49 protein-coding genes and 1 pseudogene (1 of these 50 running past the window's edge) are annotated in these 57,671 nt (G+C 64.6%); 27 read left to right on the plus strand and 23 right to left on the minus strand.

The features are described 5' to 3' along the window. Window positions 1-916, plus strand: a pseudogene (locus IC50_RS12605) (hypothetical protein); the annotation flags it as partial. Window positions 917-1,071: 155 nt separating this feature from the next. Here the strand turns inward: IC50_RS12605 and IC50_RS12610 are convergent. The 4 genes from IC50_RS12610 to IC50_RS12625 all read right to left on the minus strand — a co-directional run bounded on the left by IC50_RS12610 (window position 1,072) and on the right by IC50_RS12625 (window position 6,714). Beyond that, complete coding sequence (locus tag IC50_RS12610) at window positions 1,072-2,067, minus strand: glycosyltransferase family 2 protein (RefSeq protein ID WP_035704666.1); 996 nt, start codon at window positions 2,065-2,067, stop codon at window positions 1,072-1,074. Window positions 2,068-2,141: 74 nt separating this feature from the next. Beyond that, on the minus strand, window positions 2,142-3,824 hold the full coding sequence (locus tag IC50_RS12615) for a hypothetical protein (protein WP_244429575.1): 1,683 nt from the start codon (window positions 3,822-3,824) through the stop codon (window positions 2,142-2,144). 107 nt (window positions 3,825-3,931) lie between these two features. After that, on the minus strand, window positions 3,932-5,143 hold the full coding sequence (locus tag IC50_RS12620) for a glycosyltransferase 87 family protein (RefSeq protein WP_035704668.1): 1,212 nt from the start codon (window positions 5,141-5,143) through the stop codon (window positions 3,932-3,934). Between the two features lie 59 nt (window positions 5,144-5,202). After that, on the minus strand, window positions 5,203-6,714 hold the full coding sequence (locus IC50_RS12625) for a hypothetical protein (protein ID WP_035704670.1): 1,512 nt from the start codon (window positions 6,712-6,714) through the stop codon (window positions 5,203-5,205). A gap of 417 nt (window positions 6,715-7,131) precedes the next feature. Between IC50_RS12625 and IC50_RS12630 the strand changes: the two genes are divergently transcribed. Continuing rightward, complete coding sequence (locus IC50_RS12630; RefSeq protein WP_035704673.1) at window positions 7,132-7,296, plus strand: Flp family type IVb pilin; 165 nt, start codon at window positions 7,132-7,134, stop codon at window positions 7,294-7,296. Between the two features lie 239 nt (window positions 7,297-7,535). On the opposite strand, the gene IC50_RS12635 is transcribed toward IC50_RS12630, so the two are convergent. After that, window positions 7,536-9,032 (minus strand): hypothetical protein, encoded by a 1,497-nt coding sequence (locus IC50_RS12635; RefSeq protein WP_035704675.1) that lies wholly within the window; start codon window positions 9,030-9,032, stop codon window positions 7,536-7,538. Window positions 9,033-9,320: 288 nt separating this feature from the next. Here IC50_RS12635 and IC50_RS12640 point away from each other — a divergent pair, with 288 nt between their 5' ends. Next, window positions 9,321-10,001: a helix-turn-helix domain-containing protein gene (locus IC50_RS12640; protein WP_035704676.1), complete on the plus strand. Its 681-nt coding sequence runs from the start codon at window positions 9,321-9,323 to the stop codon at window positions 9,999-10,001. Window positions 10,002-10,152: 151 nt separating this feature from the next. Here the strand turns inward: IC50_RS12640 and pyk are convergent, their stop codons facing one another. Further along, window positions 10,153-11,589, minus strand: a complete 1,437-nt coding sequence (gene pyk / locus IC50_RS12645) for a pyruvate kinase (RefSeq protein ID WP_035704678.1) — start codon at window positions 11,587-11,589, stop codon at window positions 10,153-10,155. Next, window positions 11,586-12,176 (minus strand): DUF1036 domain-containing protein, encoded by a 591-nt coding sequence (locus tag IC50_RS12650; RefSeq protein ID WP_035704681.1) that lies wholly within the window; start codon window positions 12,174-12,176, stop codon window positions 11,586-11,588. Before IC50_RS12650 ends, pyk begins: the two co-directional genes overlap by 4 nt. 167 nt (window positions 12,177-12,343) lie before the next feature. On the opposite strand from IC50_RS12650, the gene IC50_RS12655 reads away from it, so the two are divergent. The 3 genes from IC50_RS12655 (at window position 12,344) to IC50_RS12665 (ending at window position 14,987) form a co-directional block, all read left to right on the plus strand. Continuing rightward, complete coding sequence (locus tag IC50_RS12655; RefSeq protein WP_035704682.1) at window positions 12,344-12,655, plus strand: DUF1244 domain-containing protein; 312 nt, start codon at window positions 12,344-12,346, stop codon at window positions 12,653-12,655. Window positions 12,656-12,864: 209 nt separating this feature from the next. Then, on the plus strand, window positions 12,865-13,137 hold the full coding sequence (locus tag IC50_RS12660) for a DUF2312 domain-containing protein (protein WP_035704684.1): 273 nt from the start codon (window positions 12,865-12,867) through the stop codon (window positions 13,135-13,137). Window positions 13,138-13,220: 83 nt separating this feature from the next. Next, the gene (locus IC50_RS12665) at window positions 13,221-14,987 is read left to right on the plus strand and encodes an adenylate/guanylate cyclase domain-containing protein (RefSeq protein WP_035704686.1); all 1,767 of its coding nucleotides are present in this window, start codon (window positions 13,221-13,223) and stop codon (window positions 14,985-14,987) included. A gap of 47 nt (window positions 14,988-15,034) precedes the next feature. Here the strand turns inward: IC50_RS12665 and IC50_RS12670 are convergent, their stop codons facing one another. From IC50_RS12670 to IC50_RS12680, 3 genes are all read right to left on the minus strand, one after another. Continuing rightward, entirely contained in the window at window positions 15,035-16,666 is a 1,632-nt protein-coding gene (locus IC50_RS12670; protein WP_244429573.1) for a DUF882 domain-containing protein, read from the minus strand. 281 nt (window positions 16,667-16,947) lie between these two features. Next, window positions 16,948-19,152 carry a L,D-transpeptidase family protein gene (locus tag IC50_RS12675; RefSeq protein ID WP_035704690.1) on the minus strand — a complete coding sequence of 735 codons (2,205 nt, stop codon included), beginning with the start codon at window positions 19,150-19,152 and terminating at the stop codon, window positions 16,948-16,950. 348 nt (window positions 19,153-19,500) lie between these two features. Then, entirely contained in the window at window positions 19,501-20,997 is a 1,497-nt protein-coding gene (locus IC50_RS12680; RefSeq protein WP_035704692.1) for a sigma-54-dependent transcriptional regulator, read from the minus strand. A 127-nt stretch (window positions 20,998-21,124) separates the two neighbouring features. On the opposite strand from IC50_RS12680, the gene IC50_RS12685 reads away from it, so the two are divergent. The 11 genes from IC50_RS12685 to IC50_RS12735 all read left to right on the plus strand — a co-directional run bounded on the left by IC50_RS12685 (window position 21,125) and on the right by IC50_RS12735 (window position 34,655). Then, window positions 21,125-23,032: a M3 family oligoendopeptidase gene (locus IC50_RS12685; protein ID WP_035704693.1), complete on the plus strand. Its 1,908-nt coding sequence runs from the start codon at window positions 21,125-21,127 to the stop codon at window positions 23,030-23,032. Between the two features lie 244 nt (window positions 23,033-23,276). Beyond that, window positions 23,277-26,240 carry a patatin-like phospholipase family protein gene (locus IC50_RS12690; protein ID WP_035704695.1) on the plus strand — a complete coding sequence of 988 codons (2,964 nt, stop codon included), beginning with the start codon at window positions 23,277-23,279 and terminating at the stop codon, window positions 26,238-26,240. A 139-nt stretch (window positions 26,241-26,379) separates the two neighbouring features. Continuing rightward, window positions 26,380-26,532: an aa3-type cytochrome c oxidase subunit IV gene (locus IC50_RS12695; RefSeq protein WP_035704696.1), complete on the plus strand. Its 153-nt coding sequence runs from the start codon at window positions 26,380-26,382 to the stop codon at window positions 26,530-26,532. Window positions 26,533-26,668: 136 nt separating this feature from the next. Next, complete coding sequence (locus IC50_RS12700) at window positions 26,669-27,799, plus strand: Re/Si-specific NAD(P)(+) transhydrogenase subunit alpha (RefSeq protein ID WP_035704697.1); 1,131 nt, start codon at window positions 26,669-26,671, stop codon at window positions 27,797-27,799. Window positions 27,800-27,820: 21 nt separating this feature from the next. Further along, window positions 27,821-28,138, plus strand: a complete 318-nt coding sequence (locus IC50_RS12705) for a proton-translocating transhydrogenase family protein (protein WP_035704698.1) — start codon at window positions 27,821-27,823, stop codon at window positions 28,136-28,138. Between the two features lie 39 nt (window positions 28,139-28,177). Further along, window positions 28,178-29,575: an NAD(P)(+) transhydrogenase (Re/Si-specific) subunit beta gene (locus IC50_RS12710; protein ID WP_035704699.1), complete on the plus strand. Its 1,398-nt coding sequence runs from the start codon at window positions 28,178-28,180 to the stop codon at window positions 29,573-29,575. A 216-nt stretch (window positions 29,576-29,791) separates the two neighbouring features. Beyond that, window positions 29,792-30,589 (plus strand): alpha/beta hydrolase, encoded by a 798-nt coding sequence (locus tag IC50_RS41265; protein ID WP_035704733.1) that lies wholly within the window; start codon window positions 29,792-29,794, stop codon window positions 30,587-30,589. 46 nt (window positions 30,590-30,635) lie between these two features. Then, window positions 30,636-32,021, plus strand: coding sequence for a sodium:proton antiporter (locus IC50_RS12720; protein WP_081492426.1), 1,386 nt, complete (start codon window positions 30,636-30,638; stop codon window positions 32,019-32,021). Window positions 32,022-32,155: 134 nt separating this feature from the next. After that, window positions 32,156-33,253, plus strand: coding sequence for a calcium:proton antiporter (locus IC50_RS12725; RefSeq protein ID WP_035704737.1), 1,098 nt, complete (start codon window positions 32,156-32,158; stop codon window positions 33,251-33,253). A gap of 20 nt (window positions 33,254-33,273) precedes the next feature. Then, window positions 33,274-33,558, plus strand: coding sequence for a cupin domain-containing protein (locus IC50_RS12730; protein WP_035704700.1), 285 nt, complete (start codon window positions 33,274-33,276; stop codon window positions 33,556-33,558). A gap of 92 nt (window positions 33,559-33,650) precedes the next feature. After that, complete coding sequence (locus IC50_RS12735) at window positions 33,651-34,655, plus strand: hypothetical protein (protein WP_035704701.1); 1,005 nt, start codon at window positions 33,651-33,653, stop codon at window positions 34,653-34,655. A gap of 27 nt (window positions 34,656-34,682) precedes the next feature. Here IC50_RS12735 and IC50_RS12740 read toward each other — a convergent pair whose 3' ends face one another. After that, on the minus strand, window positions 34,683-35,333 hold the full coding sequence (locus IC50_RS12740; protein WP_035704702.1) for a tetratricopeptide repeat protein: 651 nt from the start codon (window positions 35,331-35,333) through the stop codon (window positions 34,683-34,685). Between the two features lie 252 nt (window positions 35,334-35,585). Beyond that, window positions 35,586-35,882: a 30S ribosomal protein S21 gene (gene rpsU / locus IC50_RS12745; RefSeq protein WP_008546194.1), complete on the minus strand. Its 297-nt coding sequence runs from the start codon at window positions 35,880-35,882 to the stop codon at window positions 35,586-35,588. Window positions 35,883-36,144: 262 nt separating this feature from the next. On the opposite strand from rpsU, the gene aqpZ reads away from it, so the two are divergent. Beyond that, window positions 36,145-36,867, plus strand: a complete 723-nt coding sequence (gene aqpZ / locus IC50_RS12750; RefSeq protein ID WP_035704703.1) for an aquaporin Z — start codon at window positions 36,145-36,147, stop codon at window positions 36,865-36,867. 37 nt (window positions 36,868-36,904) lie between these two features. Here the strand turns inward: aqpZ and IC50_RS12755 are convergent, their stop codons facing one another. Continuing rightward, on the minus strand, window positions 36,905-38,011 hold the full coding sequence (locus IC50_RS12755; protein ID WP_035704704.1) for a 5-(carboxyamino)imidazole ribonucleotide synthase: 1,107 nt from the start codon (window positions 38,009-38,011) through the stop codon (window positions 36,905-36,907). Then, window positions 38,008-38,496 (minus strand): 5-(carboxyamino)imidazole ribonucleotide mutase, encoded by a 489-nt coding sequence (purE, locus tag IC50_RS12760; RefSeq protein ID WP_035704706.1) that lies wholly within the window; start codon window positions 38,494-38,496, stop codon window positions 38,008-38,010. Before purE ends, IC50_RS12755 begins: the two co-directional genes overlap by 4 nt. 141 nt (window positions 38,497-38,637) lie before the next feature. Between purE and IC50_RS12765 the strand changes: the two genes are divergently transcribed. Further along, window positions 38,638-39,363, plus strand: coding sequence for a GGDEF domain-containing protein (locus IC50_RS12765; RefSeq protein ID WP_035704708.1), 726 nt, complete (start codon window positions 38,638-38,640; stop codon window positions 39,361-39,363). A gap of 2 nt (window positions 39,364-39,365) precedes the next feature. Here the strand turns inward: IC50_RS12765 and IC50_RS12770 are convergent, their stop codons facing one another. The 3 genes from IC50_RS12770 to IC50_RS12780 form a co-directional block, all read right to left on the minus strand. After that, a complete protein-coding gene (locus IC50_RS12770) occupies window positions 39,366-39,617 on the minus strand; it encodes a hypothetical protein (RefSeq protein ID WP_035704709.1) in 252 nt (83 codons plus the stop codon). Window positions 39,618-39,639: 22 nt separating this feature from the next. Next, window positions 39,640-39,858, minus strand: coding sequence for a hypothetical protein (locus IC50_RS12775; RefSeq protein ID WP_035704711.1), 219 nt, complete (start codon window positions 39,856-39,858; stop codon window positions 39,640-39,642). Between the two features lie 124 nt (window positions 39,859-39,982). Beyond that, entirely contained in the window at window positions 39,983-40,189 is a 207-nt protein-coding gene (locus IC50_RS12780; RefSeq protein ID WP_008546179.1) for a YdcH family protein, read from the minus strand. A gap of 329 nt (window positions 40,190-40,518) precedes the next feature. On the opposite strand from IC50_RS12780, the gene IC50_RS12785 reads away from it, so the two are divergent. Next, on the plus strand, window positions 40,519-40,698 hold the full coding sequence (locus IC50_RS12785) for a YdcH family protein (RefSeq protein ID WP_025034152.1): 180 nt from the start codon (window positions 40,519-40,521) through the stop codon (window positions 40,696-40,698). A gap of 168 nt (window positions 40,699-40,866) precedes the next feature. On the opposite strand, the gene IC50_RS12790 is transcribed toward IC50_RS12785, so the two are convergent. Further along, the gene (locus IC50_RS12790) at window positions 40,867-41,970 is read right to left on the minus strand and encodes an NAD(P)/FAD-dependent oxidoreductase (protein WP_035704714.1); all 1,104 of its coding nucleotides are present in this window, start codon (window positions 41,968-41,970) and stop codon (window positions 40,867-40,869) included. Between the two features lie 202 nt (window positions 41,971-42,172). Here IC50_RS12790 and IC50_RS12795 point away from each other — a divergent pair, with 202 nt between their 5' ends. From IC50_RS12795 to IC50_RS12815, 5 genes are read left to right on the plus strand one after another with little or no spacing between them, the layout of a single operon-like run. Next, complete coding sequence (locus IC50_RS12795) at window positions 42,173-44,860, plus strand: sensor domain-containing protein (protein ID WP_035704715.1); 2,688 nt, start codon at window positions 42,173-42,175, stop codon at window positions 44,858-44,860. A gap of 36 nt (window positions 44,861-44,896) precedes the next feature. Then, complete coding sequence (locus IC50_RS12800) at window positions 44,897-46,375, plus strand: glycerol-3-phosphate dehydrogenase (protein WP_035704716.1); 1,479 nt, start codon at window positions 44,897-44,899, stop codon at window positions 46,373-46,375. Between the two features lie 52 nt (window positions 46,376-46,427). After that, entirely contained in the window at window positions 46,428-47,600 is a 1,173-nt protein-coding gene (locus IC50_RS12805; RefSeq protein WP_035704717.1) for an ABC transporter ATP-binding protein, read from the plus strand. Then, complete coding sequence (locus tag IC50_RS12810) at window positions 47,597-48,511, plus strand: ABC transporter permease (RefSeq protein WP_035704718.1); 915 nt, start codon at window positions 47,597-47,599, stop codon at window positions 48,509-48,511. Before IC50_RS12805 ends, IC50_RS12810 begins: the two co-directional genes overlap by 4 nt. 4 nt (window positions 48,512-48,515) lie before the next feature. Beyond that, window positions 48,516-49,328: an ABC transporter permease gene (locus IC50_RS12815; protein WP_035704719.1), complete on the plus strand. Its 813-nt coding sequence runs from the start codon at window positions 48,516-48,518 to the stop codon at window positions 49,326-49,328. 111 nt (window positions 49,329-49,439) lie between these two features. Here IC50_RS12815 and IC50_RS12820 read toward each other — a convergent pair whose 3' ends face one another. The 4 genes from IC50_RS12820 to IC50_RS12835 all read right to left on the minus strand — a co-directional run bounded on the left by IC50_RS12820 (window position 49,440) and on the right by IC50_RS12835 (window position 53,795). Next, window positions 49,440-50,291 carry a carbohydrate ABC transporter permease gene (locus tag IC50_RS12820; protein WP_035704721.1) on the minus strand — a complete coding sequence of 284 codons (852 nt, stop codon included), beginning with the start codon at window positions 50,289-50,291 and terminating at the stop codon, window positions 49,440-49,442. Then, window positions 50,288-51,160, minus strand: a complete 873-nt coding sequence (locus IC50_RS12825; protein WP_035704723.1) for a carbohydrate ABC transporter permease — start codon at window positions 51,158-51,160, stop codon at window positions 50,288-50,290. The genes IC50_RS12820 and IC50_RS12825 overlap by 4 nt, the downstream gene beginning before the upstream one ends. A gap of 93 nt (window positions 51,161-51,253) precedes the next feature. Beyond that, complete coding sequence (locus IC50_RS12830) at window positions 51,254-52,639, minus strand: ABC transporter substrate-binding protein (RefSeq protein WP_035704725.1); 1,386 nt, start codon at window positions 52,637-52,639, stop codon at window positions 51,254-51,256. A 175-nt stretch (window positions 52,640-52,814) separates the two neighbouring features. Then, window positions 52,815-53,795 (minus strand): LysR family transcriptional regulator, encoded by a 981-nt coding sequence (locus tag IC50_RS12835; protein WP_035704739.1) that lies wholly within the window; start codon window positions 53,793-53,795, stop codon window positions 52,815-52,817. Between the two features lie 117 nt (window positions 53,796-53,912). Between IC50_RS12835 and IC50_RS12840 the strand changes: the two genes are divergently transcribed. Both IC50_RS12840 and dctA read left to right on the plus strand, forming a co-directional pair. Further along, window positions 53,913-54,986 carry a 4-oxalomesaconate tautomerase gene (locus IC50_RS12840; RefSeq protein WP_035704727.1) on the plus strand — a complete coding sequence of 358 codons (1,074 nt, stop codon included), beginning with the start codon at window positions 53,913-53,915 and terminating at the stop codon, window positions 54,984-54,986. Window positions 54,987-55,048: 62 nt separating this feature from the next. Beyond that, window positions 55,049-56,434 (plus strand): C4-dicarboxylate transporter DctA, encoded by a 1,386-nt coding sequence (dctA, locus tag IC50_RS12845; RefSeq protein ID WP_035704729.1) that lies wholly within the window; start codon window positions 55,049-55,051, stop codon window positions 56,432-56,434. Window positions 56,435-56,530: 96 nt separating this feature from the next. On the opposite strand, the gene IC50_RS12850 is transcribed toward dctA, so the two are convergent. Then, on the minus strand, window positions 56,531-57,671 hold part of the coding region annotated (locus IC50_RS12850) for an AsmA family protein (RefSeq protein ID WP_050990974.1) (this coding region is incomplete at its 5' end). Its footprint extends 506 nt past the window's final position; 1,141 of 1,647 annotated nt are visible.

Genomic DNA, 57,671 nt, shown 5'->3' on the forward strand with positions numbered 1-57,671 from the left:
GCTGCTGGTCGTGTGGGCCAATCTGCACGGCAGCGGAGTGTTGGCGCTTGGGCTGATTGGCCCCGCGGTGCTCGAGGCGCTGCTGCGCGAGGAGCGAAGCGAGTGGCCGCACGTGCTGGTTCGGTGGCTGCCGTTCACGGCACTCGCGGTCGCGGCGTCCTGCGTGACACCCCATGGGCCGGAACCGCTGCTGATGCCGCTGACGACACTCGGCCTCGGTCCGGCGCTTGCTTGGATCTCGGAATGGCGGCCGCAGGATTTCGGTCACATAGGCGGCTTCGAGCTGCTGCTGCTGGGTGGCATCTTTGCGCTCTCGCGCGGCGTCACGCTGCCGGTCGTGCGGGTGCTGGTGGTGATAGGCTTGCTCCATTTCGCGCTGGCACAGATGCGCAATGCGGATCTGCTGGCCATGCTTGCGCCGCTCTATGTGGCGGCCCCGCTGAGTCGCAAGTTCGGCGAACCTGCCGGCGACGATGCGGCCGGCTCGTCGCGCGGCCTCAATCTGGCCGCGCTCGGTGTATTGATCGCGATGAGTGGGGCGGGCCTGGTGCGTGACGTACGTCCGGCCGCGGCCATCACGCCCCAGGCTGCCATTGCTCACGCCGACCTTGCCAAGACCGGGCACGTGCTGAACGATTACTCCTTCGGCGGCTATTTGATCTTTGCCGGCATTCCCACCTTTATTGATGGTCGCGCCGAACTGTTCGGGGGACCGTTCATCGATCGCTACAATCGTGCCCTCGCGCTGGTCGATCTCGGAGAGTTTCTCAAGCTGCTCGACGAATACAAGATCAAGGCGACGCTGCTCGCACCGAACACACCCGCGATAGCGATGCTTGACCGGCTGCCCGGGTGGCAGCGCGTGTACAGCGACGATGTGGCGGTCGTCCACAAGCGGCGAGATACGCCGCAATGATAAATCAGGCGTGCTGAAGACGACGTCGTTGGCCTCATGCCCCCGAGCGGCTCGAGAAGACGTGATGCGGCAAGCCTGAGAAGGTCGATAACAGGCTGGACCAAGTCGCGGGAGTCGTTCTGGTCCGTCGTCAGGAGCCCGGTCCTTGTGCCGGATCACTCGTTGACGGCGTGGACCGCGGGTGCCGCCGCCGTCTCGTCGCGATCGAAGCCGGCGCGTGTCTGCACCACGTAGAGCGGGCGACGCTTCACCTCGGCATGGATGCGGCCGACATAGAGCCCCACGATGCCCGTCATCAGCATGTTGATTCCACACAGCAGCGACACCAGGACGATCGTCGAGGACCAGCCGGTCACGAGATGACTGTCGTTGCCGAGCCACATCAGGATCACCCAGCCTCCGTAGAGCAGAGCGAATCCGGAGACCGTCAGGCCGCACCAGATCGCGAGCCGCAACGGCAGATCGGAAAAGCCGAGCGCGGCGTTCATCGCGAGCCGCACCATCTTGAACAGCGGGTATTTGGTTTCGCCCGCCGCACGCTCGAGGCGGTGGAAGGCGACTTCGGTCTGCCGGAAGCCGAGCCAGGCGATCATGCCGCGTACGAAGCGATCCCGCTCCGGCATCTGCCGAAGGGCGTCGAGCACCTTGCGATCGATCAGGCGGAAGTCGCCGACGTCGGCGGGGATGCCGACGGAGGACATTCTGCCCAGAAGCCGGTAGAACAGATGTGCGGTCGCGCGCTTGAATGGGCTCTCGCCCTCGCGCGACAGGCGGCGGGCGTGGACGATGTCGTTGCCTTCCTGCCATTTTGCGATCAATTGCTCGATCACTTCGGGCGGATCCTGCAGATCGGCATCCATGACGATGATCGCGTCACCTACGGCGGCGTCCATGCCGGCGGTGATGGCGACCTGATGGCCGAAATTTCGCGACAGGCCGACATAGCGAAAGCGCGGATCGCGCGTGGCGAGTGCCCGCAGCACGATCGAGCTGGAATCGCTGCTGCCGTCGTCGACGAAGATCGCTTCTGCCGGCCCGTCGAGCCGGGACAATACCAGTTCGAGCCGGCGCAGCAGGACCGGCAACACGGCCTCCTCGTTGAATACGGGAATAACGAGGCTGTAGCGGATCGATCTGGAATTGGCCGCCATGGAAGAGATTCCGACTGGGAGGGTGCAGCCGGGAGCCTATATCATTGACGGTTAAGGTGGCCTTGCCGCAACCGTTAGGGATCGAGGGCATTGGGGTGAGGCGGGGGGCTCGACGGGGCTAAGGGGAGCCGAGGCCAGGTGTGGAGTGGGACGGTGATACCCGAACGACCACGCTGTGCAGCCGCGGCTTCGGTCCGGGACTTGCGGCGGATCTTGTAGAGAACAAATCGCTCCGAGGCGTCCAGCACATCCAGCAGGTCTGGCAGCGGGTTTGCGGCCCTTGGTCCAAGCACATACAGGTAGTCGTAGTCCCGGGCCCAGGTCCGTACGAACGGCGGCACCTCCGCCAGCGGCTGGCTCGTCGCAATCGCGGTGAGTAGGCTCGCTGGCAACACTCCTCCGTCGGGGGTGGCAAGACCGCGCACGGTCTCGCGTGCCCGCACCGGTTGCTTGCCCGTTTCCGTGAACAGGTTGGGCACGAACGCGTTGGCGTAATGCACGGCCAGCGTCGGCGCGTAATACATCGGATACGAGGTGAGGTCGGCGAAGGGCGGGTCGCCAGCGTCGCCCGCGTTGCCCACCAGAACGCGCGAGCCGCGTTCGATCTTGTGGAACGAGGCGATGATCGCCGCGTAGTCGGCACGGTAAGGCAGCCACACCGCGAACACGACGGCGAGGTTGATCAGTGTGATGCCACTGATCCCGGCGAGCGCGGTCATCCTCCACGCCCGGCTCGGGAGCGACAGCGAACAGAAGGCCGGCAGGATCAGCGCCGCGGCGGGGATCACGCGGAGGTCGGCAAACGAAGTTCCGAACAGCCTGGAGGGAATGACCACGTACAGGAGCACAAAGCCGATCGCGAGCCAGCTTCCGGCCGACTCGAGCTTCAGGACGCCGCGCCTTGCGGCGAAGAGCAACGAGATCATCAGCGCCAGCCCGGTGATCGCGGCGACCGTCGGATTGTAGCCGTTCATGATGCGGAGCGGCCAGATCGGCTTGTATCCGAGGAACCAGCTCGTGCCTTCGCTTCCGATCGAGCCCGCGTTCATGTGCATGACTGCAAAGAGCACCAGCGGTGGGACGGCCAACGCGCCAAACCGCGCGGCTGCGACGGGATAGGCACTCTGCCGTTGGTGGATGCGCGACAGTTCGAAAAGGCCAAGAGTCGCGCCGTAGATGCCGAGCGAAAAGAAATGCGCCACATACAGCGCCGCGACGAAGATCAAATTGGCGGCGAAACGCAGCGGCCATGGGCTTTCTGCCAGAATCAGATAGACGGCGACGCCCCAGAGCGCGAGGCCCATTCCGAACTCGAAGTTCACGAAGCCCCAGCTGAACGGCAGACAGTAAAGGAAGGCCAGCGCCGCAAAGCCGGCGAAATGGACATGTCCTTTCCGGACCCGCTCGAGAAAAAGCGCGCCTCCGACGATCAGCCATTGGCTCAGCAGCAGAAACAGCCGTGTGGCGTTCTCGACGCTCATCAGCCGCGCCATCTGCGGGACCAGCAGATCCATTGCAAGGTTTGGATAGAAGGCCCAGGCCACCTCGTAATGCGGATTGGCATGGGGGGTGCCGTTCCCGCTCAGAATAGACATGCGGGCAAGGTGATTGGGATAATCGACCATCGCGGGAATGGGCGTCAGCAGCACCGGAAGAAGCGACATGGCCGCCAGTATTGCAAAAACGGCGATCGCAACCGGCCGCTCGGGGCAGAGACGAGCCGGGATTGTCAAGGTCGGCCTGTTGGAAGGATCCATGTCATGGGATCGCTGAGTTTGAGCGCGGTGTGCCGTGTCTGCGTCGCATTTGGAAGGACCGGCCGCCGCCCGGATCCGGACGCCTGCCTCGAGCCCCAGCCGCGGGCCTAGTCGCAAGCTGTCGATCGAATTGAAGAAAGCGGCGGAATTTCCGACTCGCGCGACCTCGCCCGGCCATGCACCCTTCCGAAGACGAGGCCGATGAGAGCGATGGTGAGGAGCGGTGACAGACGTCCCGCAGGGACATAAACCGCCGGGCTGAGCAGCGGGACCATCCAGATGCCGAGCCCGATCAGCCAGTCGAGAAGGCGCGGAGTATCGATCGATGCGGCAAGCCACAGCACCATGGCGACCGCCAGCAGCGTCGCATCATAGGGGCCGGAATGCGGGGCCGCCAGCACGGTTGCCGCAAGCAGCACGATCAACTTGCTGTCGGTATTGAGGGAGGAGCGAAACGCCACGAAGGTCGCCGCCGCGCTCGAGAGGATCGCGCCCAATTGCAGGATCGAGGCCAGCCGCTCGGGCATGCCCAGCAGTACCGCGCAGGCCCACACGCTGTGACCCCAGATGCGGCCATAGGCCAGCCATTTCTCATCGGGGCTGACCAGATTGTTGAACGCCTGCGGTATCCATCGAATCCACAACTCGATGCCAAAAATCATGGCGCTTGCGAGCGCCAATGCGAATGCCGAGCATGCAGCCGCGCACAGGCTGCGATATTGGCGCAAACCCAGCAGCGCGAACGGAACGAGCAGACAGAATTGCGGTTTGAAGCTCAGGAGTCCGAGGATCGCGCCACCAAGGAGCGGCCGCGGTCGGAGCAGCCTCACGCCCGCCACCAGCAGTGCGGCGACGAGAAAGGCGCATTGTCCATCGGCCAGATTGAGAGACGCGGATGGCGAGACCAGCACGGCCGCGATGATGTAGGGCGTCAGTTGCGGCTGCTCGGCGCGGTTGCGAAGCGCCCAGGCCAAGAGGCCTGCGGTCACAGCCTGGAACGCGACATAGGAGCCGGCAAAGCCGAGCGGCGCTAGCGGCAGCAGCAGAACGAGAAAGCTGGGCGGATAGAACCATGGGCGGAACTCCAGGGGCACCGTGAGCCATGATGCGAACGACTGGTTGAGGTGCGCGGTGAATGCCTCGCCATCGAGGACCAGCGCAAGGTTGCCGGCAAGCATCGATCTGACGGCGGCGTAGAACACCATCCAATCAGTGCCGGGGGCGATGTGGTTCAGTCCGATCCAACCGGGATGGACGAGGGTGGAGATCAGGATGCCCCAGCCGAACAGCACTGCGATCGACAAGGCGGGGAGGAACATGAGGGGGATTTGGATCCAGCGACGCGCTGGAGCCGGCATCGGCGGTTGAAGGGACATGCTCATTTGAAAGCATCCTTCGGGGTTTCCGCTTCCGGCGCCCCGCCGGCCTGCGCGCCGGTTCGCACATGGATCACTGCGATGTCATCCGAATAGATTCGCTTCCATCCCTTGAGCTGATCGAGGATCTGCGGGCCCGGTGCATCGGCGACCAACAGCGTTGCGTCGATCCTGTATTCGTCGAGCAGGCGCGGCAGCCGCTCGGGCTGCTTGCCTTCGGTCGCCTTGAAGAAGTCCATGACGAATTTCTCGCCATAGAGCTCGGCGCGGCCGTCGACGAAAACAGGGATATCGCGCGAGATCAGGTAGCCGCCGAACTGGTAGGCGTTGAAGATGCGCTGCGCCTTACGTTGCTCGAGCACGTCGACTGCCGCGACCGGCGTCTGCGTCATCGTGAAGGTGAAGCGGTGGTGCCCCATGTAGAGCGACGTCGAGGTCCAGCCCGCCGCCACGATCATCAGCGCGCCTGCTACGGTGACATAGCGGGCCGGCCGGCGGTCGGCACCGGCGGCGTCGGGCGCCGCGCGCGGGAACATCTCGCCGAGCGGCTTGGCCAACACCAGCGGCACCAGGAACGCGAATGCCTCGATGCTTCTGACGTGGGTCAGCGCGCTCCAGGTCAGGAACAGGATCAGGAAGATCCGGGGCGCCGACAGCACCAGGCCGCGATAATAGCCGAATGCGATCAGGCCGAGCAGGGCGCCTTCGAACGAGGTGAACGTGGCGAAGTTCGCCGGCATCCATTCGAAGATCAGCGACAGCAGCTCGCCGAGGCTGAGGATGTTGGCCGCGCCCAGCAGCGTCCGCCAGCCGTACGGCGTGCAGCAGCTCGCGATCAGCGCGCCGATTCCGAACAGCACCCAGCGCATAAACAGGGCAAGCCGCCGTCCTTTCTCGGCGTGCTCGACCGCCTCGAGCGAGATCGGACCGATCAGCGCGAGGCCCAGCACGAAGCCGCCATGCAGGTTCGCCCAGAGCGCCATCAGCGGCAGCAAATGCCAGGAGGGTGCGCTCCTGCGGTCGGCGGACGCCATCAGCAGGCCGACCCACGCCACCATGGCGGGCAGCGCCAGAATATGCGGACGCGCCAGCACGTGATGGACCGACAGCAGCAGCGCCAGCATCGCGAACAGCACGGCGCGCGGTGCCTCGATCTGCGTCTCGAGCAGATGGACGAAGATTGCGACGGCGAGCGCGACGGCGACCGCGGTGAGGATGACGGGACCTGCCCAGCCCCATTGCGCATGGGAGAAGGCGAACGCCATCTGCGACAGCCACGACGTCGAAATCCACGGCGCGCCCGCTCGCGTGAAGGAATAGAAGTCGGTGGTGGGCATGGCGCGGTGATCGAGGATCCATTGCCCGATCTTGATCTGCCAGAACGAGTCTGAATCCTGAAGCAGCGTGTCGCCGAGATAGAGGAAGAACAGATAGGCGCCGGCACCGACGCACAGTGGCACCAGAGCCCGCGCGCGGCTTTGCACGGCGATGCTGCTGGCAAAGGAAAGGGACATGCCGCCTCGTCGTCCTGTTGTTCTTGTCGGTCCGTGCATGATCCGGACCCGGAAGGTCGTGCCTGCGCAAAATGTGCTGCGATCTTCCGGAAGGATCATGCGCGAACGATAACCTGACACGCGATGAACGATTCATCTCATCGCGCGTCGGTCCGAGCGGGCGGCATTGGACCACGACGGTCATAACTTCCGGTAAACCGGCCGCGGCAGGCCGGCTTCATGTCCTGACAATTTAACGGACTGTTTTGGATTTCGATTTACCATCAGCGAATACAAGCAAACCGCTCGATGTTTACGCAGTCGAATTAACTGCGGCGCAATTCTTTGCCTCTACGTTCGGTTCCATGGTCGGGCGGCGCTGGGAAGCCGAAAGGACCAGATCAGTTGTAAGCCTCGTGTACCCATTTGGAGCACTCTATGAAGAACCTCGTTGCGCGTTTCGTGAAGGATGAATCCGGCGCCACCGCCATTGAATACGGCCTGATCGCTGCCGGCATCGCGCTGGCGATCATCACCGTCGTCAACAACCTCGGCAGCGCGCTGAACACCAAGTTCACGTCGATCTCGACCAGCCTCAAGTAAGGCCGGGACGACCTCTAGAATTTTCGAGAGCCCCGCCCCTGGCGGGGCTCTTTTTCGTAGGAGCGCCAGCAGCCGGACGAGCGGTCAAGGTGCATGGTTCAACGTGCCCGCTTTGGCAGGCGCCTTGTGATGAACCTCGGATACCCGCCGCAAAAGCGACCTGAGAGCCCGCCGCAGCCGGATGCCGCGAAGGATGGCCGAAAGCGAGCTTTCCGCTCGCATGCGAAGGACTGCGAGAGCTAACGGCCTTGTCCTGGCTCACCGGAAGGCAGCTGCGCCGGCGCGTCGTCGCGGACGTGCACCACGGCGATGTCATCCGCATAGAGCCGCTTCCACCCCGGCAAATGGTCCATGATTCTGGCGGCGGGAATGGTGGTGTTCAGCAACGTCGCGTCGATCCGGTAGGTCTCGAGCAGGCGCAGCAGGGTGTCCACGTTCTTGCCCTCGACGGCATCGAAGTAGTCGAGCACGAACTGCTCTCCATACAGCTCGGCGCGGCCATCGATGAAGCTTTTGATGTTGCGTGTGATCAGATAGCCGCCGATCGGAGCGGTGCTGAAGATCCGTTGCGCGTGCCGTCTTTCGAGCAGGTCGACTGCAGCCGCAGGACTCTGATTGCCGATGAAGGCATACCGGTACGGCGTCGCATAGGTGCGTGTGATGCTCCAGCCGGCAAAAACGATCACGAGCGCCGCCATTGCGGTCATTGCAAGGGAGAGCCGCGGCTGTTGTGGCACAGCTCTCGTCGATCCCAACTGCTCGGCGAACGGCTTGGCAAGCACGAGCGGGGTCAGGAGGGCAAAGACCTCGATGTTTCTGACGTGGGTGAGTGCCGCCCAGACCAGGCCGAGCAGCAGGAGGATGCGGGTCCACCGCAGCGTCAGCCCGCCATAGTAGCCGAAGGCGATCAAGCCGAGCAGGGCGGCTTCAAACAGGCTGAACGAGCTGAAGTCGGCCGGCATCCACTCCCAGATCAGCGAGAGCAGCTTGCCGAGGCTGAGGATCTTCGTGGCTCCGAGGAGCGTGTCCCAGCCATAGGGCGTGCAACAGCTCGCGGCGAGCGCAGCGAGTCCGAACAGGGCCCAGCGCACCGCCAGTGCAAACCGGTCGCTGCGATCGGCGGCTGCGATCGCATCGAAGCCAATGGGTCCAATCAGGACCAGTCCCATGACGAAGCCGCCGTGAAGATTGGCCCACACAGCCATCAAGGGCAGCAACAGCCAGGAGGGCGCGGCGCGCCGATCGGCCGCCGCCAGCAGCCCGCCGACGAAGGCCAGCATGACAGGCAGGGCCAGCATGTGCGGGCGGGCGAGAACGTGGCCGACCGACATCGCGAGCAGCGGGGTCAGGAGCAGAAAGGCGCGCGCCGGCTCCAGATAGGGCGCGAGCAGGTGCACGAAGATCGCCGCAGTCGCACCGATCGCGAGCGATGTCAGGATAACGGGGCCCGACCAGTTCGATGGCTCGTAGACGAGCGCGAACAGGACCTGCGACAGCCATGAACTCGAGATCCAGGCCTCGCCGGCTCGCGTAAACGAGTAAATATCGTTGTAGGGCAGTGCCCGGTGTTCGAGGATCCACTGCCCGATCTTGATCTGCCACAGCGTATCGGAGTCGCGCAGCATGATGTCGCCGATGCCCAGAAAGAACACGTAGACGATGGCACCGATACAGAGCGGCATGAGCCAGCGCGCAACGCCGCGGACCGGAACGCTGCTGGTGACGGAAATCGACATTGCACTCTCGGAGTTGAACCACCACGCACAACAGCGCATCAGAACCTGAGCATGATCGCCTTTAAGTTGGGGTAAACTGCACCGGTTTTCCGCATCAGCCGGTGCAAGGATGCGTTTACTATCTGCTCCCACGCAGCTCGGAGTTGCGTGACGTCCATATGGCTCATTTGCATCTTGTCATTCACTCTGAATAGTTGTTCAGTCCTTGCGGGGCGATTTGCATCTATTGAAGAGACGACGCGTTCGGCCGCGGGGCGTGCGGCCGGCGTGTGGGACAGGAAGCGCGCCATGGTTTATCGGCGGACGCATCAAGTGGTTAAGCGCCTTGCGGCGCGGCGCAGCGCGATTTTGGCGGCGGCGCGGGAAGCGGCGGCGGAAGGCGGGATGGCGGCGGTGCAGATCGCGCCTGTCGCGGTCCGGGCCAACGTCGCGGCTGGCACCGTCTACCGCTACTTCCCCTCCAAGGCCGAGCTGATCTCCGAGCTCATTGCCGAGGTCTCCCGCGACGAGCTTGCGGCGATCCGCCGGGCGGCTGATGCCGCGCCGGGCCCGTCCTCGGCGCTGGCGGCGGCCGTGACCACCGTGGCGGTCCATACCCTGTCGCAGCGCAGGCTGGCCTGGGGCATCCGGGCCGAGCCTGTCGACGTCGATGTCAGTGCCTCCAGGCTTTCCAGCCGACGCGAGATCGCTGGCGAGATCGCCTCGCGGATCGACGCTGCCGTGCGCGCAGGCCATCTGCCGGCGCAGGACACCGCGCTTGCCGCCACTGCGCTGCTCGGCGCGCTGCACGAGGCCCTGGTCGGGCCGCTCGCGCCCGACAATCTCGATGATCCCGTCAAGATGCGCGACGCGGTGCAGACCGTGACGCTGCTGGCGCTGCGCGCCGTCGGCGTCCTGGACGCCCGCGCCCGTGGCCTCGTGGTGCAGCAGACGCTGCTGCCGACGACGAAGGCGCTGGTTGGGGCGTAAAATCGGACACGCGGTCGAAGTGGAGACCTGATCGCGCTCAGGCCGTTGTTCGAGCGGGCCTTTTCGAGAAACCCCGGCAACTCCGCCAAGCCGGCCGGCTACTGTGCATGGGGTTGTTTTTCGACTTTTTGTTTTGCCGCGCGCTGGCGGCCTACATGTTCGCCTCGCCCTGGGGGCCGACCGAGGCGATGCGCACCATGTTGGTGGTGCCGGGGATGCCGAGCGGCACGCCGGCGACGATGATCACGCGCTGGCCGGCGCGGACGAAGCCGTCCCGGAACGCGATCTGGCCGGCGCGGCTCACCATGTCGTCCTGGTCGCGCGCGTCCTCCGCCACCACGCAATGAACGCCCCAGGCGACGGCGAGCCGGCGGCCGGCGCTGATGTTCGGCGTGATCGCCACGATCGGCGGCTTCGGCCGCTCGCGCGCCACGCGCACGGCGGTCGAGCCCGATGAGGTCCAGCAGATCAAGGCGGGCAGATCGAGCGTCTCGGCAATCTGCCGGGCGGCGTCTGCGATGGCATCGCCCGCAGTGGATTCCGGGGCAGGGCGCTGGGCCATGATCACCGAGCGGTAGGTGGGGTCGCGCTCGACCTCCTCGCCGATGCGGTTCATGGTCGAGACCGCCTCGACCGGGAATTTGCCGGCGGCCGATTCCGCCGACAGCATGATGGCGTCGGCGCCTTCGTAGACGGCGGTGGCGACGTCGGAGACCTCGGCGCGGGTCGGCACCGGCGACTGGATCATCGATTCCAGCATCTGGGTCGCGATCACCACCGGCTTGCCGGCGCGGCGCGCCATCCGCGTCATCTGCTTCTGCAGACTCGGCACGCGCTCGAGCGGCAGCTCGACGCCGAGGTCGCCGCGCGCCACCATCAGCGCGTCGGAGGCCTCGATGATGTCGGCGAGGCGGTCGATCGCCTGCGGCTTCTCGATCTTGGCCATCACGGCGGCGCGGCCGCGGATCATCTTCTTGGCCTCGATGACGTCGTCGGCGCGCTGCACGAACGATAGCGCGATCCAGTCGACGCCGGTGACGAGGGCCGCCTCGAGGTCGGCGCGGTCCTTCGGCGTCATGGCGGAGACAGGCAGGTCGGTGTCGGGCAGGCTGACGCCCTTGCGGTCGCTCATCTTGCCGCCGACAACGACACGCGTCACCGCATGCTCCTTCGAGGTCTCCTCCGCGATCAGCCGCACCTTGCCGTCGTCGAGCAGCAGCGCATGGCCCGGCCGCAGCGCAGCCAGGATCTCCGGATGCGGGAGATGGACGCGCGTGGCATCGCCCGGCGTCTTGTCGGAATCCAGCGTGAAGGTCTGCCCGTTCTGGAGCTGGACCGCCCCTTCGGCAAAGGAGCCGAGCCTCAGCTTCGGACCCTGAAGGTCGACCAGGATGCCGATCGGCCGGCCGTAGCTGCTCTCGACGTTGCGGATCGTCGCCACCAGCTCCCGCATCTTGTCATGCGGGGTGTGGCTCATGTTGATGCGGAACAGGTCGGCGCCGGCCTCGAACAGGCGGCGGATCATCGCGAGGTCCGAAGAGGCCGGTCCCAGGGTCGCGAGAATCTTGATACGGCGAAGACGCCTCATGGCTTATTTCCAGACGGGGGCGAGGCAGCTGGCGGGAGGCCAGGCGCGGGGGGCGTACCACCGGGCGGACTATTGGGCAAACCCGGAACGCCGCCCGGGCCAACCGAACCGGGCAGGCCAGGTACGCGTTGCTGCGTCGGCTGTTCGTTGGCGTCGGTCAGCTGCACCGTCCACGCCCGCTGCTCACCGGTGTCGACCTCGAAATAGCCGGTCCGGTCATAGCCGCGCGCCAGGCAATCCTCGGTGCCGCGGATGGTGAACTCCTTGTCGCGCGAGCACATGAAGGCCTGGCCCGACCATTCGCCGCCGCGGTCATAGTCGATGGCATAGATGTAGTAGTAGCGGGCGACCAGCGTGCCCCGCAGCAGCGTCTCACAGGAACGCGACGAAATGTTCCACCAGCCCTCGGTGGTCCAGCCCTCGGCATCCTTGTAGCCGAGCGCAATGCCGACCCGGCTCGCGGTGTTGTTACAGAGGCGGAAGTCGGCCGCCGCCGGGCTGGCGCAAAGGCAAAGCAGGGCGACCACCAGCACCGGGACCAACCGGGCGAGCAGGCGAAGCGGGAAGCGGGGAGATTCGGCAATCATTGTCGCGGAAGCTATACCAGATCATTGACGATTTGGCGTTGGGCCGGGGTGCGCCCTGAAACCGGGCTTTGGCCCGTTTGCACCGCGATATGGCAAAATCTGTGACAGGACCCCACCTGATCCCGTAAGGGTGACCACCATCGGGGCGGGCCTTAAGGAAGACAGTCATGGCAATCGACGACAAAACCAGAATGGAGCTCGAGGCGGCGGCTTTTCGGCGCCTGGTCGACCATCTGCGGAGCCGGACGGACGTCCAGAACATCGATCTGATGAATCTGGCGGGCTTCTGCCGCAATTGCCTGTCGAACTGGCTCAAGGACGCCGCGGACGCCCAGGGCGTCGCCTTGAGCAAGGACGAGAGCCGGGAGGCCGTCTACGGCATGCCCTACGAGACCTGGAAATCGAAATACCAGGGCACGGCCACGCCCGAGCAGATCGAGGCGATGAACAAGGTCCATCCCCACGGGCATGGGCACTGACGAGCTGGTTCGCGCCCCTGCCGTTCAGGCCCCCTGAGTCGCACCACACAACAGCTTTCTTTGCCTCGGCGCAGGAAGGTGTGGGCGCGCTGTGGACGAGCGCGATGCCGGCTTGAACGCAAGCGGCGCCAACCCTAAGGGTCAACCCAGCACGCGCGGTGAGGGATGCCGGCGTCACCTCGTTTTGCCAGTTCCATTGGGAGTACAAGATGGCCACCTCCGCCGCCGTCCGCGACGACGAGCCCGCGACGAAATTTGCCAAGGACCAGCTCAAATCCATCATCGAGCGCATCGAGCGGCTGGAGGAAGAGAAGAAGGCGATCGCCGACGACATCCGCGACGTCTATGCCGAGAGCAAGGGCAACGGCTACGACGTCAAGGCGCTGCGCACCATCGTGCGGCTGCGCAAGCAGGACCCCAACGAGCGCGCCGAGGCCGAGACCATTCTCGAAACCTACATGCAGGCGTTGGGGATGCTCTGAGGCGTATCGCCCGGGCGTTGCCGTTCATCACGCTTGGGCAGAACCTCTGCGTCTGCTAGAATGCTCGGTGAAGAGACCGAGCAATGGATGTGCCGGGACCAGAGCGCAGGCTCGCCGCGGTCCTCGCCGCCGACATGGTCGGTTTTAGCCGGCTCATGGAGGTCGACGAGGCCGGCACCCTCGCGCGCCTCAAGACCCATCGGGTCGAACTCATCGATCCAGCCATTGCCAAGAATCGCGGCCGTATCATCAAGACGACCGGCGACGGCATGCTCGTCGAATTCTACAGCGTCGTCGATGCCGTGCTTTGCGCCGCCGAGGTTCAGCGCCGCATGGCGCGGCGCAATGCCGACGTTCCGCCGCCGCGGTGGATACAATTCCGCATCGGCATCAATCTGGGCGACATCATCCTCGATCAGAACGACATTTTCGGTGACGGCGTCAACGTCGCGGCGCGACTGGAGGCGCTGGCCGAGCCTGGAGGGGTCTGCGTTTCAGGCGCGGTGCGCGATCAGGTTGGCGACCGGCTGGACGGAGTTCAGTTCGACGATCTCGGTGAGCAGAGCGTCAAGAATATCGCGCGCCCGATCCGCGTCTTCCGCATTCGGCTGGCGGAGGGGCCTGCAAGCCTGCCCGACGGGGCGAACACTGCTCCGACGCCACCGGGGGTCTCGAAGAAGCCCTCCATCGCCGTGCTGCCGTTCGCCAATATGAGCGGCGATCCGGAGCAGGAGTTCTTCGCGGACGGTCTCACCGAGGACATCATCACCGAGCTTTCGCGCTTTCACGACCTGCTTGTCATCTCCCGCAACTCGACGTTCGTCTACAAGGGCAAGGCCGTGAAGGTCCAGGACGTCGGCCGGGAGTTCGGAGTCGACTATGTCATCGAGGGCAGCGTGCGGAAGGCCGGAGGGCGCGTCCGCGTCACGGTGCAGCTGATCGATGCGGAGACCGACCGCCACATCTGGGCCGAACGCTACGACCGCGAGCTCCAGGACATCTTCGCCATTCAGGACGAGATGACCCGCGCGATCGTGGCGACGTTGCCGGGACGGGTAGAAGCCGCAACGCACGACCGCACCAAGCGCAAGCAGACCGACAACATGCCCGCCTACGAATGCGTGCTGGCTGCCAAGCTCCTGCATCACCGGTCGACCCGCGACGACAACGCTCAGGCGCAGACGCTGCTCAACCGTGCGCTGGCGATGGATCCGAACTATGCCCACGCCCATGCCTGGAAGGCCTGCGTGCTCGGCCAGTGCTGGATTTATGGCTGGTGCGTCGACCGCGAGGCGACCTTCGAGCAGGTCGCTTCGGAACTCGAGATTGCGCTGGCTCTCGACGACAACGACGCGGACGTGCACCGGATTCTCGCCGCGCTCAATCTGACGCATCACGATTACGAAAAGGCCGCCTATCATCAGGAGCGTGCGCTCGCCCTCAATCCGAATTATGACTTGGTGGTCGTGCAACAGGGAGAGCTCCTGACCTGGCTGGGCCTGCCGGAGGAAGGCATCGACTGGATCAGGAAGGCGATGCGCCTCAATCCCTATCATCCCGAGCGCTTCTGGAGCCATCTGGGCCGCGCTTACTATTGCGCGGAGAAATACGCCGAGGCCGCGGAGGCATTTTCAAGGATCACGCGCGCCGACTATACCCACCACGCGTTCCTGGCGGCGACATTCGCGCAGATGAAGAATGCGATCGCTGCCGGCGCTCACGCCGCCGAAGTCTTGAAGCGCGAACCGGGGTTCTCGGTGGCAGCCTATCTTGCGACGCTGCACTACAAGCGCGAACTCGACCGGCAGCGCCACGAGTCTGGCCTCCTCGCAGCTGGCCTGCCGGCTTGATAAATCCGAACGAGGGAAAGCAGAAAGAGCCTTGCTGGACCCGGGACTCAGCGCAGCGAGGCGGTGCGCACGACGAAGGACGTCGTCTCGAGCTTTGCAGTCGCGCTGCCCGAGAAGCTGTCGCAGGACAGGCCCTGCATCGGATCGTCGACAAAACCCATCGCGACGACTACTCGCGGCTTGACGAAATAGGCACGCAGCGCGACCGTGTCGAGCTCGCCCATCAGCGTCACCGACATCGCGCGACTGGCGCTCGGCGACAGCATCACGATCTTGAGCCAGATGCTCTCGCCCTTGGCCGCGGAGATGCGGGTGGCAGTTGCGATCCTGCCGTCGATGCTCTTGCCGACCACCGTGTTGATCTCCGTGGCCTGAGCCATGCTGCGGGAAGCCGCGGGGCGGGCAGTGCGCGGGATCGGTGCGGAGGCGGCGACAACATTGGCGCGGTCAACCGGGGAGGCGGCCGGCGCGTAAGCCAGCGCCTGGAAGGCTGCGTTGGACACGCTCGCAGTTGGTTGCGGATCGGTGGCGGCGGAGGCCAGCGCCTGGCGCGCCTTCAGCGCTGCGACCTGCGCCGGCGTCGCCTGCTGCGGCGCGGCCGGGACATCATCCCAGAAGCCGCGGGCATTGATGATGTCGGCCGGGGTCTCCAGCTTGCCCTCGACAGACTTGCCCTCAACTGGCTTGCCGGTCGCCGGCTTGTCGGCCACGGGCTTCGGCTTGGGCGGCGCAACGATCTGGGCATCGGCCGAAGCGAGCTGCAGGGTTGCGGCGATTTGCGGCTTGGCGCGCGGCGTCGGCACCGGCTCGGCGGGCTTGGCTGCGGCCGCGACCACGGTCGGCGTGGACGGCTTCGCGGCCGTTGCGGGCGCGCCCTCGTCGTCCTCGTCGCTGCTCGCGGCGGTGGGAGTTGGCTTGCTCCTGAACAAGGCGGCAAAGAAATTCGGCTTGCTGCCGGCATCGTCGCCGCTGCCGCGCCGCTCGATCTCGGCCTTGGCCAGCTCATAGCCCTTCAGCGGCACGCCGTCGGTCGGCAGATGCACCGTTTTGCCGTCCGGGAAGACGCGGGCGAGCTGGTCATGCGTCATGCGCGGCCAGTGCCGGATGCTGCCGGTGTCCAGATGCACGAAGGGCGAGCCGGAGGTCGGATAGAAGCCGACGCCGCCGCGCTGGAGGCGCAGGCCGGCGAAGCGGATCTGCTCCAGCGGCACGTTCGGAATGTAGAAGTCCATCGCATGTCCCAGCATATGCTGGCTGAAGCGCGCCACACCGGAGGAACGGCGGCGGAGCATGGCGTTGGTGGCGGGGGAGCGATAGGAGGAGATGATCTGGATCGGCTGCTTGCCGTCGACGTCGCGATAGACTTCCCAGAGGATGTCGAACAGGCGACGGTCCATGACCGTCTCGTCCTGGGTGCGCCAGTCGCGCAGGAAATGGTTGAGCTGCTTCAGCGCGGCTTCGTCATAGCGGCCGTCGCGCTTGAAGGTGACGGTGAGGTCTTCGCCGGAATGGGTGTGGTGGAAGGAGAGCGTCTTGGTCTCGTTCAGCGCCGCGGCGTCATGGACCGAGCCGGCGGCGGCGAGCAGCAACACGGAGGCGAGGCCGATCCGGGATCCGGCCTTCACTCCCGCATGGGACAACGACAGCACAGCGAATTGGCGTGCGAGACCAGTCAGCACGTATGAGCCCACCCAGTCGACGAGCGTTCAAAATGGACTCTCCCGCCAACCCCGTAGCAGCGCGAAGAGGATGAACGCTTTCTTAAAGCAAGAAGGTTAATTCGAGGTTGACCTTCCCGCCCCCAAACCAAGTCAGAACACGATCCTAAGCGGTTGACTGTGGCAAAAAAACGCCCGCTGGCCGGGGCCCGGATCGCGAATGGTTAACGCTAAGCGGCCCCATGCAGAGGGCGGCCGCTGTTTTATTGCAGAATTCTTGTAAATTAGGCGCTGAGCCGGGCTCAGCGGGTAAACACCCGCTGGGGACGACGGCCGACCGGCGCCGGCGGCTGGGCCGGGGTCGGCGCCCCGAACAGCCGCTCGAAGAAGTTTAGTCCGGACGAGCCGCCGCCATTGTTGGCGATCGCCACGCCGGGGGGCAACGTCGTCGCCGGCCGCGAATAGCTCGGTTGGGAATGAGCCACGACGGCCTCGAGGTCCTTGCCCCGGTTGTTCTTCAGGATGTTGATCATGGTCGCGTCGCGGCCATAGACGTCCTTGCGGAATTGCAGCTTGCCGGCGTCGTCCACGAACGCGGTCTGATAGGTGATGTTGACCGGGATCGGGGTCGGGAATTTCAGATCGATCTCGCTCTTGCCGTACATGCTGCGCACGCGCTCCGGCGTGTACTTCTCGTTCGGCATGGTGATGTTGAGCAGCACGGAGGCGTACTGATCCGGATTCTGCACGCGCATGCAGCCATGGCTGAAGGCGCGCTCGTCCCTGGCGAACAGGTTCTTGTCCGGCGTGTCGTGCTGATAGACCAGGAACTTGTTCGGGAAATTGAAGCGGATGCGGCCGAGCGCATTGGCTTCGCCGGGCGGCTGCGAGATGTGCACCGAGCCGTCGCGGTTCTGCTCGAGCTTGAGGCCCATGCGCTGAAGCACGGTCGGGTCCTGCTGCAGCGCCGGCAGGTATTCATTGTAGACGATCGACGGCGGCACATTCCAGGTCGGATTGACCGTGATGTACTTCATCGTCTCCGTGAGCAGCGGGGTCGCATGCGTGCCCGGCTTGCCGGTGACGACGCGGGTGGCCCAGACCTGCTGGCCGCGCTGCATCACCTTGAGCGTGTAGTCGGGAATGTTGAGGATGACGTAGGCATCGCCCAGCGAAGGCGCGCCGAGGTCGCGCGGCAGCCAGCGCCAGCGCTCCATGTTGACCACCACCGTGTCGATCTGCTTGTCGCGCTTGGGGGTGTTGAGCGCCTTGACCGTCCTGTCGTCGAGGATGCCGGTCGGCTTCATCTCGGCGCTGCGCTGGAACTTGCGGACGGCTTCGGCGACGGCGGCGTCGTAGCGGATGTCGCCGGCGTTCTCGGCAAGGCCGAGCTTGGCGCGGAGTTGCGGCACGCGCGGATCTTCCACGACGATTTCTGCGCGCTTCTTGCTGGCCGCGGTGTACTTCAGCGTCGGGCCGTCGGCGATCTCGATCACCGGGCCGTTGCCCTGGCCGCGCAGCTCGGCGAGCTTGGCCTTCAGCTCCTTATAGAGCTTGTGCGGCGGGTTGTAGCTGTCGAGCGCCGCGGAGGCGTCGGCCGCGGTCGTGACCTTGGCGAGCACCTCGTTGGGGTCGACCGGATGTTCGGGATAGAGAATGTCGCCGCTGACCTGCGACCAGTGCATGCGGCCGCTCTGGGCATGGCGTGCATAGTCGAACATGCTGGCGGTGAGCTTCAGCTCGGCATCGGCCAGCGCATCGGGCGTGGTGGCGCTGGCGAAATCCGGCACCGGATAGTCGGCGGGGTTGAGGCCGTCGGAGGCCGCGTCCTTCAGCCGTGCGATGACGCCCTTGGCCGCAGGGGTCAGGTTGCCGGCTTGGGTCCAGACCGGCGCGAAATCGCGCGCGCCGTAAAACTTCTCGATCGCCGCGCGCTCGTTCTTGCGGTCGAAATGGCGCGAGGTCTTGGCGCCGATGATGTCCCTGAGCTTGTCCGCGACCGGCTGGTCGGCGGCGGGCACGTTGCTTGCGGCCTTCACCGGCTCGGCGGCGGGAGTTGCGGCAGCAGGTGCAGCGGGAGCTGCCGGCGTGGCGGTCGCGGTGTCAGCCTTGGCAGGCTCGGTCGTGGCAGGCTCGGTCGTGGCGGGCTCGGTCTTCGCGGACTCGCTCTTCGATGCTTCGGGCGCAGGTGTGGTGGCGACGTCGGACGGTTTGGTCTCGACCTTGTCCGGCGCCGGCGCGCCGTCCGCCTTGACGGACTCCTTCGCGATTTCCTTGGTCGGATCCTGCACCGTGGCGGTGGTGTCGAGCTTGATGTCGGCTGCAGTGGGGGGTGGGACGTTTGCCGGCTCGGGGCGCGGGATCGCAGCTTCGATCGCGAGCTCGGCGGCGCTGCTGCGCGCCTGATCCTGAGCAAGGGCCGAGCTGGCGGACACCGCGAGGAAGGTCGCCGCAACCGTCATCAAGACACGGTCAAAGCCCGCACGGTGGTTCAAACAGTCACGCATTGTGTCGCACCCCTCGGGTGAATTGTCCCTCGTGGAACAGCTTCGTTATCGCCTATTGGTGAGTTTCGGCTAACCGCGCCGGCCTCTCGAAAGTTGCACGCCTGCACGCAACGATTACCTACGCAGACGATATACAGGCCCCGATTTTGCGGCCAGCGCTACCCGGGACAACTCACGACAAACTGACTTCAAGGGAGCCTCTTGGCAACGGATTGTGCGCTTCGGCCACGCGCTTTTCCCTCTGTCTGTCACTTCCAGGTCACGGTTCAAGTCGCAGTCGATTTTGTCGTCATGCGAATGGCTTAGAGCTGTCTCGCACCGTCGCGCGAACCCCCGTTCGCACTGGGCTCAGTGCGTCTCCTCATCGCTTTTGCCGCCATGTCCGGGAACCCCGGCCTCGTCGAGTTTCCGGTAGAGCGTCGACCGGCCGATCTTGAGGCGGCGAGCCACTTCGGACATCTGGCCGCGATAGTGCGAGATTGCGAAGCGGATGATCTCGTTCTCCATGTCTTCCAGCGAGCGGACGTCACCGGTCGCGGTGAGCATGGCGAGAGTTCCCACGGCCGGGAGCGGCGCGATCGGTATTTCGTTACCCGATACCAAAGAAGGCGTCGCCGCCGGCTCGAGCATCAGCGGGGCGGTTGGAATATCCGTGACGGGATGCGGCTGCGAGGTGAGCAGGGGAAAATCGCCAAGGCCGAGCTGGTCGCCATCGCTCATCACCACGGCGCGGTAGACCGCGTTCTCGAGCTGACGGATGTTGCCGGGCCAGTCAAGCTGGGCAAGCTGCGCCATCGCCTCGCCGCTGATGCCGGTGATCGGGCGGTTCTCCTCGGCGGCAAAGCGCGCCAGGAAATGCCTGAGCAGATGCGGGATGTCCTCGCGCCGGGCGCGCAGCGAGGGGATCGTCAGCGGCAGCACGTGCAGGCGATAGAACAGGTCTTCCCGGAAATGTCCCTGCTTCACCCGCTCCAGCAGCTTGCGGTTGGTTGCCGAGACGATGCGGACGTCGACCTTGACCGGCTTGCGGCCGCCGACGGCCTCGACGGCGCCTTCCTGGAGCGCGCGCAGCAGCTTCACCTGCGCGGTCAGCGGCAGCTCGCTGACCTCGTCCAGAAACAGCGTGCCGCCATGGGCCTCGACAAACTTGCCCGTGTGCCGCTCGGTGGCGCCGGTGAAGGCGCCCTTCTCGTGGCCGAACAGGATGGACTCGACGAGGTTGTCGGGAATCGCGCCGCAATTGACCGCGACGAACGGCTTGGCCTTACGTTCGCCGCTGCCATGGATGGCGCGCGCGAACATCTCCTTGCCGACGCCGGACTCGCCCTCGATCAGCACGGGGATCGCGGAGTTTGCGGCCTTCTGTGCGGCTCGCATCACCGGGGTCATTGCCTCGGCGCGCGTGATGATGTCCGAGAAGGTCAGCCGGCCCTCGCGGCTGTGGCGGATGCGCTGCAATTCGCCCTTGAGCGCGGACGCGTTGAGCGCGTTGCGCAAGGAGACCTGGAGCCGCTCCACGCCCACCGGCTTGACGACGAAATCGGCCGCGCCCGCGCGCATCGCCGAGATCACATTGTCGATGCCGCCATGGGCGGTCTGCACGATGACGGGGATGCTCAGGCCGGCTTCGCGAATCTTCGCCAATACGCCCATGCCGTCGAGGCCGGGCATCACGAGATCGAGGATGACGCCGTCGATGACAGGTCCGTCGGGGGCGGTGAGGGCGGCGATCGCGGCGTCGCCGGAGTCCACGACGACCGTCTCATAGCCGCATTTCTGCACCATGTTCTCGACCAGCCGGCGGGCTACAGCGTCGTCGTCGGCGATCAAAATACTGGCAGCCATGGTGTTCCCCGCACGCTACTACTATCTGTCTCGAATCGGGGCACTCTGGCCGAAGCCGATTAACGCACTCTTAAACCTTGATGCCCCCGCCCGCCGCCGCGACTGTTGAACACAGGTTTCCCACACAATGAATTCGCGCTCCAAGTCCGCTCTGACAAAGTCTGCTCTCCGCAAGCAAGCCACCAAGACATCCGTCGCCAAGAGATCCGTCGCCAAGAAACCTGTCGCCAAGACCAAACCCTCCAAGCCTGCGAGCAAGACCGGCAAGCTTCCGGAGTGGAACCTCGCCGATCTCTATTCCGGGATCGACGCGCCGGAAGTGGCGCGCGATCTCGAGAAGCTGGATGCCGACTGCGTCGCCTTCGAGACGGACTACAAGGGCAAGCTGGCGACAGGGACAGCAAACGAAGATGGCGGAAAATGGCTCGCCGAAGCCGTGCGACGCTATGAGGCGATCGACGATCTCGCCGGCCGTCTCGGCTCCTATGCCGGCCTCGTCCATGCCGGCGACAGCGTGGACCCTGCGATTTCAAAGTTTTACGGCGACGTGTCCGAGCGCCTGACGGCCGCGTCGACGCATCTTCTGTTCTTCGCGCTCGAGCTCAATCGGATCGATGACGATATTTTGAACCGCGCGATGCAAGCCGCCGGGCTCGCGCACTACCGTCCCTGGATCGAGGATCTGCGCAAGGAGAAGCCGTACCAGCTCGACGACAAGCTCGAGCAGCTCTTCCTGGAGAAGGCGCAGACCGGCTATTCCGCCTTCAACCGGCTGTTCGACCAGACCATCTCCGGCCTGCGCTTCAAGGTCGGATCCAGGGAGCTCGCGATCGAGCCGACGCTCAATCTGCTGCAGGACCGTGACGGCGCCAAGCGCAAGAGCGCGGCCGAAGCGCTGGCGAAGACCTTCAAGGCCAATGAGCGCACCTTTGCGCTGATCACCAACACGCTCGCCAAGGACAAGGACATCTCCGACCGCTGGCGCGGCTTCAAGGACGTGGCGGATTCCCGCCATCTGAACAACCGGGTCGAGCGCGAGGTGGTGGATGCGCTGGTCGCCTCGGTGCGCGCCGCCTATCCGAAGCTGTCGCATCGCTATTATGCGCTGAAGGCGAAGTGGTTCGGCAAGAAGCGTCTGGCCTATTGGGACCGCAACGCGCCGCTGCCGTTTGCGGCGACCGACGTCATTGGCTGGCCGGAGGCGCGAAGCATGGTGCTGACGGCCTATCGCGGCTTCTCGCCAGAGATGGCCGACATCGCCGAGCGCTTCTTCGCCGACCGCTGGATCGACGCGCCGGTGCGGCCGGGCAAGGTGCCTGGAGCGTTCTCGCATCCGACCACGCCGTCTGCGCATCCTTACGTGCTGATGAACTACCAGGGCAAGCCGCGCGACGTGATGACGCTCGCGCACGAGCTCGGTCACGGCGTCCATCAGGTGCTGGCCGCGAAGAACGGCGCGCTGATGGCCCCGACGCCGCTGACACTGGCGGAGACCGCGAGCGTGTTCGGCGAGATGCTCACGTTCAAGCGGCTCCTCGCCCAGACCAGGAATGCGAAACAGCGCCAGGCGCTGCTCGCCGGCAAGGTCGAGGACATGATCAACACCGTGGTGCGGCAGATCGCATTCTATTCGTTCGAGCGCGCCGTCCACACCGAGCGCAAGAACGGCGAGCTGACCGCGACGCGGCTCGGTGAGATCTGGCTGTCGGTGCAGGGCGAGAGCCTCGGGCCCGCGATCGAGATCAAGGCGGGCTACGAGAACTACTGGATGTACATCCCGCACTTCATCCATTCGCCGTTCTACGTCTACGCCTATGCCTTCGGCGACTGCCTCGTGAACTCGCTCTACGCCGTGTACGAGCATGCGGCCGAAGGCTTTGCGGAGCGCTATCTCGACATGCTCGCTGCCGGCGGCACCAAGCACTATTCCGAACTGCTGCGGCCGTTCGGGCTCGACGCCAAGGATCCCAAATTCTGGGACGGCGGTCTTTCGGTCATCGCCGGCATGATCGACGAGCTGGAGGCGATGGGCTGACGCGCGCGGGGGAGGCCTGACGCGCGGCTTTGCGGCTCAGACTTTGCGGCTCAGACTTTGATTGCCAGATGCGGCGCCGGCGCCGGTTCCAGCCGGCGCCGTACCAGCTTCGCGGTGGCTCTCACGAGCTTGCGATGAGGGATTGAACGTTCGCATCGCCGATGAGACTAATCTCCATAAGGCTATCGTTCGCTAATTTTACAACTGTTGATTGCCGCTGCTGCGCCGTCTTGGGGAGGCACGCATGCTCGATCAGGTCCAGCCGACGCAGCCCAGCGAAGCCCGGGCGCCCCGGTCCTCTTACGAAGTGCCCTGGTTTGAGAAGCATCACCAGATCGTCTGCGACGAAATCAAGGCGATCAATACCCGGCGCGAGGAGACGCGCCAGATCCCCCCGGATGGCCTGCAATCCTGCCAGATGCTCGACGTCATCGGACTGGCATTGTCAGGCGGCGGCATTCGCTCTTCGGCGCTTTGTCTTGGCGTCCTCCAGGCGTTGAACCACCATGATCTGTTCCGGCGGATCGACTATCTCTCCACCGTCTCCGGCGGCGGCTATATCGGCACTTCGCTCAGCGCGACCATGACGGCGACTGGCCGTTTCGTGTTCGGCGAGCGGCCGACTGGGGGGATCGTAACCGCCAGCGAGATCAGCGACACACCCTCGGTCGGGCATATCAGAAATTATTCCAACTATCTGTTCGCCGCTGGTGTCCGCGATCTCCTGACCGGGATTGCGATCGTGGCGCGGGGCCTGATTGCCAATATCGGGCTGACGCTGCCGGTCGTGCTGCCGCTCGCAGCCGTCACCATCTGGTGGACGCCGCTGCGGAGTTGTCTGACGGTCGCGAATTTCATCGGTGTCGACCTTGCCGTCGGCGTTTCGCCACAATGTGAACTGCACCCTTTCGGCAGGGTTGGGGACGACTTCGGCTTCACGGCTGTCGGCGCGATCGTCGCGCTACCGTTGCTTGCCTGCGGCGGAATTGCCTATCTGGTCTCGCGCGCGGAGCGGGGCATCGGACCGACCATCTTCCTGACCTATGCTGCGGGCATCGCGCTCCTGCTCGGGATCGCGTGCGACTTCGCGCGGGTCCTGCCGGTTCTGCATTTCACGCTGACGCGCGCCATGGCAATCATGGGTGTCGGCCTGTTTTTCGGCTGGGCGCTCAAGCAGTCGTTTGCAAGGCCCGAGAAACGCCAGGAGTTCCGTTCGCACTGGGCGACTGCTGGCGCGACCTTTCTGGCTTTGCTTGCTGCGATCGCATTTCTCGAGTTTCAGCCCTTCATGCTGGAGCAGATGTTCGATGTCTTCGAGAGCAACGCAATCGGCGGGCCGGTCCGCAATGTAGCGGTCAATTGGATTAAATCATTCGCTGCAATTGCAGCTCCGATTGGCTTGTTCTTCATGGCTTTTCGTGGGCAGTTTGCCGAACTCCTGAAGGGCAACAGCGTATCCTCGCAATGGGTCGCGCTGGTGTTCTCGGTCATCGCCAAGGTCGCGCTGTGGATCGCCGGCCTGGCGCTGCCGCTGATCATCTGGGTCGCTTATCTCTATCTGTCCTATTGGGGCATCGCCAACGACCCGATCGAAAAATGTCAGGCGCCGCTGACGGCCGTTGCGCAGAGGGAGTGCCTCGCCGCCACCACAGCGCCCGCATCGGGAAATCTGTCGGGCAAGATCGCGTTCGATGCGGGCGCCGGCACCTTCTCGGCCGAGATCACGCCAAAAGCCGCTCGAACGGCTGCGGCGATGGAGTGGCTAACGCCACTCTCGCACGTTCCGATCTGGCTCAGGGTCGCCGCGAACAGTGTCGAGCGCCAATTCCGCTGGCTGAGTGCTGGGCCCGGATATGAGTTCGCTCTGCCGGTCGTTATTCTCTATGTGGTTACTAGCGTACTGCTATTCGGCGTTTCCTTGCTTCTGGCACCGAACGCGAATTCGTTGCACCGCCTGTACCGCGACCGGCTGAGCAAGGCCTTTCTGTTCGACCCCGGCCGTTCGGCAGACGGCAATATCGCGCGCGCCGAGGCGAGCCTCGACCAGGGGCGCGATTTCAAGCCGCTCGATCGCATGAAGTTGAGCGAGCTTTTCGCGGTCGCGGGCGACGATGTGGTGGCGAACGATCGGACCGCCGCGCCAAAGCTGCGGGCGCCCTATCATCTCATCAACACGGCGCTCAACATCCAGGGTTCGGACTTCGCCAACCGGCGCGGCCGCAACGCGGACTTCTTCGTCTTCTCGCCGCTCTATGTCGGCAGCGAGGCGACGCGCTATGCAAGGACCCCGGCGGTCGAGCGTCTGGAGCAGAGCCTCGACCTGGCCACCGCAATGGCCATCTCGGGGGCGGCGGCATCGTCGAACATGGGCTCGAACTCGATCAAGGCGCTGACGCCGACGCTCGCGCTGTTGAACGTGCGGCTGGGCTACTGGCTGAGCAACCCGCGCTATGTCGAGGCTACCGCGCGGCCGCAGCGCCGCTCCACGCCGCTGTTCCTGTGGTCGGAAATCTCGGGCCGTCTCTACGAGAACAGCGACGGCGTCTATCTCACCGACGGCGGTCACATCGAAAATCTCGGCGTCTATGAGCTGCTCCGCCGGCGCTGCAGGGTGATCATCGCGGTCGACGCGGAAGCCGACGTGCCGATGAATTTCTCCTCGCTGATGAAGCTCCAGCGCTATGCCCGCATCGATCTCGGCGTCCGGATCGACCTGCCGTGGACGCCGATCCGCGACCGCACGCGCGCCATCATGGCGGAGAATGCCGACAGGACATCCGCGCGCGCATCTGCCGCCACGTCGGACGATGCCCCGAAGGACCACGTTCATGTCGCGATCGGCGTCATCAACTATGGTGGCGATGACAAGGGCTATCTCGTCTACGTCAAGTCCTCGCTGACCAGCGACGAGAACGACTACATCCGCGACTATGCGCGGCGCAACGATACGTTTCCCCATGAGACCACCGGCGATCAGTTCTTCTCCGAGGAGCAATTCGAGGTCTATCGCGCGTTGGGGTTCCACATGACCCACGGCTTCCTGGCCGGCGACCACCCGGTGTCGGTCGGTCCCGGCACCGATCCGCGCACCGCGCGATTCACCGGGGCGGGCGAGGAGGCGATCGACGCGGTCCGCGAGGCGCTCGGTCTTACAGTGCTGCGGCGGCCCACTGCGAGCGCCGCCGCCACGATGATCGATCAGGGTTGAGCCGCGCGAGAACCGGATTCCCGGCAATCGGAATTCCAAATGACCCGATTTGCGGGAAAACCGCGTCTACCTGCCGTTGCCCTGCCCGAAAGTTTGCGGTATCCCAGCCCGAGAATTCGACTTTCGACTGGGGACATCCATGGCTGACCATAGCGAAGTGGCGTACACTACGGCCGACGGCAACGACTATATTGCCCACGAGCAGACCTATGAGGGCTTCATCAAGCTGGTGAAGTACGGCACGGCCTCGGTCGCGCTCATCGTGATCCTGATGGCGATCTTCCTCACCTGATTCATCCCTGCCGCACCGCCAGCGTCGTCGGTGCCCATAAAATTTGCATTCAAGCCGGTCCCAAAACCGGTATCCAACGTTGCGGGAGTAACGCTAAGTTCGCGTGCACGCTTTCTCCCGCGTCGCCGGAGGCCTCATGAAGATTGCCGTTGCCAAGGAAATCGATCCGTCGGAGCCGCGCGTCGCCGCTTCGCCTGACACGGTGAAGAAGTTCAAAGCGCTGGGGGCCGAGGTTGCCGTCGAGCCGGGTGCCGGTATCAAGTCGGGCCTGCCGGATTCCGAGTTCACCGCGGCTGGCGCCACCGTCAGTGCCGACGCGCTCAGGGACGCGGACATCATCATCAAGGTGAAGCGCCCCGAGGCGTCCGAGCTCGCGCAATACAAGCGCGGCGCGCTCGTCATCGCGATCATGGATCCCTACGGCAACGATGCGGCGCTCAAAGCGATGGCCGATGCCGGCATTTCCGCATTCGCCATGGAGCTGATGCCGCGCATCACCCGCGCGCAGGTGATGGACGTGCTGTCCTCGCAGGCGAACCTCGCCGGCTATCGCGCCGTGATCGAGGGCGCCGAGGCCTTCGGCCGCGCCTTCCCGATGATGATGACGGCGGCCGGCACCGTGCCTGCGGCCAAGGTGTTCGTGATGGGTGTCGGCGTTGCCGGCCTCCAGGCGATCGCGACCGCGCGCCGTCTCGGCGCCGTCGTCACGGCCACTGACGTTCGTCCGGCCACCAAGGAGCAGGTGGAGTCGCTCGGCGCAAAATTCCTCGCCGTCGAGGACGAAGAGTTCAAGAACGCGCAGACCGCCGGCGGCTACGCCAAGGAAATGTCCAGGGAGTACCAGGCCAAGCAGGCCGCGCTCACCGCTGAGCACATCAAGAAGCAGGACATCGTGATCACGACCGCGCTGATTCCGGGCCGGCCGGCGCCGAAGCTCGTCAGCGCCGACATGGTCAAGTCGATGAAGCCGGGTTCCGTGCTGGTCGATCTCGCCGTCGAGCGCGGCGGCAATGTCGATGGTGCGAGGCCGGGCGAGGTCGTCGATCTCGATGGCATCAAGATCGTCGGTTACACCAACGTCGCCGGCCGCGTCGCGGCCTCGGCCTCCAGCCTCTACGCGCGCAATCTGTTCTCGTTCATTGAGACCATGGTCGACAAGAAGGAGAAGAAGCTCGCCGTGAACTGGGACGACGAACTGGTCAAGGCCACCGCGCTGACCAAGGATGGTGCCGTCATCCACCCGAACTTCCAGCCCAAGTCGGCTTAATTGGGCCCAAGGAGAGAAGCCATGGAGCACGTTGCACAGGTCGTCGACCCCTTCATCTTCCGGCTGTCCATCTTCGTTCTCGCCGTCTTCGTCGGCTATTTCGTGGTGTGGTCGGTCACGCCCGCGCTGCACACGCCGTTGATGAGCGTCACCAACGCGATCTCCTCGGTGATCGTCGTCGGTGCGCTGCTCGCAGGCGGAGTGGCGAACGTATCGAGCGGCTCGGGTTGGGCGCGCGCCTTCGGCTTCGTGGCGCTGATCTTTGCCTGCATCAACATCTTCGGCGGCTTCCTTGTCACCCAGCGGATGCTGGCGATGTACAAGAAGAAGTCGAAGTAAGCGGCCACCTCGGGCTGAAGGGATCAATGGGGACCTGAGATGAGCGCCAATCTCTCTGCATTCTTGTATCTCGTGGCGGGAGTGCTGTTCATCCTGTCGCTGCGCGGGCTGTCGAGCCCGGCTTCGTCGCGCCAGGGCAATTTGTTCGGCATGATCGGTATGGCGATCGCGGTCGCCACGACGCTCGCCAACCATCCGCCGGCGGACGGTCTCGCCTGGCTGCTCGTCATCGTCGGCATCGCCATCGGCGGCGCGATTGGCGCCGTCATCGCGCGCCGCGTTCCCATGACCTCGATGCCGGAACTGGTCGCCGCCTTCCACTCGCTGGTCGGCATGGCCGCGGTGCTGGTCGCGGCCGGCGCGTTCTATGCGCCCGAGGCTTTCGACATCGGCACGCCCGGCAATATCCATGCGCAGAGCCTCGTTGAAATGTCGCTCGGCGTCGCCATCGGCGCGCTGACCTTCACCGGCTCCGTGATCGCGTTCCTGAAATTGTCGGCCCGGATGAGCGGCGCGCCGATCATCCTGCCGTTCCGCCACGTCATCAACATCGTGCTCGGCATCCTGCTCGTCGTCTTCATCGTCGGGCTGGTGATGACGGGGAGCGCGCTCGACTTCTGGCTGATCGTCATCCTCGCGCTGGCGCTCGGCGTGCTCATGATCATCCCGATCGGCGGCGCCGACATGCCGGTCGTGATCTCGATGCTGAACTCCTACTCCGGCTGGGCGGCTGCCGGCATCGGCTTCACGCTCGGCAACTCCGCGCTGATCATCACCGGTGCGCTGGTCGGCTCATCCGGTGCGATCCTGTCCTACATCATGTGCCACGCGATGAACCGGTCCTTCATCTCGGTCATCCTCGGCGGTTTCGGCGGCGAGACGGCCGCCGCGGGCGGCGGCTCCGGCGAGCAGAAGCCGGCCAAGCTCGGCTCGGCCGACGATGCGGCCTTCATCATGAAGAACGCCTCCAAGGTCATCATCGTGCCCGGCTACGGCATGGCGGTGGCTCAGGCCCAGCACGCGCTGCGCGAAATGGCCGACATCCTGAAGAAGGAAGGCGTCGAGGTGAAATACGCCATTCATCCGGTCGCCGGCCGCATGCCCGGTCACATGAACGTGCTGCTCGCCGAGGCCAACGTGCCCTATGACGAGGTGTTCGAGCTCGAGGACATCAACTCTGAATTCGCCCAGGCCGACATCGCCTTCGTGATCGGCGCCAACGACGTCACCAACCCGGCGGCCGAAGAGGACAAGACCTCGCCGATCTATGGCATGCCCGTGCTGCAGGTCTGGAAGGCCGGTACCGTGATGTTCATCAAGCGCTCGCTCGCATCCGGCTATGCCGGCATCGACAATCCGCTGTTCTACCGCGACAACACCATGATGCTGCTCGGCGACGCCAAGAAGGTCACCGAGAACATCGTCAAGGCGATGTAGCGCGGAAAGAAACGGACCGCGGCCATCAACGGAGACTGGCATCGGTCCCATCTCCTGCCGTCTGGAGCCACGCGCGAGCAGCGTGTCAAGTGACACGCCGCCCACGAGGTGGCGTGCGGCAGGCTCGACGTTCCGGCAAGCCTCCGGCCCGACGTCATGAAATTGCTGCGGAGCCGTCGCAAGCCCTGGTCTCAATCGAGGAGCGGCGGCGCAATGATGACCATCGTCAAGTGGATCGCCATTCTGCTCGTGACCGTCTATTGCGCCGGTCTCCTCGTGCTGTATGTCCGGCAGCGCGAGATGCTGTTTCCGATCCCGCCCGTCGGCCGCACCGCACCCGATGCCGCGGGCCTGCCCGAGGCTGAGGAGCACGTTCTGACCACGTCGGACGGCGAAAGGGTCATCGTCTGGCATGTGCCGGCGAAGCCCGGCCGTTCCGTGATCCTGTACTTTCCCGGCAACGGCGATTTTCTGGCCGGCCTCGTCGGCCGCTTCAAGGCAATCACGGCCGACGGCATCGGCCTCGTTGCGCTGTCCTATCGCGGCTATGCCGGCTCGAGCGGGGCGCCGAGCGAACAGGGCCTGCTGCGCGATGCTGCAGCCGCCTACGCCTTCACGACCGCGCGCTATGAAGAGGAACGGATCGTCGTCTGGGGCTTTTCGCTCGGGACGGGCGCGGCGGTTGCGCTCGCATCCGAACGCCCAATCGGCAGGCTGATCCTGGAGGCGCCCTATACCTCGACGGTCGACATCGCCGCACTGGCATTCCCGTTCGTGCCGGTGCGCCTTCTGATGCGCGACCAGTTTCGCTCCGACGAACGGATCGCGCGCGTCACGGTGCCGCTGCTGGTGATGCATGGCACCGATGACCTTGCTATTTCGATCGTGTTCGGAGAGCGTCTGTTCGCGCTCGCGCACGAACCGAAGCAGTTCGTTCGCTTTGCGGGCGGCGGACACGACAATCTCGACGCCTTCGGTGCGGTCGAAAAGGCAAGGCAATTCATTGGATCCTAAACGGCTCGTCACGCGGCTCCGGAGCCCAACCCTAGCCGCCATCCTCATGTTGTTGCCGCATCAGGCGTGGGCCGCAACCGGGCTCGACGGCGCGGCGATGCGCTGGCCCTATGCGCTGCCCTTTGCCGGCCTGTTGCTGTCGATCGCACTGGGACCGCTGCTGTTCCAGAAGATCTGGCATCATCATTACGGCAAGATCGCCGCGGCCTGGTCGCTGCTCGCGCTTGGCTCGCTCGTCATGTTTGCGGGGAGCATGGCGGCGCTCGCGGCGCTCGTTCATGCCATGCTCGCCGAATATCTCGGCTTCATCGTGCTGCTGTTCTCGCTCTATGTCGTGGCCGGCGGCGTCCTTATCACCGGGGACATCAAGGCGACGCCGGCGACCAACGTCGTCATCCTCGCGCTCGGCACGTTCGGGGCGAGCCTCGTCGGCACCACGGGCGCCGCGATGATCCTGATCCGCCCCTTGATCCGCGCCAACCGGCTGCGCCGTCACAACACCCATGTCGTCGTCTTCTTCATCATCCTGGTTGCCAATGTCGGCGGCGCGCTGAGCCCGCTCGGCGATCCGCCGCTCTTCGTCGGATTCCTGCACGGCGTCGACTTCTTCTGGACCACGCGAACCATCTGGTTGCAGACCGCGATTGTGGCAGGACTGCTGCTCGCGATCTTCATCGCCGTCGACGTCTGGCATTTCCGCAGCGAGCCGCCGCCCGAGGACGCCGGCCCTGCACAGCCGGTTCGCATCCGCGGCCTCGTCAATCTGGTGCTGATCGCGGCCATCGTTGCGAGCCTGCTGGCCTCGGCGATGTGGAAGCCCGGCGTAGCCTTCGACATTCTCGGCACCAGGCTGGACCTGGAGGACGTCGTCCGCAATCTGGCGCTGCTGGCCATTGCGGCGCTGTCGGTGTGGCTCACGCCCGACGAGCACAGGCAGGCCAACGGCTTCACCTGGGAGCCCATCCGCGAGGTCGCGAAGCTGTTCGCCGGCATCTTCGTCGCCATCATCCCGGTCATTGCCATGCTCAATGCCGGCCATGACGGTGCGTTCGCATGGCTGCTCTCCGCCGTGACGGGGCCGAACGGCGCGCCGCGTGAGGTCGTCTATTTCTGGTTCACCGGCCTGATGTCCGCGTTCCTCGACAATGCTCCGACCTATCTGTTGTTCTTCGAACTCGCCGGCGGCGACCCGCAGGTGCTGATGCACGAGCTCTCGGGCACGCTCGCCTCGATCTCGATGGGGGCGGTCTACATGGGAGCGCTCACCTATATCGGCAACGCGCCGAACTTCATGGTCAGCAGCATCGCCAGCGAGAATGGCATCGAGATGCCCAGCTTCTTCGGATATTTCTTGCGCGCCGGCGCCGTGCTGATCCCTCTGTTCCTGCTGCTGACGTTGCTGCCGGTCGCTCCGATCCTGCACTGGCATTGAATCTGCCGGCCGATTTGCTACTGCTCGGCCGAGTTGCGGTGAATTTTCATCGCAGCTCGGGCTTTCGATTATGCATGATCTTGTCGGAAAACCGCACCATGCTTTTCCGGATCATGCCGAGACTGGAGCCGTGGATGAGCGCGCATAATCCGATGCCCCGTTCGGCCTGGATCTTCCCGGCGCTGGCCGTGCTGTTGTTCGCGGCCGTCAGCGCGACGGACTATGTGTTCACGCTGTCGTTTGGCGGGCTCGTCTTTGCTACCGTCCTTCTGGCTATCCTGTTCGGGACGGTATTCGCTGCGGTTCATCATGCCGAAGTGATCGCGGAGCGGGTCGGCGAACCCTATGGCACGCTGGTGCTGACGCTCTCGGTGACCATCATCGAGGTGGCGCTGATCACCACGATCATGCTGGGCGACAAGCCCGCGCCGGCACTGGCGCGCGACACCGTGTTCGCCGTGGTCATGATCGTCTGCAACGGCCTCGTCGGCCTCTGCATCTTCATCGGCGGCCTGCGCTATCGCGAGCAGGGTTTTCAGCTCTCCGGCGCCAACGTCTATCTCAGCGTGCTGTTCGCGCTCGCGACCATCACGCTGATCATGCCGAACTACACGACCACGGCGCCGGGGCCGATCTATTCGGCGGTTCAGCTCGGCTTCGTCGATGTGGTCACGCTCGCGCTCTATGCGGTGTTTCTCTACACCCAGACCGTTCTGCACAAGGACTACTTCGTTCATGAACGGGCGGAGGGCGAGGGCGGGGAGGTGCACCTTTCGATCGGGGCGCTCGCGCTCACCGTGGTGCTGCTCCTGGTGTCGCTTCTGGCGGTCGTGCTGCTGGCCAAGAAGTTCTCGCTGGTGGTCGATGCCGTCGGCGCCACAATCGGCGCGCCGCCGGCCTTCGCCGGCCTTCTGGTCGCGCTGCTGATCCTGATGCCGGAGGGTGTCGCGGCCATCGCGGCGGCGCGCAGGAACGATCTCCAGAAGAGCATCAATCTGGCCCTCGGGTCCTCGCTGGCGACCATCGGCCTGACCATCCCCGCCGTCGGCGTCGCCACCTACGCGCTCGACAAGGAGCTCGAGCTCGGCCTCAGCGCCCAGGGCAGCGTACTTCTGCTCCTGACCTTCTTCCTGAGCATGCTCACCTTCGGCACGGGCAGGACCAATGTCCTGTTCGGACTGGTGCATATGGTGGTATTTGCCGTCTACGTGTTCATGGTTTTCGTGCCCTGAGGCGCAAAAGGAGAGTTCCGATGCTTGCCGCCAAGTCCGAGGTTCAGATCGACAATGAGGAGGTCCGGGTGACCGAATGGCGGCTCGCCCCGGGCAGCGCGACCGGGCATCACACCCACGGGATGGATTATGTGATTGTTCCCGTCGTCGCCGGCGAGATGACCATCGTGGCGCCCAATGGCGAGCGCTCCAAGGCGCAGCTCGCCTCCGGAAAATCCTACTTCCGCAAGGCCGGCGTTCAACACGACGTACTTAACGAAACCTCAACCGAGATCGTGTTCCTTGAGATCGAGCTGAAGCCGTAAGTCCGGCGTTACCGTTTGCCATTGATCCGTCGCAGTTGATCCCTCACAATGCCCTAAAGTTCCCGCATCAGATCGCGCGGGGAGTGGCCGGAATGCTGAAATACCTCGCTAAAATTTCGATGGATATTTTCCCCTCGGTGCTCGCGACGATCATCGGGGCGTACATCGTCAATCATTACATTAACGCCAGGCCGGCGGCCGATGCCCCCGCTGCCGTGGTTGCGCCGGCCGATGCCGGCCAGAACGGCAAGCCGGCAGCTGTAGCCAACCTCCCCGCGCCCGGCGTCAAGGCCAAGGGGATCTCCGAGAAGAGCGTGACGGACAAGCCGGCGGCCGACAAGGCGGCCGATCATCGGCCCGCTGGGGAGCCCAAGACTGGGGAGCCCAAGACTGGGGAGCCCAAGGCTGCTGAGAAGGCTGCTGAGAAGGCTGCGGATGTGACGCCGGCCGAGACCGGCCCGCGTGCCAAGCCGTCCATCCGTGAAAAGGCGGTCGCCAAATCCACGCCGGCGACCACCCCGGCCGTCGCCGCACCTGCTCCCGCTGCCCCGGTGGTCGAGGCCAATTCGGCGTCAGCAGCCGCTCCGGCCGCAACCCCTGATGCCAACGATCTCGTCCGTGCTGCGATCGAGCGCCTGCGCAAGTCGCCTGAGGGCAGGTCTGCTGCCGAGGCCAGATCTTCCGAAACCAAGCCTGTCGAGGTCAGGTCGTCCGAGGCCAAGCCAGCAGAGAGGTCCGCGGAGCCTGCGGTGCGGGAAGCCGCCCGCGCGCCGGAGGCCCCTCGGGTCGTTAGTATGGAGCCGTCCACGGTCCGACCGCTGCCGCCGCCGATCACGGTATCGACGCCCTCGTCCGAGGCCTATGGCGATGGTGGCTCCAATCCGCCCTACACGGCCTCGGTCAGCAGCGACGATCCGAATCGGTTGACACCACCGGCTGACATTCCCGTGCCGGCAATCGCGCCCCCGCTCGACCTGCGTGCCGATGCTGGTGCCTCCATGCCACGGCCGAAGAAGGCCAATGTCGCCGACGAGATGCTCTCGGGCATGAAGTCGATGTTCAACTCCGTTCTGCCGAAAGGCACCACCCCCGACTAGGACTGCGTCCGCGCTGCGGCCGAACCGTCAGCCGCCGACGCGGGCGAGGCCGCTGCGGGCGGCGTCATCGCGTGGACGAAGCGCGACGGCCCTGGTGTAGGACGCTGCCGCCTTAGCCCTGTCGCCGAGCCGCTCATAGGCCTGTCCGCGCGTGGTCCAGACCTGGACGTTTTGCGGATCGGCCTCGGAGGCTTCATCGAGATCGGCTGCGGCCTCCTTGACCTTGCCGAGCGCGAGATAGCTGGTGGCGCGGCCGAGCAGCGGCTCGACCTTCTGCGGGTTGAGCCCGCTCGCGGCGCTGAAATCGGCGATCGCGAATTCGTGCTGGTTCTTGCCCTGGTAGATCAGGGCGCGGCCGTAAAGTGCCTGCGCATTGTAGGGATCGAGCCCGACCGCGCGATTGAACTCGTCGAGCGCCGCCGCGGTCTCGCCTGACTTCGCCAGGGACTGGGCCTTGGCGGTGAGAGCCTGAGCTTCGGTGACGTTGCCGGCGCTCACCGCGCTCTCGGCGGGCGCGGCCGCCTTGGGCGCTTCCTGCGGCTTGTCCTTCTCCGGGATCAGCGATCCCAGATCGAAGGAGCAGCCGCACAGTGCGATCCCCATCAAGGCCAGCGCGAGCGGCTGCTGCCAGATCCGGCGTCCTGGCGCCAAGCTGCGCTGAGGAAAAGGGGAAGCCATCTACGGTTCGCTCGCGCTAGAGCATGATCCGGAAGAGTGTGCCGCGGTTTTCCCTCGCGACAAACGCGGAACGCGCTTGCGCGGAGATCACGCTCAAACAACAGCCTAAAACGCGACGACCATTTCTCCAATCTCATCGCACTTTGGCGCCGCGTCGACAGTGCCCCGTCCCAGAAAGGCACCGCTCTCAAACAATAACGCGGGCCAAGGGCCCGCGTTATCGAAAGCCGAGGTCTTTACAGCTTCGGCAAATCAGCGCGGTCCGCGCGGACCTGCACCGGGGCCGCCACGACCGCCGCGATCACCGCCCGGGCCTGCGCCGAACACCGGCTTCGGCTTCATCGGCAGCAGGCCTTCGCGCTGCAGCTTCTTGCGGGCCAGCTTGCGCGCGCGGCGCACGGCTTCGGCCTTTTCGCGGGCCTTCTTCTCGGAGGGCTTCTCGTAATGTCCGCGGAGCTTCATCTCGCGGAAAATTCCCTCGCGCTGCATCTTCTTCTTCAGCGCCTTGAGGGCTTGATCGACATTGTTATCGCGAACGAGAACCTGCACGCGGCATCCTCTTCAGGTGGATCGGATTTGAATTCTGGTAAGTCATAAGGGGATGGCAAAACGCGCAAGCCCTTAACCTTGAGCGCGCGGATGTACCAGACAAAACCCGAGATGTCCACCGGCCAAGCGGCTTTTCGGGCCAAGTTCGGCCATTAAATGCGGCAAAAATACCCCCGTGCGGCCCCGATTTGGGCGATTCGACGCCGAGGGCGAGGCCGCGACCGGAGCTTTGTTCCGGAATCCTTGAAATCAGGGGACCACAATGGACATGAAAAAATATGCTGCCGAAGCCATCGGCACCTTCTGGCTCACATTCGCTGGCTGCGGAAGTGCAGTGATCGCTGCCGGCTTTCCCCAGGTCGGCATCGGCCTGGTCGGCGTCTCCCTCGCCTTCGGACTGAGCGTGGTGACCATGGCCTATGCGATCGGCCACATCTCGGGCTGCCATCTCAACCCGGCCGTCACGGTTGGTCTCGCGGCCGGTGGCCGCTTTCCGGCGGGTCAGGTCCTGCCTTACGTGATCGCCCAGGTGGCGGGGGCGATCGTTGCCGCGTCGCTCCTCTATGTCATCGCGAGCGGGGCACCGGGATTCGACGTCGGCAAGGGCTTTGCTTCCAACGGCTATGACGCGCATTCGCCTGGCCAGTACAGCATGATCGTGTGCTTCCTCACCGAGGTGGTGATGACCATGATGTTCCTGTTCATCATCATGGGTGCCACCCATGGCCGCGCGCCGGCGGGCTTCGCACCGCTCGCGATCGGGCTCGCGCTGGTGATGATCCATCTCGTCAGCATCCCCGTCACCAACACCTCGGTGAACCCGGCGCGCAGCACGGGCCCGGCACTGTTCGTCGGCGGCTGGGCGCTGTCGCAGCTCTGGCTGTTCTGGGTTGCTCCGCTGATTGGCGGCGCGCTGGGCGGGGTGATCTATCGCTGGCTCAGCGAGGAGCCCACCGGCGTCGTCGCGGGCGTGAAGACGGCATGATCGCAAGGCGGGATCGCAGGTCGACGCTGCGGTCCCGCTACTTGCCTGTGGTGGGGTGTACCTGGGTGACGTGGCCCATCTTGCGGCCGGGGCGCGGCGTGCCCTTGCCGTAGATGTGCACGGTCGCGCCCGGCACGCTCAGCCAGTTTTCGTAGTCGTTGATCTCGTCGCCGATCAGGTTGGTCATGGTGACGATCTCGCCGTGGCGCAGGGGCTTGCCGAGCGGCCAGCCGGCGATGGCGCGGATGTGCTGCTCGAACTGCGAGACGGAGGCGCCATCGAGCGTCCAGTGTCCGGAATTGTGCACGCGCGGAGCGATCTCGTTGACCAGCACCTTCGGTCCGGTGCCATTGGAGAGCACGAACATCTCGACAGCGAGCACGCCGACATAGTCGAGCGCGCCCGCGATCTTGCCGGCGATGCTGCGCGCCTCCTCGGCGAGCGCATCCGGGATCGGCGCGGGCGCGCGGGATATCTTCAGAATGTGATCGCGGTGCTCGTTCTCGGTGACGTCGAAGCATTCGACCTCGCCTGCGGCCGAGCGTGCGGCAATCACGGAGATCTCGCGCTCGAACGGCACAAAGGCCTCCAGGATCGCCGATTTGGTGGCGAGGCTGGTCCAAACCTTCGCGATGTCATCGCCCTCGCGGATGATGGCCTGGCCCTTGCCGTCATAACCGAAGCGGCGGGTTTTCAGCACGGCCGGAAGCCCGATCCTGGCGATCGCCTCGCGCAGCGAGGAGACGGAGGTGACGTCGGCATAGGCTGCGGTGCCGATGCCGAGCCGCGTGACGAAATCCTTCTCGGCAAGCCGGTCCTGGGTGGTCTCGAGGATCCTGCGGTTGGGCAGCACCGGGCGGCGGGCATCCAGCACCATCGCGGCCGCTGCAGGCACGTTCTCGAATTCGTAGGTGATGACGTCGACGTCGCTCGCGAACAGCTCGAGCGCTTCGACATCGGCATATTCGGCGCAGGTTGCGTTCAGCACAACGTCGAAGGCCGGCGAGTCCGGATCGGGCGAGAACACCTGGCAGCGCAGGCCGAGCCGGGCCGCAGCCATGGCCAGCATTCGGCCCAATTGTCCGCCGCCGAGGATTCCGATGGTGTCGCCGGGCTTCAGCTTCACGTGCCTGGTGTCGGTCACGCCTTGTCCTCCGGGCGCTCGGCGACCGCCTCAGTCTGCGCCTTGCGCCAGGCGGCGAGGCGATCGGACAAGGCCGGGTCGGACAATGCCAGCACGGCGGCTGCAAGCAGCGCGGCGTTGATCGCTCCGGCCTTGCCGATGGCGAGGGTGCCGACCGGAATGCCCGCTGGCATCTGGACGATCGAATAGAGCGAATCGACGCCCTTGAGCGTCTTGGATTCGACGGGAACGCCGAATACGGGGAGTTCCGTCAACGCCGCCGCCATGCCGGGCAGGTGTGCAGCGCCACCGGCGCCGGCAATGATGACCTTGTAACCCGCAGCCTTGGCGCCCTTGGCGAAAGAAAACAGCCGGTCGGGGGTGCGGTGTGCCGAGACGACGCGGCTGTCGGCGGCAATTCCGAGCGCTTCGAGCGTGTCGGCGGCATGCCGCATCGTGTCCCAGTCCGACTGGCTTCCCATGATGATGGCGATCGGCGCGGTCATGACGTCAATTGTGTCCGGAAAAACAGAATGATGGGCCAGATTAACGGTTCCGGCCGGCGGCTCGCAAGGCGGTGGCAAGGAGAAGGGAATCCACTATCCTGTCTTGGTGAATCCCCGCAAGCCTTCATTGAGCAGGTGCCCATGAAGAAACCAAGAAGGGCGAGTGCTGCGAAGGCCAAAACGGGCCGGAAGACCAGCACCGACCGATCCAAAGCCGCCCTCAAGCGGCTGACCGGGCGTCCGGCGAGGCCGCCGCGGCGTGCCGCGTCGGGCGATGATGGAGCCAGGGACGTCAGGGCGACAATCCGGGGCTTGCGGACCAAGCTCAGGGAGGCGCAGCGCCGGGTCGCGGAACTGGAAGCTGCGGCCGACACCGATTTCCTGCTCGCGATTCCCAACCGGCGCGGCTTCGAGCGCGAGCTCGCGCGCGCCATCGCCTATATGAAGCGCTACCGCGCCAGCGGGGCGCTGATCGTGCTCGACGTCGATCGGCTGAAGCCGATCAACGATTCATTCGGTCATGCCGCCGGCGACGAGGTGCTCAAGGCGATCGTCGCCACGCTGACGCGGCAGGTCCGCGCCTCTGACGTGGTTGGCCGGCTCGGCGGCGACGAATTCGCGCTGCTGCTCTGGAATCTCACCGAGACCGATGCCAAGGCGAAGGCCGCGGCTTTCGAGCAGGCGATCGACGAATTGTCCTTCGTCTTTCGCGGCCAACACGTGACCGCGGGCGCCTCCGCCGGCGTCGCGCTGCTGGGGGCGCAGTCCGACGCCGGCCGCGCCCTGGAGGAGGCGGATGCCGCCATGTACGTGCGCAAGGCGTGTCGGCGGCACGAGCCGCGGATCAGGCTGATCGGCAGGGGCTGAACTTACAGTGTCCCCAGATCTTCCGGCACGCTGCCGAATTTACGCAGCAGCTTGGCGTCGCCGAATTCGCCGGTCATGGGATCGCCGCTGCGGCTGAACGCGACCGCGCCGATGTGGCCGGCACCGTGTGCCAATATCTCGGCGCGTCGCAGCGCGGCGGCCGAGCTCTGGCATTCCTCGGCAGTGCCCGCGACCGGCGAGCCGTCGGCATCGATCAAGAAGGGCATTGCAACGTAATAGGTCACATCCGACATGGCGTTGCTCCAAAGATGAAACTCAGGCGGCGCTGGTTCCGCCCCGCATCCTGCCGAGCGAAGTTTCCGGAACACAGCCGGCGGAAATCGCCGCCTGCAATTCGTCCAACTCGGCTTCGAGATATTCATTGGCCATGATCAGCGCCTTGATCGTGCTGCGCAGATTGCCGTCGCACATCGCGATCGCCTGATCACAGGCCTGTTCATAATGGCTGTTGTCGAGAAGGGGCGTTGCCGACATCTGCGTTGTCCTCGTGTCGTGGGCTTGGTCTTCTGAGGAGTTGGGTTCTCTGGAATGTTCCTATTTTGTTCTTTTTGAGTCAAGCGATTCCTGCGGCTGAGCCGCAGCGAGGCCGGCTCGCGGATCAGGCTATGATATCGGGGGTAATCTGGTCTTCGATGAACGCTATGCGGTCACGCAACAACAGCTTGCGCTTCTTCAGCCGCTGTAACCGCAATAGGTCGGGGGCTGGCGATTGATGCAATGCATCGATCGCTGCGTCGAGATCTCGGTGTTCCTGCTGCAACCGGGTGAGCTCGGCTTCGAGCTCACGCTCGTCTTCATTGGTCATGTCTGCGGTGGCCAAAAGCCGATAGGCGTGAGATCTGGGCTGTGGATGCCCTGTGGAAATTATCGTCCTTGCGCAGCGTGATCGCAAGCGATCTGCGACCCTCGCCCGCCGATCTCCCGCAGCATATTTCTGCAGGTAGCTGCGGCGTTGCGCAGGCGCATTGATATCATGGATTTTTCCCGCGTGGTTCCCTTAGTCACGCTTCGTTGCACATGAACTTTCAAAAATGACGCTGCGACGACGGATACCCATCGACAGGACGAATCGGTGATGTAGACTTGTTCGTCCGGATCGAATCCTGAGGTTCAACCCTACCGAGGAGGTTTCGAATGACAATTCAGGCACATCTTGTTGAATTGGAACGGAAGCACAAACTTCTCGAAAACGAATTGCACGAAGCTCTCGTGCACCTTTCAACAGACGACCTGCAAATTGTTGAATTGAAGCGCCGGAAGTTGATGGTCAAGGACCAGATCGAGCGTCTGAAGCAAGGCGATACGCTCCACTAGCAGCCCCCGTAATAGCGTAGAGTTGATCACATCCTTTCACGCAGGGATGAAAGCGTTCGTGCTCATCCCTGCCGCAAGGTCAAACCGCGCAAGATGCTCGCGCGGCGCCTGCCTTGTCTGGATGCGTTGTCTTGACGCCAGCCGGTATCCACTTCGCTCGAAAACGCTCTAGATGTCTGCGAGTTCGGCGACGTGGTCGGCGATCGCGAGCGACGACGTCAGCCCCGGGGATTCGATACCGAACAGGTTGATCAAGCCTGCGACGCCGTGATCGCGCGGGCCCTGCATCAAAAAGTCCTGCGTGGCCACCGCCGGCGGCACGATCTTCGGGCGGATGCCCGAATAGCTCGGCATCAGCGCCCCGTCGGGCAGCGTCGGCCAGTACTTGCGGATCGCCGGATAGAAGCGCTCGGCGCGTGACGGATCGACCTCGTAGTTGATCGCCTCGATCCACTCGACGTCGGGCCCGAAGCGTGCCTGCCCTGCCATGTCCAGGGTCAGATGTACTCCTAGCCCGCCGGGTTCGGGCACCGGATAGATCAGGTGCGAGAACGGCGCCTTGGCGTTGCAGCTGAAGTAGTTTCCCTTGGCGAGATAGGCCGGCGGAATCCGGTCCAGCGGCATGCCGTCGATGTTGCGCGCCACCGTCGTCGCCGACAGCCCGGCGGCGTTGACGAGGAGGCTGCATTGCAACGTCATCGGCGCCTCGCCGCCGGCCTCGACCTCGACGACGCCGGCCGTCGCCTTGGCGCGGATCAGCGGGGTGTGAAACGCGAAGGCCGCGCCGGCGTCCTCGGCCTCGCCGCGCAGCGAGAGCATGTAGGCGTGGCTGTCGATGATCCCGGTCGAGGGCGAGAGCAGCGCGGCATCGCAGGCGAGCGCCGGCTCCAGCGCGCGTGCCGCCTCGCCCGTGAGCAGCTGCATGTCGAGCACGCCATTGGCCTCGGCGTGCGCCTTGATCAATTGCAGCTTCTCGGTTTCCTTCGCATTGGTCGCGACGATCAGCTTGCCGCAATTCTTGTGGGGGATGCCGCGCTCGGCGCAATAGCGGTAGAGCGCGTGCTTGCCGCTGACGCACATGCGCGCCATCCAGCTCCCGGCGCGGTAGTAGATGCCGGCATGGATCACCTCGCTGTTGCGCGAGGAAGTAATGGTGCCGATGGCCTCGGCTTCCTCGAGCACGATGACCTCGCGCCCGGCCTGGGCGAGCTTCCGGGCCACCGCGAGCCCGACCACGCCGGCTCCGATGACGATGCAATCGACCTTATCCATGGTGGTGCAGGATGTCCGCCGGAAGCGCCGGTGGCAATGGACCCGGGAACGAGGGCGCGGGATCGTTTTCCGTTAAGGAAGCATTTATCATGTCAGGGCAATTGCCGTATTTGGCGTCACATTTTTCTGTTGCGCGTACAGGCGTTTACCCGATCCAAACCCGCGAGGCCAGACAATCCGACGTTGAAATCGCGGGTGGCTGATGGCTGAGAAGAACTGGCAACTGGGCAGCACGCTTCCGATTGCTGTGCAGGCCGTTCTGTGCCTGGCCGGTGCGGTCACGCCTGCGGGTGCCCTTGCGGTATCAGACGGCTTCACCGCTCCGGGCGACCTCGACAAGCTCGCTCCCAACGCGGTCTGGGAAGCCCTGATCGCGGGCATCGTCGTGTGCTCGTTCCTTGCCGCTGTCGCGTTGTGGATTCATTCCTCGCTGCGCCAGTCCAGGCGTTTGCAGCTGCGGCGCAACGCCTTCATCTCCTCCGCCATGAACAATCTCAACCAGGGCGTGGTGATGACGGATGCCCAGCGCCGCGTCATCTTCTGCAACGATCGCTATCTCGATATCTACGGCCTGACACGGTCGCATATCCGGGCCAAGATGAGCGGCCGCGAGCTGCTCGAGCTGCGACGTCGGCGCGGGGTGCTCGGCGGCGCGTCCGTTGACGAGTTCTACGAGAGCGCGGCAAGCCCCAACGGCCTGATCACCGAACTGCCGGACGGACGGGCCATTCTGGTGAAATTCTTCGTGCTGCCGAACGGCGGCTCAGTGGCGACGCATCTCGACGTCAGCGAGCAGCGCAAGCTGTCGCGGCAGCTTGCCTCCACCAAGCAATTCCTGGAATCGGTGCTCGACCATGTGCCGGCCTGCGTGGCGGCCAAGAACATCGAGGACGGCCGCTACATCTTCGCGAACAGCGCCTACGAGCGGTTCTGGGAATTGTCGCGGGACTTCGCCGTCGGCAGGAATGCGCGGGAGCTGTTTGCGCCGCGCTCGGCGGCCAGCATCGAGGCGGCCGACCGGGCGGCGCTCGATGCGCCGGATGGCCAGTACCGCAATGAGTTCGAGGTCGACCGCGCCGGTGCGCGGCGCATGGTCGCCTCGATCCGGATCGTGGTCCGCAACGAGAGCAACAAGCCCGAATTTCTGCTCATCGTGTTCGAGGACATCACCGATCGCCGCTCGTTGTCGCAGGAGCTGGAGAGCACCAAGAAGTTCCTCGAGCTCGTGGTCGACAACATCCCGGTGGCGCTGATCGTGGAACAGGTCAAGGACGGCCGCTATCTGCTCGCCAACCGCAGCGCGGAGACGATCCTCAACCGCAGGCGTGAGGAAGCCACCGGCCTGACCGCTTCCGACATCTTCAACGCCAAGGAAGCCAAGCTGATCATCGCGCGCGATGAGGCCGCGATCAAGAAGCGCGGGATGATCACCGAGGAGCATCCGATCTCCACCAAGGACGGCCTGCGGCTGTTCCTCACCCGCCGCGCCACAGTGCTCAACGATGCCGGCGAGCCGCAATATCTGATCAAGACCCACGAGGACGTCACCGACCGTCGGCAGACCGAGTCGCGCATGGCGCATATGGCCTATCACGACGGCCTCACCGATCTGCCGAACCGCGCCGCCTTCCTGCAGGCGCTGACCCAGATGATCGAGGCCTGCGAAGGAACCCGCGAGGAGTTCGCGGTGCTCTGCGTCGACCTCGACGGGCTCAAGGAGGTCAACGACGTCTTCGGCCATGCGCTCGGCGACAAGCTCCTGATCGAGGTGGCCCATCGGCTCCAGGACTCCGCGCGTGGCGGCGTGGTGGCGCGCCTGTCCGGCGACGAGTTCGGTCTTATCATCGACGGCAAGCAGCCGGACGCGGGCCTTGCGCTGGCGCAGCAGCTGGGCGAGGCCGTCGCTAAGGAGTTCCAGATCGACGGCCGGTCGGTGCGCGCCGGCGCTACCACCGGCATAGCGATCTTCCCGCACAATGGCACTGATGGCGCCTCGCTGCTCGCCAATGCCGGTGCGGCGCTGTTCCGCGCCAAGCAGAAGTCGCGCGGCACGATCAGCCTCTACCAGCCGGAGATGGACCAGCAGATCCGCGATCGTCGCGTGCTGCATCAGGATCTCTCGATGGCGGTCAAGAACGGCGAGCTCTCGCTCGCCTTCCAGCCGCAGGGGGCCGCGGGTCACAGCGTCGCCGAGAGCGAGATCATCGGATTCGAGGCGCTGGCGCGCTGGCAGCATCCGGTGCGTGGCCAGGTCTCGCCCGCCGAATTCATCCCGATCGCCGAGGAGAGCGGCCTCATCGTCGAGATGGGCGAGTGGATCCTGCGCGAGGCCTGCCGCGAGGCGGCATCCTGGCCCAAGCCGCTCCAGGTCGCGGTCAATCTGTCGCCGGCGCAGTTCATGCATGGTGACGTGGTTGGCCTCGTCCATTCGATCCTGATCGAGACGGGCCTTGCCCCGGGCCGGCTCGAGCTCGAAATCACCGAGGGCGTGCTGATCGAGGATTTCGATCGCGGCCTCGCACTGCTGCGCCGCCTGAAGGCGCTCGGTGTCCGCATCTCCATGGATGATTTCGGCAGCGGCTACTCCTCGCTGAGCTATCTCCAGGCATTCCCGTTCGACAAGATCAAGATCGACCGCGCCTTCATCATCAATCTCGGCCGCAACCCGCAATCCGCGGCGATCGTGCGCGCGGTGATCGATCTCGGCCACGGGCTCGAAATGTCGATCATCGCCGAGGGTGTCGAGACCGTCGACCAGCTCGTCTTCCTCGCCAAGGAGGGCTGTGACGGCGTGCAGGGCTATCTGCTCGGCAAGCCGCTGCCGATCGGGAGATATGCCGGCCTCGTCGGCCGCACAGAGACCATGGAGCTTGCGCTCAAGACCGGCTAGAGATGATGGGGCACATCGCTCCCATTCGACAGCCTCATGGCGGACTACGACCTCGCGATCATCGGCGGCGGCCTGAACGGTGTCAGCCTCGCCCGCGATGCGGCCGGCCGCGGTCTGCGCGTGATTCTGTTCGAGCAGGGCGATCTCGGCGGCGCGGCATCGTCGGCAACACCGCGGCTGATCCACGGCGATCTCTCGGTGCTGGAGCGCCGCGGCTTCCGACGGGTGCGCCGGGCTCTGGCCGAGCGCCGCACCTGGCTCCGGATCGCGCCGCATCTGGTCCGGCCGATGCGCTTCGTGCTTCCCGCGCATTCGGACGAGCGTCCACCGTGGCTGCTGCGCGCCGGTCTATTCCTCTATGACAGCCTCGCCGACCGGAGCGGACTGCCGGGATCGACGACTCTCGACATCACCCACCATCCGGTCGGCAACGCGCTGAAGCGTCCGCTCGGCACCGCGTTCGAATATTCGGACTGCGTCATCGACGATTCCCGCCTCGTCGTGCTCACGGCGCTGGATGCGGCCGAACGTGGCGCGGCGATCCGGACCGGGGCACGCTGCGTGCGTGCCGACAGAACCGACGTCTGGCGGCTCGCGGTGGTCGATCGCGGCCATCGCCGCGCGATCACGACCCGCGCGCTGGCCAACGCCACCGGAGCCTGGACGCCGCTGGTCGCGGAAACCGTGCTGCGGCAACCCCAGCCGACCATGGCCGCCACGCAGATGAGCCAGATCATCGTGCCGCGGCTGTTCGAGTCCGATAACGTCTACGTTTTCCAGCACAGCGACGGCCGGCTGATTTTCGCGAGTCCGTTCGAGCGCGACTTCACTCTGATCGGCACGGTGACTCGTGACTTCACCGGCGATCCCGCGATCGTGGCAATGCCCGGGGCCGATGTCAGCTATCTCTGCGAAGCGGCCAGCCGCTACTTCCGCGAGCGCGTTACCCCGACCGACGTGGTCCGGACGGTCTCCGGCGTCAACCTGACGCTGGCATCCGCACGCAGACGTGACGGCACGACCCTGTTCCACGCGCGCCGGCGCAAGGCGCCGTTGATCACGATGTTCGGCGGCGACGTCACGACATCGCGCCTGCGCGCGGAGCGCGCGATAGCGAAGCTGACGCCGTTCTATCCGATGTCGCCGCGCTGGACCGCCGGCGCGGCGCTGCCCGGCGGCGACTTTGCCTGGGATCGTTTCGACACGGAGGTCGATCTCGCACGCGAGCGCTGGCGGTTCCTCTCGGAGCCCGAAGCTCAGCGCTTGATCGCGGCCTATGGCTCGCGATTGCCGGCGGTGCTCGGCGGGGCCAAGACCCGCGACGATCTCGGCCCCGCCTTCGGTCCCGAACTGACCGGCGCCGAGGTGCGCTATCTGATGGACTGCGAATGGGCTCGCTTCCCCGACGACATCCTGTGGCGCCGCTCCAAGCTCGGTTTGACCATGCCCGCAGCGGGCCACGACGCGCTGGCCGCGTTCATGGCAAGTGTGAACGATTCATCCCGAACCGGTTGAGCTGGGGACGATCGGCCGCTAGCGTGTGGCGGAATCGGGGTTGGCGGGGACCATGACGGACGAGTTGCCCAGAACAGACACCGCGACCAATGCGGCCGGTGGAGATCCGTATCCGGCCGCAGGGCAGCCGTTGCTGCGGATCGAAGGCGTCGCCAAGACGTTCGGGACGTTCCGCGCCGTCGACGGCGTCTCGCTCGACATCAAGGCCGGCGAGTTCTTCGCGCTGCTCGGTCCCAGCGGCTGCGGCAAGACCACGCTCCTGCGCATGCTTGCCGGCTTCGAGGCGCCGGACGAGGGGCGCATCCTGCTCGGCGGCAAGGACATCGCGCAGGCGCTGCCGCACGAGCGTCCGATCAACATGATGTTCCAGAACTATGCGCTGTTCCCGCATCTGTCGGTGCGCGACAACATCGCCTTCGGCCTGAAGCGCGCCGGGATGCCGCGCGCCGACATCGCCACCCGCGTCGCGGAGATGGTCGCGCTGGTGAAGCTCGAGGGGCTTGAGAAGCGCAAGCCTGACCAGCTCTCCGGCGGCCAGCGCCAGCGCGTGGCGCTCGCCCGCGCGCTGGCGCGGCGGCCGCAATTGCTGCTGCTCGACGAGCCGCTCGCCGCGCTGGACAAGAAGCTGCGCGAGAGCACGCAAGGCGAGCTGATGGAGCTGCAACGGCGGCTCGGCATGACCTTCATCATCGTCACCCACGATCAGGAGGAGGCGATGACGATGGCGAGTCGGATCGGCGTGATGAAGGCCGGCAAGCTCGCCCAGGTCGCGAGTCCTCGCGAACTCTACGAGGCGCCACGCTCGCGCTGGATCGCGGAGTTCGTCGGCGACATTAATCTGTTCGACGGCGAGTCCAAATTGCGCGATGGTCATCGTCTGGTCATCGGCACGCGTGATGCGGGTGCGCTGGTGGTGGCCGAGCCGCGCGAACCGCTCGGCGCAGGAAAACTGGCGGTCGCGATCCGCCCCGAGAAGGTGAAGCTGTCGCGCCGCGGCCCGGTGAGCGAGGCCGGTCGTGAGACGGCGATCAACCGGCTAGACGGCGTCATCGCCGATATCTGCTACCTCGGCGGTACCACCACCTTCAAGGTGAAGCTCGATTCCGGCGGGATGGTGCAGGCTTCGGTCGTCAACAGTGCACGCATCGACGTCGACGCCTACAGCCTGAACCAGCACGTCGTCGCCTGGTTCACGCCCGACGATTGCGTGGTGTTGCTGTCATGAGCTCCCGCCGCATCTTCGCGCGACCGGCGCGCTTTGCCGCGATCGCACCCTATGTCTGGATGGTGCTGTTCTTCCTGGTGCCGTTCGCCTTCGTGTTGAAGATCAGCCTGTCACAGACGGCGATCGCACAGCCGCCCTACGAGCCAGTGTTCGACCTGGCGGCGGGATGGGACGCGCTCAAGACGGCCTTTGCCGCGCTCTCGATCGACAATTTCAGGCTGATCGTCTCCGACGACATCTACGTGTTCGCCTATGTGCGCAGCCTCACCGTTGCCGTCACGGCGACCGCGCTGCTGCTCCTGATCGGCTATCCCATCGCCTATGGCATGGCGCGATTACCAGAACGCTGGCAGGCGGTGGCGATGGTGCTGGTGATCGTGCCGTTCTGGACCTCGTTCCTGATCCGCATCTATGCCTGGATCAACATCCTCCAGCACGACGGCCTGCTCAACCAGATCCTGCTGGCGCTGCATCTGGTCAGCCAGCCCGTGGTTTGGCTTTCCACCGACACCGCGATGTATATCGGCATCGTCTATTCGTACTTGCCGTTCATGATCCTGCCGCTTTACGCCACGCTCGCCAAGATGGAGCCGGCGCTGGAGGAGGCGGCCGGCGATCTCGGCGCGCCGCCATGGCAGGTGTTCTGGCTCGTCACTTTTCCGTTGTCGCTGCCCGGCATCGGCGCCGGCGTGCTGTTGTGTTTCATCCCGATCGTCGGCGAGTTCGTCATTCCAGACCTTTTGGCCGGCTCCAATTCGCTGATGATCGGCCAGACCCTGTGGCTGGAATTCTTCACCAACAAGGACTGGCCGGTTGCCTCCGCCGCGGCCATCGTGCTGCTGGTGGTTCTGCTGGTCCCGCTACTGCTGTATGAGCGGCTGCAGAAGCGGCAGCTGGAGCAGGGGCGCTGAGGCTATGCGCAAAATCCCCCGTCTGTCCCGATTCAACGTCGCCTCGCTCGCGCTGGGCCTGGCGTTCCTCTATCTGCCGATCCTCATCCTCGTCATCTATTCCTTCAACGCCTCGCGTCTGGTGACGGTGTGGGGCGGCTGGTCGCTGCGCTGGTATCAGGAACTCTTCAATGACCGCGCCATGATCGAGGCGGCCTGGATGAGCCTGCGGGTCGCGGTCTCCTCCGCCACCATCGCGACGCTGCTCGGTACGCTCGCTGCGGTCGCGCTGTCGCGCGGCGAGCGCTTTCGTGGCCGCACGCTGTTCTCCGGCATGCTCTATGCGCCGCTGGTGATGCCTGAGGTGATCACCGGATTGTCGCTGCTGCTGCTGTTCGTCGCCCTAAACGCGGAGCGCGGCTTCTGGACGGTGACGATCGCCCACACCACGCTGACGATGTGCTTCGTTGCTGTGGTGGTGCAGTCCCGCCTCGGCTCGCTCGATCGTTCGCTCGAGGAGGCCGCGATGGACCTTGGCTGCGACCCGGTGCGCGCCTTTCTGTCGGTGACGCTGCCGCTGATCGCGCCCGCGATCGTTGCCGGCTGGATGCTGGCCTTCACGCTGTCGCTCGACGATCTCGTGATCGCGAGCTTCACTACCGGCCCCGGCTCCGCGACGCTGCCGATCCGCATCTATTCGGAGGTGCGGCTCGGGGTGAAGCCCGAGATCAACGCGATCTGCACGCTGGTGATTGCCGTGATCGCGGTGGTCATCGTCATCGCTTCGCTCGCTTCGAAACTGTCGAGCTCGCAGGGCGAGAGCGCGGCGCCGCTGTAGCGGAAAGTGTCATTCCGGGCGATGCGAAGCATCGAACTACGGTGCGCAATTGCGCACCTGAGAATCTCGAGATTCCGGGTTCGCGCTGCGCGCGCCCCGGAGTGACACCATTTACGACTTCACCGCGCCCGCCGTGAGCCCGCCCACCATGTAGCGGCGGAAGGCGTAATAGACCGCGGCCGGCGGCAGCGCGTAGATGAAGCCGGTGGTCATCAGCAGCTCCCACGGCGAATCGTCGGCGGCGAGGAAGTTGCCGAGTGCGACGGGGAGGGTGATATCGCGGTCGTTGGACAGCAACAGGAACGCGTAGAGATATTCGTTCCAGGCCAGCAGCACGGCATAGGTTCCGATCGCGACCAGCGAAGGCATCATCAGCGGCAGGTAGACCAAGCGGAAGATCTGCAGCGTGGTGGCGCCGTCCATGACCGCGGCCTCATCCAGTTCGACCGGCAGCTTGTCGGAGGCCTGCTTGAGCACCCAGATCGCGTAGGGGCTGGCGATGGTCACCATGGCCAGGATCAGCGACCAGTGATTGTTGAGCAGGCCGTAATTGCCCATGGTGCGGTACATCGGCACGGCGAGGAAGGCCGCGGGGATGAAGTAGGTGAAGAGCGCGAGGTTCAGCACGGCGCGTCCGCCCGGCACCTTCAACCGCGAGATCGAGAAAGCCGCAGCGGTCGCGATGAACAGCGTCAGCACGCCGACGGAAACGGCGATCACCGTGGAATTCCAGAACTGGACGTAGAAATCGCGGAGGAAATAGTGCTGCTGCTTGAACACGATCTCGAAGTTGTGCAGCGTCGGATGGTCCGGCCACAGCTTGCCCGAGAACGCGTCCTCCTTCGGGGAAATCGCGAACAGGAACATGTGATAGATCGGTATCATCGTCCACAGGAAGACGGGGATGCCGATCAGCAGCAGCCGCGCTTCGGTCGCGACGTCACGGAGAGAGGGAAGCTTCATCGCGACAACCGTTTCATCATGAAGTACACGAGCGGCAGGACGAACGGCATCGCGCAGACGATGGATGCCATCGCCAGCGAGAGCTGGTCGAGCCGGAGATAGCGGATGCCGAGCGTCGCCAGCACGTGCGTGAGGTCGGCAGGTCCCCCGCCGGTGAGCAGGTAGACGCTGTTGAAATCGCCGAGCGTCCAGATCATCGAGAGCAGCGTGCAGGTGACGTAGAGCGTCTGCATCGAGGGCCAGGTGATGAAGCGGAATTTCTGCCACCAGCTCGCGCCATCGACCTCGGCGGCCTCGAACAGATCGTGCGAGATCGCAAGGCGGCCGGTGATCAGGATCAGCGTCCAGAACGGCAGCGACTTCCAGATGTGCACGGCGATCGCCATGGTCAGCGCCACCGTCGGATCGTTCAGCCAGTTCGGGCCGTCATCGCCGGTGAGGGAGAAGATGTAGTGGTTGATCATGCCCCATTCGGGATTGAGCATGAAGCGCACCGACAGGATGGTCGGGATCGACGGCACCGCCCAGGGCAGGATGAAGATCACCGAGAGCCATTTGATCCAGGTGCGCTGCTGGGCGAAGAAGCCGGACAGGAACAGCGCGATCAGCATCTTGATGTTGATGCCGATGACCAGGAAGATCAGCGTGTTGACCGCGGCGCGCGCAAAGATCGGATCATTGTAGAGCGCCACATAATTTGACGGGGCCCGCGCCAGCCACAGCCCGTAGCCGACGGGATAGACGACGAAGGCAAGGAAAACGAGCAGATAGGGCGCGAGCAGGATGATTCCCCAGACCTGCGCCGGGGTCAGCCGCGACGACAAGGGCGGGCCGGGGATTGCCTGATCGCCAGAGAGCGTGATCGCCATTCTTTCGAACTCTTCAAGGAGAAGCCGGCCGCGAAACGCGGCCGGTGTTGTTCTTGCATCCTCTCCCGCAACGCGGAGAAAGGGGCGGGCGACTTAACCCGCGACCTGCTTGATGCGGGCGATCAGTTCGTCGACGGCCTTGTCGACCGGGACCTTCTCGCTGACGACGCGGTTCATTGCCTTCGCCCACACGTTCTCGTTGTTGAGGATCGTGAACTTCCAGTTCTTGGTGAAATCGAACGCGGCGGTGCCGCCCTTGAACTGCGCGTAGACGGCCTTGCGGTGCCTGTCAGCCTGCCAGAACGGGCTTTCCTGGCTTTCCTTGGTCACCGGGAACCAGCGGCCGAGCGCGCCCTCGATGTAGGGACGGACGTTCTCTTCCTGGAGCAGGAAGCTGATGAACTGCTTGGCCTCGGCCTTGTTCTTGGCTGCGGTGAACACCAGCCCGGTCTTGACGTCGGAGCGGTACTTGATGGTTGAACCATCCGGCGCCTTCGGGAAGGATGCCGTGATGATGTCCTGCTCATAGGCCTTCTTGCCGGCGTCGCGCTGCTCCTGGGTGAGCGCCTGGTTCTGCGAGTCCTCGAACCACTTCGCCGCGATCGAAATCGTGAAGTTGTGGGTCATCACGATGGTCTTGTTGTGGAACGCGACGTTGTTGTCGGGATCCTTCCAGGTGGTCGAGGAGGGCGGGGTGCAGCCCTTGATGTAGGTGTCGGTATAGTCCTTCATCGCCTTGATCAGGCCGTCACGGACCTTCGGGTCGTCGACCAGCAACTTGCCGTCATCGTCGACCAGCTTGACGTGGTAGGCATCCATGAAGGTGTAGAACGACTGGAAGGAGTCGGTGGATTCCACGCCCATCGGCTGGCCCACGGCGTAGATGCGCTGGCCGGTGGCCTTGCGGATCGCCGGCTGCACCTTGTCGCACCAGAACGTCCAATAGCCAGTCCAGTCGTTCGGGATGTCGCTCTGCTTGAAGCCGGCCTTCTCCAGCATGTCGTTCCAGATCTGGACGTGCATGCTCTGCTGCTTCAACGGAAAGCCGTAATAGGCCTTCTTCTTGGTGACGTCGTTGTAGAGGATCGACGCATCCAGCGTATTCTGCACGAACCGGCCCTTGATCGGCTCCATGACGTCCGTGAGATCCTCGAGCTTGCCCTCATAGGCCCACTTGCCCTGCGCCTGCACGTCATAGGAGTCGGAATAGGCGACATCGGGAACCGTGCCGGCATCGAGCGCGGCGACCGTCTTCGGAATCATGTCCTGGATCGCGTATTGCGACAATTCGACCTTGATGCCGGTCTTGGCTTCGAATTTCTTGATCGTCTCGATCAGCGCGTCGTCTTCGGAGCGATAGAAGCCCTTGCCCCACCAGACCGTGATCGTCTTCTGCTGTGCAAAGGCGGGTGCAGTGGCAGCAAAAAGCCCGGCTGCAGCGACCGCCAATGATACTGCGCCAATTACCTTGGATCTCACGTTTTTCTCCCTCAAACGGCCGGTGTTTTTAACCGGTCGTATAAAACACTAGCGCATGGTCGTCATCCGATCTAGCGGCATGTTGTCAGACATAGGTCGTGGTTGGAATTCGCGCATCGATCCAAAGGTCGCATCGATGCATGCCAATCAATTCACCTCGTGGCGTCTGGCTTCGTCAGCGTTTTCCTTTGAGGCCCGTCGAAGCGGCATTCGAACTCGCCTCAGCGGATCGGGGCCGCGGCTTGCCTTGCCCGCTTGTCGGGGAAGGAGAACGCCATGCCTCGAGGAGCATCTTGAGAAATTGGCTGGCATGAGGCGATAGCGTCGCCCCGCGCCTGCGCACGATGCCGATCGTCCGCGACACTTCCGGCTCGGTCAGCCGAATGGTGTGAATGATCGGATGGCCGGCCGCTGGCGTCGCGAGCCTCGGCAGCACGGCGATGCCGAGGCCCGCTTCGACCAGGCCAAGCGAGCCGGAGAGGTGAGCGACTTCATAGGACCAGTTCAGCTGCAGGCCGTGTCGCGCCAGCGCATTGTCGATCAGCGCGCGATTGCCGCTGTTGCGACCGACGGTGATGACTCGGTGCGACACGATCTCCGACCAACTGACCTGCCTGCGCGATGCCAGCGGATGGTCGTGACGGCAGGCCAGGACGAAGGGATCCTCAACCAGTTTCTCGAACTCGATTTCCGCATGCGAAGCGCCGATGAAGTTGATGCCGAAGTCGGCTTCTCCGCGCGCGACCGCTTCCAATCCCTCGTTGGCACCGATGTCGAGTATCCGGATGCGAATGCGCGGATACGCTTCGGCAAACCGACCGATCGCACGCGGCAGGAAATAGAACACCGCTGTCGGCACCGCAGCCACCGAGACCAGGCCTGAACTTCGCGCGCCGATATCGTGGATGGCGAGCACCGAGGTCTCGAACTCGTCGATGAGGCGGCGCACCTTCGGCAGGAAGTCGCGCCCGGTCATGGTGAGATTGACGTGGCGCGTCGACCGTTCGAGCAACGGTGCACCGAGGCTCTTTTCCAGCTTTTGAATGCGTCGGCTCAGCGCCGGCTGCGACAGGTTCAGCGCCCTGGCGGTGCGGACGAAGCTTCCCGTCTCCGCCACGGTGATGAACGCCTTGAGGTCGAGCAGTTCCGCGTTCATGGCAGGCTCCATTATATCGATATACGAAATAATACATCAGATCTTTGCATTTCACAAAATAGTTCTGCCGAAGGATGCTCTGGCCTGCGTGAAGATGTCGCCGAACGGAAGAGCTCCATGAACGATCAGATTGCCATTCCCTGTGTGGTCATGCGCGGGGGCACCTCGCGCGGGCCGTTTTTCCTGGCCCGCGATCTTCCGGTCGACCCGAACCTGCGCGACGCGGTCCTGTTGTCCGTGATGGGAGGGGGACACGATCTTGGAATCGACGGGATCGGCGGCGGCAATGCCGTCATCAACAAGGTCGCGATCATCGGGCCGGCAACGGTGCCCGGCGCCGATGTCGATTACCTGTTTGCCCAGGTGCGGGTTCGCGAGGGGATCGTCGATACCTCTCCGAATTGCGGAAACATGCTGGCGGCCGTGGGGCCGTTCGCAATTGAAGCCGGCCTGGTCGCCGCTGCCGCAGATCGCACCCATGTGCGCATCCACAATGTCAACACCGGCAAGTTGATTGACGCGACCGTTCCGACCCCCGCAGGACACGTGACTTACGACGGCGAGGCGCGGATCGATGGTGTTCCGGGAACGGCCGCGCCGATCGAACTGTCGTTCCCCGACGCGGCCGGCGCACGCACCGGCCGCCTCCTGCCGACGGGACGGGCGGTCGACCGCATCAGGGGAATCGATGTGACCTGCCTCGACGCGGCGATGCCGGTCATGCTGGTCCGCGCGGCGGATCTGGGATGGAGCGGCCGCGAGGCGCCCTCCGACTTTGCCGAAAGCGGCTTCCGCGCGCGTCTCGAAGAGTTGCGCATCGAAGCGGGACGCCGGATGGGCTTTCCCAATCCCGCGACGATGGTGATCCCGAAACCGGTTCTGATCGCGCCCGCGAGCGGGGCGACCTTGAACGTCAGGTACTTCATGCCGCACGACTGCCATACCGCGCTGGCGGTCACCGGCGCGGTCGCGATCGCCACTGCGTGCGTCACGCCCGGAACGATCGCTGCAGAGATGGTCGGACCGCTGATGCCGCCGGTGCCGATCACGCTCGCCCATCCCTCCGGCCAGCTCGTGGTTCGGCTGGAGCCCGGCCCGGTTGCCCGGGTGCTGCGGACAGCCCGGCGAATCTTCGAGGGCCACGTCTTCGCCCGTCGGTCGCACGTGCCTCATTCGGTCCTGGCGGCCTGAAGCCCGCCGCGCCTCCGAAGCCATCAAGAATAATCAGAGCCATGGGAGAAACGAGAATGCAAATGCACAAGGAAGCGCTGGTTGGGCACCCGAACAACGAGGCGGGAAAGCCCTTCTACCGGATTCTCTACGTCCAGGTGCTGATTGGCCTCATGCTGGGTGTTCTCACAGGCCATTTCTGGCCCGAGTTTGGCGCCGCGCTGAAGCCCTTTGGCGACGGCTTCGTCAAGCTGGTCAAGATGATGATCGCGCCGATCGTGTTCTGCACCATTGTGAGCGGCATCAACAGCGTCAGCGATTCCCGCGAGGTCGGCCGCACGCTGGTGAAGTCCATGGCGCTGTTCTACCTGCTGACCGTGCTCGCTTTGCTGGCAGGACTGATCGCGGTGTCGCTGATCCAGCCGGGCGCGGGCATGCATGTTGCGGTCAATACGCTGGACCCGTCGGTGGCCGCGAAATTCACCAAGCAGGCAGGGGTATCCGGCTTCGCGGACTTCATGCTGCACATCATCCCGCATTCGTTCTTTGGAGCGTTCGCCGATGGCGAAGTGCTGCCGGTGTTGCTAGTCTCAATCCTGATCGCCTTCGGCCTGAGCCGTGCCGGCGACGGAGGTGTCGTGGTGACAAAGGCAGTCGCCTCATTCTCTCAGGTGCTGTTCGTGTCCTTCGGCTTCATCATGAAGCTCGCTCCACTCGGCGCCTTTGGCGCCATGGCGTTCACGGTGGGCCGCTATGGCATCCGATCGATTGGCTCGCTCGGATTGCTGATCCTGACATTCTATATCGCCTGCTCCGTGTTCGTGGTGGTCGTGCTTGGTACGCTGGCGCGGCTGAACGGCTTCAGCCTGTGGAAAACGATCCGCTACTTCAAGGAAGAGCTGCTGATCGTGCTCGGCACGTCGTCGTCGGAGCCGGCGCTGCCGGGCGCGCTGCGCAAGTTGGAGCAGCTCGGATGCCGGAAAGGCGTATCGGGGCTCGTGTTGCCGATGGGCTATTCCTTCAATCTAGACGGCAGCGCCATTTATCTCACCTTGGCTTCCATCTTCATCGCGCAAGCCTGCGACATTCACCTGTCATGGGGGCAGATTGCGGCGATGCTTGGATTGATGCTGCTGACGTCCAAAGGGGCCGCCGGTGTCACCGGCAGCGGCTTCGTTGCGCTTGTCGCGACTCTATCGGTGATGCCGGATTTGCCCGTGACCGGCGTGGCGCTGCTTGTCGGCATCGACCGCTTCATGTCGGAGGCGCGGGCGCTGACCAGCATGATCAGCAACTGTGTCGCATCCATCACCATTTCGCTGTGGGAGGACGCCTGTGATCGCGAGGTGTTGGCCCGTGAACTGGGACAGCAGGGCACTCTCACGGTCGCGACCGGGATGAAGACCGGCAAGGCAACGGCGGTGCAGGAGGACAAGAGCTGGATCGCGACAACGCAATCGGCTGCGTGATGCCGCGTTTGCGCGAAATCGGTCGCGGTCGTCAGCCTGGCAAGTCGAGCCCGTGGCGTGCAGGCTGCCAATCCAAAGGAAGTGTCGTTGATACCTCTAGTTGGACTTGGCGCCGTCCTTCGCGTTCTCCGCCGTCGGCGATTCCGCAGGTGCGGGACGCTTTCCGCTGCCGGTGATGCGCTCGATTGCGGAGCGCACGGCATCGCCCCCCTTGCGGTCCTTCAGCATGTCGAGCAGCGGCGCGGAGGCCGGCGAGCGACGGATCAGGCTTTCCGGATCGGGAAAGATCAGCGGATCGTCCCACGGGCCCTGCACCACGAACGGCAGTTCGAACCCCGACGCGCTGTTGAGACTCGCCACGCCCTTCATGTCGTATTCGCGCGTCGGCACCGAGGCGGTGCCGGTGAGCGTGATCTTCGTCGCCGGGCCTTCGACGCGGATGTCCTCGGCGGTGGCGATCCCGTCGGAGAATTTCACGGCGATGGTGAGATTGGTGTAGGGCGTCGAGCCGTTGCGGAAATTGCCGCCGCCCGACAGCGGCCGCCGCTCCAGCCGCTTCAGGAGCTGCTCGGCGTTGAAGCCCGAGATCGCACCGTCATGCCCGGTCACGGTGGCGCTTCCGTCGAGTGACTGCACGAGGCCGAACGGGCTCGATCCGGAGGCGAGGAGCGAGACGTTGATGTTGCCGCGGCCGGACAGCTTGTTGAGGCCGAACAATTCGGTGGCGCAGGCCTGGAGATCGACGTCGGTGAACTGGAACTGCGCCTTGATGTCGGCGACGGTATCGGACCGCGCGATGCCGAACGAGCCCTTTGCGATCCCGCCATAGACCTGAGCCTCGCCGACCGAGAGCGCCAGCGTGCCATTGCGCAAATTGGCGCCGATCGCGGTGCGGCCGAGCCTGGTCGGCCCGACCGTCAGCTTTGCTGCCGACAGGCGCATGTCGAGGTCGGTGGTCGACAATCCGTTGAGGTCGAACAGCTGCCTGTTCCAGTCGCGCGCGCCGCTCGCAAGCAGACGGAACGTCGAGATATAGGGTGTAAAGTCGAGCGCGTCGGCGGCGAGCGTCGCCTGCAGCGTCTGCCGGCCGTTGTTGGCGTAGGTCATGACGCCCTCGGCGGCATTGCCGTCGAGCTCGACATTGACGTTCGTGAGCGCGATCGAGGCGCCGACGACGTTGGCGCGCGCCTTCAGCGCGAACCGGCCGAAGCCGCCGCTGCCGGGCTGCGGCTGTCCC

Origin of the sequence: Bradyrhizobium genomosp. I (2014), assembly GCF_000261685.1 — a bacterium.
Taxonomy (GTDB): Bacteria; Pseudomonadota; Alphaproteobacteria; order Rhizobiales; family Xanthobacteraceae; genus Bradyrhizobium.

Coding starts and splice junctions, on each gene's coding strand:
- IC50_RS12610 (WP_035704666.1), bottom strand. CDS start 2,067: ATGGCGGCCAATTCCAGATCGATCCGCTACAGCCTCGTTATTCCCGTA.
- IC50_RS12615 (WP_244429575.1), bottom strand. CDS start 3,824: ATGGATCCTTCCAACAGGCCGACCTTGACAATCCCGGCTCGTCTCTGC.
- IC50_RS12620 (WP_035704668.1), bottom strand. CDS start 5,143: ATGTTCCTCCCCGCCTTGTCGATCGCAGTGCTGTTCGGCTGGGGCATC.
- IC50_RS12625 (WP_035704670.1), bottom strand. CDS start 6,714: ATGTCCCTTTCCTTTGCCAGCAGCATCGCCGTGCAAAGCCGCGCGCGG.
- IC50_RS12630 (WP_035704673.1), top strand. CDS start 7,132: ATGAAGAACCTCGTTGCGCGTTTCGTGAAGGATGAATCCGGCGCCACC.
- IC50_RS12635 (WP_035704675.1), bottom strand. CDS start 9,032: ATGTCGATTTCCGTCACCAGCAGCGTTCCGGTCCGCGGCGTTGCGCGC.
- IC50_RS12640 (WP_035704676.1), top strand. CDS start 9,321: ATGGTTTATCGGCGGACGCATCAAGTGGTTAAGCGCCTTGCGGCGCGG.
- pyk (WP_035704678.1), bottom strand. CDS start 11,589: ATGAGGCGTCTTCGCCGTATCAAGATTCTCGCGACCCTGGGACCGGCC.
- IC50_RS12650 (WP_035704681.1), bottom strand. CDS start 12,176: ATGATTGCCGAATCTCCCCGCTTCCCGCTTCGCCTGCTCGCCCGGTTG.
- IC50_RS12655 (WP_035704682.1), top strand. CDS start 12,344: ATGGCAATCGACGACAAAACCAGAATGGAGCTCGAGGCGGCGGCTTTT.
- IC50_RS12660 (WP_035704684.1), top strand. CDS start 12,865: ATGGCCACCTCCGCCGCCGTCCGCGACGACGAGCCCGCGACGAAATTT.
- IC50_RS12665 (WP_035704686.1), top strand. CDS start 13,221: ATGGATGTGCCGGGACCAGAGCGCAGGCTCGCCGCGGTCCTCGCCGCC.
- IC50_RS12675 (WP_035704690.1), bottom strand. CDS start 19,152: ATGCGTGACTGTTTGAACCACCGTGCGGGCTTTGACCGTGTCTTGATG.
- IC50_RS12680 (WP_035704692.1), bottom strand. CDS start 20,997: ATGGCTGCCAGTATTTTGATCGCCGACGACGACGCTGTAGCCCGCCGG.
- IC50_RS12685 (WP_035704693.1), top strand. CDS start 21,125: ATGAATTCGCGCTCCAAGTCCGCTCTGACAAAGTCTGCTCTCCGCAAG.
- IC50_RS12690 (WP_035704695.1), top strand. CDS start 23,277: ATGCTCGATCAGGTCCAGCCGACGCAGCCCAGCGAAGCCCGGGCGCCC.
- IC50_RS12695 (WP_035704696.1), top strand. CDS start 26,380: ATGGCTGACCATAGCGAAGTGGCGTACACTACGGCCGACGGCAACGAC.
- IC50_RS12700 (WP_035704697.1), top strand. CDS start 26,669: ATGAAGATTGCCGTTGCCAAGGAAATCGATCCGTCGGAGCCGCGCGTC.
- IC50_RS12705 (WP_035704698.1), top strand. CDS start 27,821: ATGGAGCACGTTGCACAGGTCGTCGACCCCTTCATCTTCCGGCTGTCC.
- IC50_RS12710 (WP_035704699.1), top strand. CDS start 28,178: ATGAGCGCCAATCTCTCTGCATTCTTGTATCTCGTGGCGGGAGTGCTG.
- IC50_RS41265 (WP_035704733.1), top strand. CDS start 29,792: ATGACCATCGTCAAGTGGATCGCCATTCTGCTCGTGACCGTCTATTGC.
- IC50_RS12720 (WP_081492426.1), top strand. CDS start 30,636: ATGTTGTTGCCGCATCAGGCGTGGGCCGCAACCGGGCTCGACGGCGCG.
- IC50_RS12725 (WP_035704737.1), top strand. CDS start 32,156: ATGAGCGCGCATAATCCGATGCCCCGTTCGGCCTGGATCTTCCCGGCG.
- IC50_RS12730 (WP_035704700.1), top strand. CDS start 33,274: ATGCTTGCCGCCAAGTCCGAGGTTCAGATCGACAATGAGGAGGTCCGG.
- IC50_RS12735 (WP_035704701.1), top strand. CDS start 33,651: ATGCTGAAATACCTCGCTAAAATTTCGATGGATATTTTCCCCTCGGTG.
- IC50_RS12740 (WP_035704702.1), bottom strand. CDS start 35,333: ATGGCTTCCCCTTTTCCTCAGCGCAGCTTGGCGCCAGGACGCCGGATC.
- aqpZ (WP_035704703.1), top strand. CDS start 36,145: ATGGACATGAAAAAATATGCTGCCGAAGCCATCGGCACCTTCTGGCTC.
- purE (WP_035704706.1), bottom strand. CDS start 38,496: ATGACCGCGCCGATCGCCATCATCATGGGAAGCCAGTCGGACTGGGAC.
- IC50_RS12765 (WP_035704708.1), top strand. CDS start 38,638: ATGAAGAAACCAAGAAGGGCGAGTGCTGCGAAGGCCAAAACGGGCCGG.
- IC50_RS12770 (WP_035704709.1), bottom strand. CDS start 39,617: ATGTCGGATGTGACCTATTACGTTGCAATGCCCTTCTTGATCGATGCC.
- IC50_RS12775 (WP_035704711.1), bottom strand. CDS start 39,858: ATGTCGGCAACGCCCCTTCTCGACAACAGCCATTATGAACAGGCCTGT.
- IC50_RS12780 (WP_008546179.1), bottom strand. CDS start 40,189: ATGACCAATGAAGACGAGCGTGAGCTCGAAGCCGAGCTCACCCGGTTG.
- IC50_RS12785 (WP_025034152.1), top strand. CDS start 40,519: ATGACAATTCAGGCACATCTTGTTGAATTGGAACGGAAGCACAAACTT.
- IC50_RS12790 (WP_035704714.1), bottom strand. CDS start 41,970: ATGGATAAGGTCGATTGCATCGTCATCGGAGCCGGCGTGGTCGGGCTC.
- IC50_RS12795 (WP_035704715.1), top strand. CDS start 42,173: ATGGCTGAGAAGAACTGGCAACTGGGCAGCACGCTTCCGATTGCTGTG.
- IC50_RS12800 (WP_035704716.1), top strand. CDS start 44,897: ATGGCGGACTACGACCTCGCGATCATCGGCGGCGGCCTGAACGGTGTC.
- IC50_RS12805 (WP_035704717.1), top strand. CDS start 46,428: ATGACGGACGAGTTGCCCAGAACAGACACCGCGACCAATGCGGCCGGT.
- IC50_RS12810 (WP_035704718.1), top strand. CDS start 47,597: ATGAGCTCCCGCCGCATCTTCGCGCGACCGGCGCGCTTTGCCGCGATC.
- IC50_RS12815 (WP_035704719.1), top strand. CDS start 48,516: ATGCGCAAAATCCCCCGTCTGTCCCGATTCAACGTCGCCTCGCTCGCG.
- IC50_RS12820 (WP_035704721.1), bottom strand. CDS start 50,291: ATGAAGCTTCCCTCTCTCCGTGACGTCGCGACCGAAGCGCGGCTGCTG.
- IC50_RS12825 (WP_035704723.1), bottom strand. CDS start 51,160: ATGGCGATCACGCTCTCTGGCGATCAGGCAATCCCCGGCCCGCCCTTG.
- IC50_RS12835 (WP_035704739.1), bottom strand. CDS start 53,795: ATGAACGCGGAACTGCTCGACCTCAAGGCGTTCATCACCGTGGCGGAG.
- IC50_RS12840 (WP_035704727.1), top strand. CDS start 53,913: ATGAACGATCAGATTGCCATTCCCTGTGTGGTCATGCGCGGGGGCACC.
- dctA (WP_035704729.1), top strand. CDS start 55,049: ATGCACAAGGAAGCGCTGGTTGGGCACCCGAACAACGAGGCGGGAAAG.